The following is a 57,671-nucleotide window of genomic DNA, read 5'->3' as shown; positions in this document are numbered from 1 at the left end:
GAGGCGGGTGCTGACTCATCGACATCCACCACAATCGCCTGGCGAATACCGTATTTTTTCTCCAGCGCCTGTTCGAGCGAGAGAAAAATATTGGCGGGCTGGATAACACTGATTTTTACCACGCCCTCTTTTTGGCAGCGTGTGATAGCGCGTGAGACAAATGACTGCGACAGGTGCAATAACCCGGCGATTTCTGACTGCTTCATCCCTTCTACAAAGTAGAGCGTCGCAATCTTGACCAACAAACGTTGTTCGTCCTGCTTTGACATAAGCGCCTCCTGATTCTCTACCTGATATTTTTATTCAAGCCTGCATAAATAACAAGACAGCATTCCTTTTGCCGTTAATTCGTACAATTTGTGATCACATTCGCCTTTTTATCATTTTGCTCAATTCCGCATGGACAGAACCATAATCGGGGCATATCGTTACATTGAATAATAAATCATATTTGAATATATATTCAATGTGGAGATAAAAATGAAATTTACCCTACTAAAGACCTCGCTCGTTGCCGCTCTGTTTGCTTCATCTGCTAGCCTGTATGCCGCTGATAACGGGCTGATTGCCATTATTACCCCATCGCATGACAACCCATTCTTTAAAGCTGAAGCCGATGGCGCGATGGCGAAGGCAAAAGAACTTGGCTACACCACGCTGGTTGCCTCTCATGACGATGATGTAAACAAACAAAACCAGCTGATTGAAACCGCTATCGCCCGTAAAGCGAAAGCCATCATCCTTGATAACGCGGGTGCCGATGCCACCGTCGGGCCACTGGAAAAGGCCAAAGCCGCCGGGGTGCCGACCTTCCTTATCGACCGTGAAATCAACAAAACCGGCGTCGCCGTGGCGCAGATTGTTTCCAATAACTACCAGGGCGCACAACTGGGGGCAGAGAAATTTGCCAAATTGCTTAACGGCAAAGGCAAATATGTTGAGTTGCTGGGCCGCCAGTCAGACACCAATGCCCACGTGCGTTCACAGGGCTATCACGACATTCTCGACGACTACCCGGATATGAAAATGGCGGCGCAGCAAACCGCTAACTGGAGTCAGACCGAAGCCTTCACCCGCATGGAGTCCATTTTGCAGACTCAGCCCGACATCGTTGGCGTGATTTCCGGTAACGACACCATGGCGCTTGGCGCAGAAGCCGCCTTAAAAGCCGCCGGGAAAACCAATGTCATCGTGGTGGGTTTTGACGGTAGCGACTACGTGCGCGACTCGATTATCGCCAAGAGCAATATCAAAGCCACCGTGCTGCAACCCGGTTGGGAACAAGCACAAATGGCCGTGGTGCAAGCCGATTTCTACCTGAAAAACGGTAAACCGCAATTGCAGGAAAAACAGCTGATGGACTGCGTGTTAATTGACGACAGCAATGCATCGATGCTGAAAACCTTCAAGCTGGCTAAGTAATCCGGGAGGCTGTATGTCGCTCAAACAATGGGGTATTGGCCTGTTATGTTGCAGTGCCCTGTTGCTCACTGCCTGCCGGGTGGTGGATCTGGATGAAAACGGGCAACCGATTATTCCTCCCGATCCGAATGCGAAAGCGAGTTTCGCAAACCAGACACCCGCGCAGATAGCGCAACAAACCTGGAACAGCAAAGTGATGACGCCCGCGCAGAGCCATGCGCTGGATAGCAGTACGCTGAAAACCCGTGCCGCCAGCGCCAATAACGAAAGCGTATTCGTGAAAGTTCAGGGCAAAGTCGACAGCGTTTCTCTGGATAACGAACGTGAACGCACATTGACCGTCACCGTTAATGATCAGCCACTGCAAGTGCAGGTCGGGCCGATGATTCGTGGTAACGCAATCCGTGATGCGACTGGCTACAAATTCGAAGATTTCACCAACCAGGTGCAGTTCGCGCAGCTTTCAAAAGCCTATAACCGTGAAGCTGCAAAACACCTGCCGAAAGTTGAAGAAAGCTGGCAGCAACAGTCCGTCACCGTGGTGATGGCCGTCACCCTACGCAACGGCACACTGAGTGACGCAGCAGCCATTTCACTGGAACGGGGGCAACCATAATGTCGCAAGATCCTGTCATTCTGCGCACCCGTGGCATCTCGATGCTGTTCCCCGGCACCGTGGCGCTGGACAACATTGATTACAACGTCTGGCGCGGCAAAGTGAATGTCATCATCGGCGAAAACGGTGCGGGCAAATCGACGCTGATGAAGATTTTGGCGGGCGTTCAGCAACCAAGTCTGGGTGAGATTCGCCTGAACGGTGAGGTGGTGCAATTTAATAGCACCCGCCAGGCCGCCGCGCATGGCATCGGCATGGTTCACCAGGAGCTGAACCTGTTCGAAAACCTGACGGTTGCCGAAAACATTTTCCTCGGGCGCGAACTGCAACACGGGTTATCGCCAATAGATGAAGCCACGCAGCAGGCACGCAGCGCGGAATTGCTGAAGCGCCTGGATCAGCCGATTTCCCCGAAAGAGATCGTGGCAAACCTGAAAGTTGGCCAACAGCAGCTGGTAGAAATCGCCAAAGCGCTGGCCGAAGACGCCGACATCTTAATTCTTGATGAACCGACTTCGGCGTTAAGTAAAACCGAAGTGGAGATTCTGTTCCGGGTGATTCGCGAACTCACCCGCCAGGGTGTCACCATTATTTATATCTCCCACCGTCTGGAAGAGTTAATGGCGATTGGCGACGTGATAACCATTTTACGCGATGGCAAGTTCCAGGCCGAAGCGCAGGTCAGTGATATCGACGTGCCGTGGATTGTGCGCGAAATGTTGGGCAGCGAGCCGGTGTCCAGCTTCCTGAAACCCGGGCGTGATTTTGGCGCAGCCATTCTGGAAGCGGAACACATTACCTGCGTCAATTCCGCGGGTAACACGGTAGTTAATGATGTCAGCTTCCAGGTCCGCGCGGGCGAAATCGTCGGTATTTATGGGCTGATGGGGGCCGGTCGCACCGAATTGTTTGAGTGCTTACTGGGCACACAACGCAACTATCTGGGCAAATTATGGCTCGACAGCAAACCCGTGCCACCGCGCCTTGCCACCGCCGAACGAATCCGTATGGGAATGAGTCTGGTGCCTGAAGATCGCAAACGTACCGGAATTTTCCCGATATCGTCAGTCGCCAGCAACCTGACAATTGCCAGTTTATGGCGGCGTTTACAGCGTGGTTTTGCCATATCGCAGCCTGATGAAACGGCGGTCGTGGCCAGCACTATTGGCAACCTCTCCATCAAGGTTTCATCACCGGATGTGGAAATTCAGGCGTTGAGCGGCGGGAACCAGCAAAAAGTGGTGATTGGCCGCTCGCTGTTGACCAACCCGAAACTCCTGCTGCTCGATGAACCGACACGGGGAATAGACGTGGGTGCGAAAGCCGACGTGTTCCGCATGATGGTTCAGCTTTCCGAACAAGGGATTGCGGTGGTGTTTTCCACCTCCGATCTCAAAGAGATCATGGCGGTTTCCGACCGCATTCTAGTGATGTCGGGCGGGAAAATTACCGCTGATATTCCCCGCGAACACGCCGAAGAATCGGCATTGGTTTCCGCTAGTGCACAAGGGTTCTGATATGAAAACGAATGATACTGTCGCGCTCAACGCCAGACCAGGCTCGCCGTTCAGCTCGCGGGAAAATCTGCTGCTGTTACTGCTCAAACTCCGCACCTTTATTGCGCTGTTTTTGATTGTCGGCTTCTTCGCCATCATGGTGCCGGATTTCCTCGCCATGGGCAGCCTGGTGATCATGATTAAACACATTGCCATCAACGCCTTTCTGGCACTCGGCATCACCTTTGTCATCATCACGGCGGGCATTGATTTGTCGATTGGCGCAACGCTCGGGCTGTGCGGCATGATTGCCGGTTGGCTGATAACCAAAGGTATTGTGCTGCCGATGTTCGGTATCGCTATCTTCCCAAGTGTGTGGGTGATTGTGCCGCTGGTGCTGCTGGTTGGCGGGCTGATTGGCGCGGGTAATGGCTGGATTATCACCCGCTACAACGTCGCGCCGTTTATCTGCACCCTGGGCACCATGTACATCTTGCGCGGGGCCGCTATGTTGACCTCGGGCGGTGAAACCTTCCCCGGACTTTCCGGCAACCCACAACTCGGTAATACCGGTTTTGACCTGATTGGCTCCGGCACGCTGTTCGGTATTCCGTGGGCTATCTGGATGATGATTGTGCTGGCCGTCGCCATTGCCTATGTCGCCCGCCGCCTGCCGTTTGGCCGCCATGTTTACGCCATTGGCGATAACGAACGCGCCGCTGAACTTTCAGGCGTCAAAGTCCGGCAGGTGAAAATTTGGGTCTACACGCTGTCCGGTTTTTGCGCCGCCATTGCCGGGATCGTGGTTTCCGCTCAACTGGTTGCCAGCCACCCGGCAAACGGCACGGCATTTGAAATGAACGCCATCGCCGCTGTGGTGCTTGGCGGAACATCGCTGGCAGGCGGGCGCGGCACCATTCTTGGCACCCTCGTCGGCGCATTCGTGATTGGCTTCCTGGCTGACGGCCTGGTGATGATGGGCGTAAGTGAATTCTGGCAAATGGTCATCAAAGGCATCGTGATTATTGTGGCGGTCATCATCGACCAGATGCAAAACCGCATGCAGCAAAAAGCAGCGGTCGTGGCCCAGAAAGCGATTATGGAAAGCAGCGGGAAGGTGTAGCGCGTCACAGATCCTGAACGGCGGGTATTTTTTTACCCGCATCGAATAATTATTCATCTATGATTTTTAATGCAAGGGGTAACACTATGAATCCGTTCGCACTGTCTGTTACGGATCTGGAAAAGAGAGCACGCGCCGTCCGTCGCCGCATCGTCCTGCTCAATGCAAACAGCCCGGCTGGGGGCCATACCGGGGCCGATTTATCGCAGGTAGAAATCTTAACCGCCCTGTACTTCCGGATACTGAATTGTTCGCCGCAGCTGATTAACAGCGACGAACGTGACATCTACATTCAGTCCAAAGGCCATGCGGTTGGCGGTTATTACTGTGTGCTGGCTGAAGCCGGGTTTATTCCCGTGGAGTGGCTGCCGACTTATCAGCATGCCGACTCTCACCTGCCCGGCCACCCGGTGAAACACAAAACGCCGGGTGTTGAGCTGAACACTGGCGCGCTCGGCCACGGTCTGCCGGTCGCCGTTGGCATCGCGCTGGCGGCTAAACGCAACAACAGCAAGCGCCGCGTCTTTGTGGTGACCGGCGATGGCGAGCTGGCAGAAGGCAGCAACTGGGAAGCGGCGTTAGTCGCGGCGCATTACCAGCTCGATAACCTGATCATTATTAACGACAAAAACAATCTGCAACTCGCAGGCTCGACCAAAGAGATCCTCAATACCGATCCGCTCGATGAGAAATGGCGCGCGTTCGGCATGGAAGTGACCGAATGTCGCGGCAATGACATGGCTGATGTGGTCGCCACCCTTGAAGGGTTACAACCGCACGGCAAACCGCACGTCGTGATTGCCAACACCACCAAAGGCGCGGGCATCTCCTTTATTCAGGGGCGCGCGGAATGGCACCACCGGATACCGAAAGGTGACGAAATCGAATTGGCGCTGGAGGAACTGAAAGATGAGTAATAGCGAACACCTGGCAACCGTAATGGTGAATGCCTTTATTGACGCCGTCGAACGCGGCGTAGACCTGGTGCCGGTCGTGGCCGACTCAACCTCTACGGCAAAAATATCCCCCTTTATAAAACAATTTCCTGACCGGCTGGTGAACGTCGGGATTGCCGAACAGACGCTGGTAGGAACCGCGGTTGGCCTGTCGATGGGCGGGAAAATAGCCGTCACCTGCAATGCGGCTCCGTTTTTAATCTCGCGCGCCAATGAACAGATCAAAGTCGACGTTTGCTACAACAACAGCAACGTCAAACTGTTTGGCCTCAATGCCGGAGCCAGTTATGGCCCGCTCGCCAGCACCCACCACAGCATTGACGACATCTCCGTGCTGCGCGGTTTTGGCAACATTGAAATCTACGCGCCTTCTTGCCCGATTGAATGCCGCCAGATTATTGACTACGCACTGGAACACGTTGGCCCGGTCTATATTCGTCTTGACGGCAAAGCATTGCCGGAACTGCACGACGCAGATTACCAGTTCAAACCAGGTGCCATTAATCAGCTGCGTGAAGGCGACGATGTGGCCTTAGTGGCAATGGGTTCAACGGTGCATGAAGCTGTCACGGCGGCGGCACAACTCGCGGATTTGGGTATTAATGCGGCGGTGATCAACGTTCCGTCTATCCGACCTTGCGATACCGTGCAACTTCTCACCATGCTTAAAAATTCACGCCATGTGATAACCGTTGAAGAGCACAACGTGAATGGCGGTGTCGGCAGCCTGGTCGCTGAAGTGTTAGCGGAAGCCGGGTGTGGCATCCCATTGTTGCGACTCGGTATTGCAGACGGTAGCTATGCTATTGCGGCGGATCGCAAGGAGATGCGTGCCCATCATGGAATTGATGCCGCAGGGGTAACACGTTCCGCCACGGCGCTTTGCAAAGGAGCATAGCCATGTCCAGCCCGGTAATTCTGGCTATTGATGAGGGCACCACCAACGCCAAAGTGGTGGCGGTGAATAGTAACGGGCAAATCTGCGCCCGTTACAGTGTCGGCGTGGCAATGACGCACCCGGCTCCAGGGCTTGCAGAACAAGACCCAATTGCATTGTGGCATGCCGTTTGCGAAGCGTTAAGCGGCTGCCTGCAACAACTTGGCTCCGTCACCATCGCAGGCGTTGCGATAAGCAACCAGCGTGAATCCGTATTGGTGTGGCAACGCCATGATGGCAAACCGCTCACGCCCGTCGTGAGCTGGCAGGACCGCCGCTCAGAACAGACCTGCGAGCAACTTTTAGCGCAGGGCCACGGTGAACTGATCACCCGCCTGACGGGCCTGCCCGTTGATCCTCTATTCCCGGCGGCGAAAATCCGCGCCCTGCTCGATGCCATTCCCGACGGCATGAAACGTGCCGCAGCGGGTGAGCTGTGTATCGGAACCATCGATTCCTGGTTGAACTGGCAACTGACTGCCGGGCACTCGTTTACCACCGACTACTCGAATGCCGCCCGCACGCAGCTGTTTAATATTTATCAGGGCGAATGGGACGACGAATTACTCAAATTATTCGGCATTCCGCGTGCGGCACTTGCTGAAGTACGCCCATCTTCCGGGCATCACGGCGAAGTGCAAATCAACACCATTCCAGGCTTGCCAATCGGTACGCCGGTGCTGGCACTGATCGGTGATTCACATGCGGCACTGTACGCCCAACGCAGTGTTTGTGGGCAGGTGGTGAAAGCCACTTATGGTACCGGCTCGTCATTGATGCTTTCGCTTCCTGAACCGGCAAACCGCAGCAATCGCCTGAGCACCACGCTTGCCTGGCACGACGGCGAGCTGAATTACGCGCTGGAAGGCAACATCACCCATACCGGCTCGGGTGCCGCATGGCTTGGGAAAATGCTGGGCATCAGCGATCCGGCAGAACTGACCCGGCTTGCGCAATCCGCAGAAAGTAACCAGGGCGTCTATTACGTGCCTGCGCTTTCCGGGCTGGGTGCGCCGTGGTGGGATCTCCACGCACGCGGCATGATTTGTGGCCTGACGGACGCCGCTACCCCTGCGGTGCTGGCGCGAGCCGCACTGGAATCACTGGTCTATCAAATTGCCGATGTCTTTTTCGCGATGGAACAGGCAACTGGCCAGCACCTCGAATCGCTGTGCGTTGATGGCACCGCCACCCAGAACCGCTGGTTGATGCAGTTGCAGGCTGATGTGCTGCAACGCCCGTTAATCATTCAACCCGCGGCTGAAATATCCGCACTCGGCGCGACGCTGTTAGCCGGGAAAACTCTCGGCTGGTGGCAAGACGGCATACCGCTTGCAGCACTGGCCAACTGTGGCGAGCGTTTGCTGCCGCAGGCAGAACAACAAAAAACAATGCAACAAAACTATAAGCAATGGCTTGAAGCCGTGGCGCGCTGCCGCTTTATGCCAAATTAACTTTTACTGGAGTGAAGCCATGTCTCGTATCCCAAAAGAATTAACTTTCGGCGTTATCATCGGTAACCGCGGGTTCTTCCCAAGCTATTTAGTGGCGCAGGCGCACGAACAAGCCGAAGCGCTGTTTGGCAAACTGGGTATCAAAACCGTAATGCTAAAAGACGGAGAAACGCATCTCGGTGGAGTGGAAACCCGACAAGACGCCAAGGTCTGTGCCGAACTGTTCCGCCAGCATCGTGACGATATTCATGGCGTGGTGGTACTGCTGCCAAACTTTGGCGATGAAAAAGCGGTGGCAGAAGCGATTCGTCTTTCCGGCCTCAAAGTGCCGGTGTTGATTCAAGCAGAAGAAGACAACCTCGACAAAATGGGCCTGGCGACACGCCGCGATAGCTTCTGCGGGAAAATTTCCCTGTGCAACAACCTGCGCCAGTACAACATCCCCTTCACGCTCACCACGCAGCATGTGTGTGCGTTAAGCGGTGAAGTATTCGAACAAGATTTACAGCGTTTTGCGCAAATCTGCCGGGTGGTGAAATCGATGCAGGGCGTGCGTATCGGGGCGATTGGTGCGCGTCCGGCCAGTTTTAACACCGTGCGCTACAGCGAAAAACTGCTCGAAAAAATGGGCGTGGCGGTTGAAACCCTCGACCTGTCGGAAATTTTCACCCGCATTAAACACATCAGCGATGACGATCTGCGCGTGCATGAGAAGCGCGGCATCTTAATTGAAAACGCCGATGCCAGCGGCATTCCCGCCGATAAGTTAACCCAAATGGCAAAACTGTTTGTGGTGATCAGCGAATGGGTAGTGGCAAACGATATCGACACCACGGCGATCCAGTGCTGGACCTCGCTTCAGGAAAACCTCGGCATTAACGTTTGCTCGATTATGAGCGTGATGTCCGGGCAGTTAATGCCAAGCGCCTGCGAAGTGGACGTGATGGGCGCACTGTCGATGTATGCCCTCGCCAGCGCGTCGCTAAATCCGGCCTCAATCGCCGACTGGAACAATAACTTCGGCGACGATCGCAACAAATGCGTGCTGTTCCACTGCGGGAACTTTGCCAGCAGCAGCCTGGAATCTCCGTCGATGGGTACCGCCGATATTATCGGCACCACCGTCGGCAAAGAGAACACCTGTGGCGCGGTGCATGGTCGCCTGAAAAGTGGCCCGCTCACCTATTTCCGCCTCTCTTCCGATGATTTTACCGGCGAAGTGAAAGCGTATGTCGGTGAAGGGCAATCCGTTGACGATGCGTTAGATACCGTCGGCTGCCGCGCGGTGATTGAAGTCCCGCATCTGGAAAATTTACTGGCGTGGATTTGTAATAACGGCTTTGAACACCACGTCGCCATGAACCACTCGGCGACGGGTGTGGTATTGCAGGAAGCGTTCAGCAAGTATTTAGGGGTGAACTGTTACCTGCATCGTTAATGACTTATAAGCCGCGCTCGCGCATTAATTGCGCCAGCGCGGCGTCATTGGCGAGAATTTCCCAGGCATTCATTACCGCAGTCGGAATATCAACATGGCTAATAAAGTCACGCCCATTCGGCCCGTAGCCCTGCGCATCGTCTCTGATACGCGGGATCTCCCCCAGTGCCAGCGAAATATACCGCTCAACCGGCCATAAGCCCTTTTCATGCAGGCTAAAAGCGGTATGAGTTTCGTCACTGACTAAGTGCGGAACAAAACCCGGCCAGCTACGCCAATGTGGTTTATACACGTCGCTTTGCCAGACGCGTTCAAACGTCGCGACGGTACGGCGCTGCATGGTCGGGTCCTGAATGATAATCGCGCGAGCGGGCGTTATTTCCAGTGTTTGCAGCAACTCATAAGTGAAACGTGCATTCTCGCCACAGTTGGTGGACTTCTCTTCCGTCAGCACTTTTTCTGCTGGGACTTTCCAGAACTCGGTCGCAATATCTTTAATAATGGCGGCTTCCGCGCGACCAGTGGTGGGAATGGTGTTGTAGCGCGGGTGCTTAGCAATCGCCGCATACAAAAACGTCGTCGAATGGCCGATCCCGCCGGTAATCAGCAGCGGCAATTCACTATTGGCGGCAAGCTCACAGGCTGCGTCAATGGTAGGGATAACGGCATTACCCGCGAGGATAATAAATTCACCATCGCAAACCGCAGGTGGCGCGGCAAACTCATTGTGAGAAAGCCACTCGCCAAGGGTATTAATGGCATTGATGGTTGTCGGCTGCAAAGCTGGAAATGTTGTCGTCAACATAACCCCTCCTTGTTAAAAACCAGCGCACATCATACCGCAGGCAATGTCGTTACTACATCAGGTTGCTCTGAGACTTTTATCGCTCGTGCAGCAGAGACATCCGGCTGGACCGGAGTCAACGGTGGATGGCGCTATTCGCTTATCCACCCTACAAAACAAAGCCTTCTGAAATCGCGTAGGTCGGATTAGCGTAGCGACATCCGACAAAATTCTTTACGCGAGCTTGTAAACCCGCGCTTCCCACGGGTGCAGCCGATAGAGTTCATCAACCTGCGGGTAATTCCCCAGCACACACTCGGCCCATTCGAGCGGCAATTCTTCCGCCGTCCAGCGCGCCGATTTCGAGGACATATTGCACAGCACTACGAACTCCGCGCCGTCGAGTACGCGTCGGTAAGCGTAAATTTGCGGGTTGTCTGCCAGTTCCAGCTCATAACGCCCATAAATCAGCGCGCGCTCCTGTTTGCGCAGTTTGATTAACGCACGGTAAAAGTTCAGCACTGAATCCGGGTCTTGCTGCTGGCTGGCGACGTTAATCATTTCAAAGTTGGCATTCACCTTAAACCACGGCTCACCATCGCTGAATCCGGCGTTCGGCCAGGCGTTCCATTGCATCGGCGTGCGGGAGTTGTCGCGCCCGGTGTTGGTGAGAAACGCGATTATCTCTTCTTCGCTTTTGCCCTGTTCTTCCATTTCACGCCACATGTTTTTTGCTGACACGTCATCGAAATCGCTCAGGCTGTTGAATCGGGTATTGGTCATGCCGATTTCCTGCCCCTGATAGATAAACGGCGTGCCCTGCATCAGAAAATAGAGCGCGGCAATACAGGTCGCACTTTCTCGCCAGTGGTGTTCGGTGTCGCCCCAGCGTGAGGTAATGCGCGTCAGATCGTGGTTTTCTACATACAGCGCATTCCAGCCTTTGCCCTCCAGCGCTTCCTGCCATGCGGTGAAGATTTTCTTTAACACCGCCGGTTCCGGGCGCAAACCGGCTTCCGGCTCCCACAACCGCACATGTTCGAACTGAAACACCATATTCAGCCGCTCGCGGTGTTCGCCCACCCACTCTTCGGCGTGTTCTGCGAACAGGCCATTCATTTCACCCACGGTGACAATATCGTAATGCTTAAGCACGTTCTGGCTCATATCGTCGACGTAATCGAGCAGCCCATCGTAGTTCAGATGGCTTTTCATCGACGGGGCATAACGCAGCTTGTCAGGATTCGGTACATCGGCCAGCAGCGGCTCTTTTTTCAGATGCGCGATAGCGTCGATACGGAAACCGTCGATGCCTTTGTCCAGCCACCAGCGCATCATGTCGTACACGGCGCGGCGCACATCGTGGTTTTCCCAGTTCAGATCCGGCTGGCGGCGGGTAAACAAATGCAGAAAATATTGCTCGGTTACCGGGTCAAACTCCCAGGTTGAGCCTTTAAAAATCCCTTCCCAGTTGTTGGGTTCTGCGCCATTTTTCCCGTCGCGCCAGGTGTACCAGTCGCGTTTGGGGTTATCGCGTGAAGAGCGGGACTCCAGAAACCACGGGTGTTCGTCTGAGGTGTGGTTGACCACTAAATCGATAATCAACCGCATTCCGCGGGCGTGAACTTCGCTCAGAAGGCGGTCAAAATCGGCCATTGTGCCGAACTCAGCCATGATCTCCTGATAATCGCTGATGTCGTAGCCATTATCGTCATTCGGGGATTTGTACATCGGACAGATCCAAATCAGATCGATGCCGAGGTCTTTCAGGTAATCGAGTTTTTCGGTGATGCCGTTCAGGTCACCAATGCCATCACCGTTGCTGTCCTTAAAACTACGTGGATAAATCTGGTAGGCCACCGCCTCTTTCCACCAGTTCGCCATCGTTTACCTCCCGATTAATAAAGCAAAAGATTCATAAGGTTGTAGCTCGAGCCTCACCGCAAGCTGGTCACGCGGTGCATAGTTGCTGATCAAACACTCGCCATGCCAGTTCTGCATTTCAGGCGGAATGTCGAGCGTCAGATGCTCGGCGGTAAAGTTGTTGAGCACCAACAACCGCTCGCCATCAAGCGATCTCACCCAGGCGAAAACCTGCGGATGGTCGCGCAAAACAGGCTGGAAATCGCCGTAGACCAGAACCGGATACTGTTTACGCAGCGCTACCATTTTCTGGTAATGCCACAAGATGGAGTCCGGTTCCGCCAGCGCTGCCGCAACGTTGATTTCACGGTAGTTCGGGTTAACGGCTATCCACGGTTTGACGGTGGTGAACCCGGCGTTCGGGCTGTCGTCCCAATGCATTGGCGTGCGGGCGTTATCGCGGCCATTCGCATGGATACCGAGCATCATTTCGTCATGGCTGACACCTTCCGCCAGCCGCACGTGATAAAGATTCAGGCTTTCAATATCGCGGTAATCATCAATCGTTTCGAACCGCACGTTGGTCATGCCGATCTCTTCACCCTGATAGATATACGGCGTGCCCTTCAGGCAGTGCAGTGCGGTGGCGAGCATTTTGGCCGAAGGCACTCGAAACGCCCCTTCGTCACCAAATTTCGACACCGCACGCGGTAAATCGTGGTTGCTCCAGAACAGCGAATTCCAGCCCTGGTGTGCAAGCGCAGTTTGCCACTTCTCAATCACCGCTTTGAAACTTGCCAGTTCAAACGGCTTGCTGCACCATTTCCCAGCGTGCTCATCCCAGAACTGTTTGATGTGGTCGAACTGGAAAACCATGGAGAGTTCTTCACGCTCGGCACCGCTATACAGCAGCGCGTCTTCAGGTGTGGCACTCCAGGCTTCACCGACCGTCACGTAATCCCCTTTGCCAAACGTGGCGCGGTTCATCTGGCGGATAAGCAGGTGCAGATTTTTGCCGTTCGCCATAATTTGCTTATCCACTTCTTTGCCAATCAGGTCGATAACGTCCATGCGGAAACCGCCGATACCTTTAGCAAGCCAGCGGTTCATCATGGCGTGGACTTCATCGTGAACGCGCGGGTTGTCCCAGTTCAGATCGGGCTGGCGTTTTGAAAACTGGTGCAAGTAATATTCGCCGCTGGCCTCGTCTAGCGCCCAACCGCTACCGCCAAAGTACGAGCGAAAATCGTTCGGCGGGCCGCCATCTGCCGCAGGTTTGCGCCAGATATAAAAGTCACGATACGGGTTATCTTTCGATTTCAGCGCTTCGATAAACCAGGGGTGTTCATCAGAGGTGTGGTTGACGACTAAATCCATCAGGATGTGAATATCGCGCTGTTTCGCCTGGGCAATAAGGGTTTCCATCTGCGCCATGGTGCCAAATTCGGCAGCAATATCTTCGTAGTCGGAAATGTCGTAGCCGTTGTCATCCATCGGCGAGCGGTAAACGGGTGAGAGCCAAATCAGGTTGATGCCAAGCTGTTGCAGGTAATCGAGTTTGCTAATGATGCCGTTAATATCGCCGATACCATCACCGTTGCTGTCCATAAAACTGCGCGGATAGATTTGGTACACCACCGCATTGTGCCACCATTTTTTTTCCACTGATTTCTCCTTGTTTTGTCGATCCATTCACCTTAAATTCGCACAAACGCCCGGCCGTCGCTGTTAAACAAGTAGCAATTCTCAGGCGGTAATCGCAAACCGATGCGTCTGTCTGCTTTTATCTCAAGCCTGAAAGTATGGCGCATAACCAACGGTTCGCTACCGTAACCGCTATTTACGTAGAGCAAAGTCTCGTTGCCCATCTGCTCAACAAACAAAATTTCCCCTTCGATATCCGCCTGCGCAAGCTCGGTTAGCTGGATATGTTCCGGGCGGATCCCAAGCTGCACCTTCTGCCCCTCCGGCACGCCCGCGCCATTCACCGGCAGCGAAATAAGCTGGCGGTTCTCCAGCATTACATCGGTGCGCTGGGCGTTGCCAGAAACTAAAACGCCAGGGATCAGATTCATTTTTGGCGAACCAATAAACTGCGCGACAAACACGTTTGCCGGGCGGTCATACAATTCCAGTGGTGTTCCCACCTGCTCTATTTGCCCTTGATTGAGCACCACGATGCGATCTGCAAGCGTCATCGCTTCGACCTGGTCATGGGTGACGTATAAAATCGTGGCATTAATCCGTTTATGCAGGGCAGCGATTTCCATACGCATCTGCACGCGTAGCGAAGCATCAAGGTTTGAAAGTGGTTCATCGAACAAAAACAGGCTCGGCTCGCGCACAATCGCCCGCCCGATCGCCACGCGCTGGCGCTGGCCGCCAGAGAGATCTTTCGGGCGGCGGTCGAGCAGATGCTCCAGTTGCAAAATGCGCGCACTTTCACGCACTTTTTCGTCGATGGTTTTGAGCGGCAACTTTGCCATTTCCAGCGCGAACGCCATGTTCTGGTACACCGTCATATGCGGATAAAGCGCGTAGGACTGGAACACCATGCCGATGCCGCGCTCTGACGGAGAATCGTCGTTAACGCAAACCCCATCGATGCGCATCTCGCCGCCGCTGATTTCCTCAAGGCCTGCCACCATGCGTAGCAGCGTTGATTTCCCGCAACCAGACGGCCCAACCACCACCACAAATTCCCCGCTATTCACTTCCAGATCGAGCGGTTTAATCACCTCAGATGCCGTGCCGTAACGTTTTTGAATTTTATCTAGTACGAGTTGCGCCATGGTTATCCCTTAATCGCTCCGCTGGTCAGCCCGCTGACAATGCGTTTCTGGAAGATAAGTACCAACACGATAATCGGCAGAGTCACCACCACCGACGCCGCCATAATGCTGCCCCACGGCAGCTCAAATGTAGACGCGCCGCTGAACATACTGATGGCGACCGGCACCGTGCGTTTGTCGCCGGAAATAATAAATGTCAGCGCGAACATGAACTCATTCCACGCACCGATAAACGCCAGCAGTCCGGTGGTAACCAGCGCGGGAGCGAGAATCGGCGCAAACACGCGGCGGATAATGGTCCAGGTTTTGGCACCATCAACAATCGCCGCCTCTTCCAGCTCAATAGGAATCGACTTCATAAAGGTGGTGAGCACCCAGACGGTAAACGGCAGCGAAAACGTGGTGTACGACAGCACCAGCGCACCGAGCGAATCATAGAGCCCGAGAAAACGCACCAGCTCAAACATGCCCGTCAGCACCGCGACCTGCGGGAACATCGAGACACACAGAATGGTGAATAGCAGAAATTTACGCCCACGGAACGGCACCCGTGCCAGTGCAAAAGAGGCGGTAATCGACACCAGCAGGCAAATGCCGACGGTTATCGTCGCCACCAGTACCGAGTTCAGTAGGCTGCGGGCGATGCCGTTATCCACCAGCGCGGTGACGTAGTTTTGCCAGTGCCAGCCGCTGGGTAAATAGGCAGGAAGGAACAGCTCCTGCCCGGTGCGAAGCGAGGTGATAATCGCGTAGTAAAACGGGAACACGCAAAACAGCACCGCAAAAGTCGCCCCGGTGTAAATCACCAGTTTGTGGGCAAAATTGCGCTGCCGAAGAGTGGTTTTCATCACCGCTTCTCCTTCTCATTTAAGCGCGAGACGCGGATGAAACAGGCGGCAATGCCTGCCACCATCATAAACACCAGCACGGACGCCGCCGAACCCATCCCCATATCCTGGTACGAAATAATCTGCTCGCGGGCATAACCGGAAACCGACATTGTGGCCTCGCTGTTAGAGGTGAGCACGAAGATCAAATCGAAGATGCGCATTGCATCCATCACGCGGAAAATCAGCGCCACAATCATCGCCGGCATAATCAACGGCAGCGTGATGCGCTTGAACCTTTGCCACGGGCTGGCACCGTCTACGCGAGCGGCCTCGTAGAGATCGGTTGGGATCAGCTGCAGCGCTGCCAGTAACATCAGCGCCATAAACGGCGTGGTTTTCCAGACATCGGCAATCACCACCGCCCACATCGACAGCGATGGCTCGGCAATCCACGCAAGATGGGCCTGATAGCCAAATATTTTCGCCAGTAAGTCGTTCACTACGCCGTACTGGTCGTGGAACATCCAGCCCCACATTTTGGCGCTCACAATCGTCGGAATCGCCCACGGCACCAGAATCGCGGTGCGCACTAAGCCCTGACCGCGAAATTTCTGGTTCATGAGCAGCGCCAGTAACATCCCCAGCAATAGCTCGATACCAACCGATACCACAGTAAACCACAAGGTGTTGCCGACAGCCTGCCACCACAGCGGGTCAACCAACACACCGCTGCTGTCGCCGTCATGTGTCGCGTAATAATTTGCAAGCCCCACCATTTGGTACTCGGACGGGTTATCGAGCATCGCGTTGGTGAAACTGAAAAAGAAGGTACGCACCAGCGGCCATCCCGCCGCCAGTGCCAGAAGTAAAAGTGCAGGCGCCACCAGTATCCACGCGATACGGCGACGCCGTTGTTGGTAGCCTGTATGCGCCAACTAATGCCAGTCCTTACCTTTGACGCGCTCCAGACGTTTTTGCAGATCGGCGACCGCCGTTTTGCCGTCGCTGCCGCCGTTGAGCACTTTAAAGGTCACGTTATAGATTGCATTCGAGACGCGCGGATACTGGCTTTTGGTGGCCGTTGCAGGGCGAGGTACAGCGTTGGCAAAGATCTCCTTAAACATCGTCAGATGCGGTGCGGCTTCCAGTACGGCTTTGTCTTCGTACAGCGCTGAACGCGTCGGTGCGAAGCCGAGATATTTCAGCTGCATTTTCTGCGAATCTGCATCGGTGAGGATTTTTAGCAGAGCAATGGCCGCATCTTTATTTTTGGTATTGGCGTTAACTGACCATTGCCAGCCGCCCAGCGCGTTGGCAGACTTCCCGTCCGGCCCGGCAGGAAGCGGAGCCACGCCCACTTTGCCTTTCAGCGGGCTATCAGCGCCTTGCGAGAGCAGATACGCGTATGGCCAGTTGCGCATAAATAGCGCATCGCCGTTCTGGAATACCGCTCGCGACTCTTCCTCTTTGTAGCCTAACGCCCCTTTCGGCGTGATTTTGCCCATCCAGCCTGCGACCATATCCAGTGCTGCCGCCGCTTTCGGATTATTAACGGTCACGTTCCCTTTTTCGTCGATAAAGGTGCCGCCGCCGTAAGAGTCAATCCACTCCAGCGCGTTACAGGTCAGCCCTTCATACGATTTGCCCTGGAAGATCATCCCCCAGAAGTTTTTGTGCCCCGCTTTGCGCTCTTCGTCCTGAATTTTGGTCGCGATGCGCGTCAGGTCTTCCCAGGTTTTTGGTGGCTGTTCGTTATATTTTTCCAGCAGGTCTTTGCGGTAATACAACACGCCAGTATCGAGGTACGCAGGCACCGCTTTCACTTTGCCGTTCACCGTGTCATTCGCCCACGGGCCGGGGAAGAAATCACCTTTCATATCGCCGACTGCATCGGTTAAATCGAGCGTTTGCTTATCGAGCAGCCCCACCCAGATAGTATCCGACTGGAACAAGTCCACAGCTTTCTCATCTTTGGCGGCAAACAGTTGTTGTAGCAGAGCCAGCTTTTCGTCAGAAGCTGCCGGGAACTCGATAAACTCCAGCTTGTTGCTGGTCTGCTTTTCAAAACGATCTTTGACGTATTTGCAGTATTCCTTACCGCCAGGCGAGATTGGGCATTCCATGCGCAGGGTATCGGCAAACGCAGCGTTAGAAACGCCCGCAAGCGCTAAGGTAATAAGACTTAACGTCAGCTTTTTCATTGTTTCCTCTTTTGTTCAGACCAAACCTGAGGGAGTGCGTTTTGAACGCACCAATAAAAAAGCTAGTTAACAATCGAACCAGACGACAACTTAGCGCCCTAACCTTTGTGCGAATTCTCGACGTAGTGCACGTAACGCTATTTTTTATTTCACTTTTGCGTAGGACGCGCTATGCGAGTAGATAATTGGTTTTTGAAGGATGGATAAGCGTGAGCGCCATCCACCCCTGTGTCATCACCACTCCATCCATTCCCCGCCACGGTTACTGCTCTCACGCACTGTTTCGATGAACTTCATTCCCGCAATCCCTTCGGCAATACCCGGCAACCACGGGGCTTCGCCGCCACGAATTTTCAGCGCCGCTTCGCGATAGATTTGCGCGAAACCTTCCAGATACCCTTCCGGGTGCCCGGCGGGGGTGCGGCACTGATGGCGCACGGAGTCGTGGTTATTGACGCCATTTCGTGTGACAGTGTAACTATTACCATGATGCGGGTGAATTTCCAGAATTTCAGGTTGTTGCTGGCGGAAACTGATAGTCGCCCTGCTTCCTACAATGCGTAGGCGCAGATCGTTTTCAAAACCGGGTGCGACCTGGCTTGCCCACAAACGGCCGCGCGCACCGTTGGCGTAGCGCATTTCAGCGTACACTTCGTCGTCCATCACTCTTCCCGGAATGCGCGTCAGAAGCTCACCGCGCACGGTATCGGGTTCCATGCCGCTGACAAATGCCGCCAGTTGCCAGGCGTGGGTACCGATATCACCGATCGCTCCTGCTCCCGCCATGGCCGGGTTTCCGCGCCAGCTCGCCTGTTTGTTGTCGGTCAATTCCAGCCTGTCGTTCAGCCAGTCCTGTAAATACTCTACTTCGATGGCGCGAATATCGCCGATTTCGCTGTTAGCGATTCGCGCACGGGCCTCGCGCACCATTGGAAGTGCGCTGTAGTTATGGGTCAGAATAAATTGCAGGCCAGTTGCATGGATAATCTGCGCAAGCTCCTGCGCCTCGGCAAGCGTAACCCCGAGCGGTTTGTCGCAGATAACGTGAATACCGTGTTCCAGAAACACTTTTGCCACCGGAACGTGCAAATGGTTGGGCGTGACTATCGAAACTGCTTCAATGCCATCCGCGCGAGCTGCCTCGCTCTGCGCCATCTCCTGCCAGCTGGCATAACTGCGTGAGTCTTCGATAAATAGCGCTTCCCCGCTGCGTTTTGCCACTTCCGGTGAGGACGAAAACGCCCCCGCCACCAGTTCAAACTGATCATCCAGGCGTGCCGCAATACGGTGCACGCCGCCAATAAATGAGCCTTCACCGCCACCCACCATGCCTAACCGAATACGTTTCATGTTTACTCCTCCAGCCCGAGCATGCGACGCACCGCGGATCTCTCGCTGTCGCGCAGCGCAAAGTCGTCAAAGGCATATTCGGCAACCGGAATAATGTGTTCCGCGATAAATTTGGCCCCTTCGCGCGCGCCTGCATCACCTGCTTTCAGGCAACACTCCCATTCAAGCGTAGCCCATCCGCTGTAGTCGTATTGCGCCAGTTTGCTGAAAATCCCGTTGAAATTAACCTGCCCGTCGCCGAGGGAACGAAAACGCCCCGGGCGTTCAATCCACGGCTGATAACCCGCGTAAACACCACTTTTTGCCGACGGTAAAAACTCAGCATCTTTGACGTGAAAGGCTTTGATTCGCGCATGGTAATGGTCGATAAAACCGAGGTAATCCATGTGTTGCAGCAGCATATGGCTTGGATCGTAGAGAATATTGCAACGCGGGTGGTTATCAACCAGCGCCAGAAAACGCTCGAATGTGACGCCATCATGCAGATCTTCGCCAGGATGCAGCTCAAAACAAACGTCAACACCTGCTTCGTCAAAAGAGTCCAGAATAGGCTTCCAGCGCGAAGCGAGTTCATGAAACGCTTCACCGAGCAGTTGCTCATTGCGCGGCGGCCAGGGGTAAAAATAAGGCCAGGCCAGTGCGCCAGAAAACGTGGCGTGCGCCTTTAGCCCGAGATTTTGCGAGGCACGAGCGGCTTGTTTCAGACTATCAACCGCCCACTGCTGACGCGCAACGGCATCTTGCGCCAGTTCTGGCGGCGCAAACCCGGCGAATGCGGCGTCATATGCCGGATGCACCGCCACCAACTGCCCTTGCAGATGCGTCGAAAGCTCGCTGATTTCCAGCCCAACATTTGCCAGCAGATTGCGAATTTCAGCGCAGTATTCCAGGCTTTCAGCGGCTCTGGCGAGGTCAAAAATATGCGGCAAATGCGTGGGGATTTGCACCGCTTTATAGCCCAGACCCGCAGCCCATGCTGCTATGGTTTCGAGCGAATTAAACGGTGGCTGGTCGGAAATAAACTGTGAGAGAAATATGGACGGCCCTTTCAGGGTTTTCATTACAACATCTCCTTAATTAAAACCGTGCACTGCTCGCGAACGGCCCGGTCTGCCGCCAGCACCACAGCCAGGCTTTCGACCGCCTGCTGCAAGTGCTGCGACAAATCACTATCCTCAAGAATGGCACGGGCAAAAAACTGCTGTTCACGTTGGCACAAAGCAAAATGATCCGGCTCATCGCTTGCTGTCAGCCATTCATCCTGGTGTACAAACTCGCCCTGGGCGTTTAATTCGCTATGATGAACACGCAGTGATTCGGTGCGCGTGTGCGCTTCAACATTGGCGGATTGCCCTTCGCCAGCGGCTTCGCGGGCGACAATAGAAACAGAACCTTGCGGGCCAATCACATCTTTAATAAAGAACGCCGTCTGGCTCATCATCGGCCCCCATCCCGCTTCGTACCAGCCAACAGAGCCCTCTTCAAAACGCACCTGTAGCTGGCCGTAATTAAACTGTTCGGGGGCGATTTCGTCGCTTAAGCGCACACCAATCGCACTCACCGACAGCGGGCTGGCTTGCACCATCTGGCACATCACATCCAGATAATGCACGCCACAATCCACCATGGGTGAAAGCGACTGCATCAGCATTTTGTGCGTGTGCCAGGCGCTACCGCTACTTTGCTGGTTGAGGTTCATGCGCATCACCAGCGGCTTGCCCAGCCCGTGCGATAACGCAATAAACTGCTGCCACACCGGGTGGTGGCGCAAAATGTACCCGACCACCAGCTTTTTACCCGCCAGATGCGCCGTGGCGACCACCCGTTTCGCCCCGCTCACCGTGGTGGCGAGCGGTTTTTCGAGAAATACATGGCAGCCTGCGGCGAGTGCGGTCAGTGCCAGCGCTTCGTGCGAATCAGGCCAGGTGGCGATGCACACCGCATCGGCCTGCGTTTCGCTAATCGCCCGCTTGAGATCGTCGAACAGGGGAATATCCGCCGCAAGTTGGGCTTTCAGCTTAGTTTTTGAATCTCCGCGAGCCACCAGCCCGCAAAGGGTAAACTCCTCAAGTTGCTGATACGCAAGGCTGTGGGCAGCCCCCATATTTCCGCAGCCCACAACCAGTACGCGCAGCGGCTTATTTGCCATGCTGCTCGCCCTCTTTATAGTTGAAACTAAAGAAGAAGATGGCAGCAATCACCACCGCCGCAATCGCCGGCATCCACCAGAATTGCTGCCATTGAAGTAAGCCTTCAGCACCTTGTGCGGTAACCGAACGGTTAAACACCGCTCCGCTGATTTGCGAACCAATCAGCATGCCAAGCCCGTAGGTAAACAGCACCAGCAGACTTTGCGCCTGCCCCTTCACTTTGTTGCCCGCCACTTTGTCGGTATAGATAAAGCCGATAACAAAGAAGAAGTCGTAACACACCCCATGCAGAATGATGCCGATGTAAATCATCCAGCGGGTTTCTTCGGTGATGCCAAGGGCAAACATCGCGTAACGTGCAAACCATGCCAGCATCCCAATCAGCAGCATCATTTTGATGCCAAGACGGCGGAAGAAGAAGGGAATCAACAGCATAAACAGCAGCTCAGACATTTGCCCGAATGCCATCACGCCGCTGACGTTCTCGAACCCAACAGCAGAAATAAACGGCGCGGCGTAAGCGTAGTAAGCCGCCAGTGGAATAGAGATAAGCGTGGCGCAGATGATAAACACCATGAAATGGCGCTGTTTAAGCAATGCGAAGGCGTCGGCACAAACCAGGTCGCGCATCGAAAGTGGCTTACCGCGATCTGGTGCTGGCGTATTGGGCAGCGTAAAGCTGTAAATCCCCAACACTACAGAGGCGACGGCGGCCAGCGTAAAGATGCCGGTGCTGTCTGAAAGGCCGGTGGTGCCGACAATCAGCCCCGCCACAATCCAGCCGATGGTGCCGAACGCACGTACGATCGGGAACCCTTTTTCGCTGTTTGCCAGGCTGTGGAACGCCACGTTATTGCTTAGCGCGATGGTTGGCATGTAGCAAAGCATATAGGCGAAGACTATCCACAACAGACCACTTTGCCCGCTTTCAAACGCGCCCGGCAACCACCACAGCAATGCCGCGCCAATCAGGTGCAACACGCCGAGTACTTTCTGCGAGGCAAAGAAACGGTCAACCAGCATGCCGAGAACAAACGGCGACAAAATAGAGGCAATCGGCCCGGTGGAATACGCATCACCAATTAGCGCGCTCAGGCCGTATTTACCCATCACGACGCCGAGGGTGACATACCATGCCCCCCAGACGAAAAACTCAAGAAACATCATTAACGACAGGCGTGGGATCACCCATTTATGGGTGACCACTTGTGCCCCAACGGCCGAGTGAGAAGACATAAATCCTCCAGTGCAGGGTATTGTTTTAAGGGTATGAGGTTATTTTTGTAATCGATTACATTAACACTTCATTAAAAATGTAATCGATTTCATGGAGACTTCCATCATGCTGATGAATTATTTGGTAGTATCAATTCAAATCTGGAATGTGGTTCACATTTCAACCGATCGTGCAAAGGATCAACATGTCGATAGATAAAGTGGCGCGCACTGCCGGGGTTTCTACCGCGACCGTTTCCCGGGTATTAAACGGCAACCCGGCCGTGAAGCCGGACACGCGTGACAAAGTGCTGGCGGCGATTGAAGCGTGTGAATATCAGCCTAACCTGCTGGCACGCCAGTTGCGCACGTCGCGCAGTCGCATGTTATTGGTGCTGGTGTCGAACATCACCAACCCCTTCTGCGCCCGCGTGGTGCGCGGCATTGAAGAAGAAGCGGAAAAGCATGGCTACCACATTCTGTTGTGTAATTCTGAATCGCGCCTGACGCGTGAATCGGCCTATTTGCGCCTGCTAAGCGGCAAAGTGGTCGACGGGGTGATCACCATGGATGCCATCAGTTGTTTACCGGGTTTAACCACAATGATTGGCGATTCCCCGTGGGTGCAATGCGGTGAAGGTGATCCCGGTTATCGCGCCTCTTCGGTCACCATCGATAACTTTAAAGCAGCGGCGGCGGCTGTCGATCACCTGATGACCTCAGGCTATAAGCGCATTGCGCTGATTAACGGCGATTTGCGTTATCTCTACTCGCAACAGCGTGAAGCCGGTTATCGCGCGGCCTGCGGGAAAAACTGGCAGGCGGTGGTGTATGCCGACAGCCTCGAATACCAGGCTGGCATACAGGCAATGGCGGAACTGTTTACTCTTCCGGAACCGCCAGATGCCGTATTTGCAATCTCCGATGCATTAGCCGGTGGCGCGCTGCATTACGCTCACGAACAAGGGCTGCGCGTACCTGAGGATGTGGCGATTATGGGTTTTGATGGCGTACCGTTTGGCTCCGTGACTTACCCGCCGCTCACCACCATCGAACAGCCGATGCACCAGCTTGGCGTGCGCAGCGTGCAGTTACTGCTCGAGCGCATTGATAACCCCGAAGCCGAAACCGTGAATGAAATTCTCGACTGGAAGTTATTGGTACGGGGATCGGTGTAGATCTCAGTGACTTCCACAGAAAAAAACGTAATCACTTCTATACTGGGTAATTGAGACGTTCAGCTTCATCGCTCAGACCAACATCGTGTTTTCATGCAGTTTATGGCCTAACAGTGAGGAAACTGGAAGCAACATGACGGTTCCATTCCCCGGCGCTCTCGCCCTGCTCGTTGCGCTATTGCTGGCAAGCCCGGTGAGCTTCGCCGTTGATATCGATCGCCCAAAAAAACACGCTGACGCCGTACTGGCGCTAATGAGTTACACCGTCTGGCCTGACGTTACCGCAAGCGATCTGAATATCGATAGCGGCAGCAATGAGTCGAAAGAGCTGACTATTACGCAGTTCGGTGGTGGCGCGACACTCAGTAAAACTGTGCCGCTCTATCTGGAAGGGACGATGGGCTATAGCCGTTACGACCCACAATTTGTGCTCAGCGATGGCACCAATAGCCGTAAAATCCCGACCAAATGGAACAGTCTTACCGCCACAGGGGGTATCGGCTGGGATTTTCACATCCTTACCGATAGATGGGGCGGCAACCTGGTGCTGCGCCCGATTGCCAATGTCATGCTCGGCACCATGGCGAGCGATTTACGCGTGGGGGCTTATGTATTTAAAAAGCGCAGTAATAGAGATTTCGATTTTCTTAATGGCGGGCGGCTCAATGCTTATGGGCTGGGCGGTTCGCTGATGCTCGATTACGAACTGTTTTCAAAACCGCAGGATATCGATATTGAACTGCGCTATTCGGGGATGAACCTGCAAAGTTTCGGCAGCACTTCCGAAGCCGTCAGAGGCCAGGCCAGCACGGAGAATTTAGGTGTCTATCTTCGCCGTCGCGCCCCCATTTCTGACTGGACGCTGCTTAATAAACCGGTGCGTTATGTTCTGGAAAGTGCCCATACGGAATATCTCGGTGAGCAGCGCGGCCAGCTGGGTTTTAACAGCCTGACATCCGTCGGTCTGGGGTTTGAGCTGGATAGCAGTGATTATGATGTGTTCATCACCCGCACGCGCCTGGTTGCCCGTTATATGTTCGGCAGTAATACCAGTGGTTACGGTTTAGGGCTGGCGATGAGTTTTTGATTTACGACGAATAAGGGTGGATATCGCTTACGCGAATCCACCCTGTAAGAACGAAACTTTAAGTCGGATTGCCATAGCGACATCCGACATATGCCTGAAAATTACTTCAACGCTTCCGGCAACTTAATCACCCACAACTCATTTTGCGACGCCGGTTTCTCCAGCGGTTTTAACGCGATTTTGGTTGCGACTTCGCGCCCGTCACGCGTTAAATGGCCTTTGCCGTCCACTTCATAATCGTCAGCTTTTTTATCGTCAGCATCCGGGTTGTCCAATACTGCTTGCAGGCCGAAATCGTTGTCATTGATGACTGCGATAGTCTGGTTATCAATCAGCGTCATGCCTTCGGCTTTCTCTTGCTGCCAGCCAAGTTTGCGCAAATCGACGACTTCTTTTTTCTCAGCAAGCTTAATGCCACGCGCTTTCAGCTGCGCCGCATCATCAAATTCAGGTGCTTTATCTTTATCAAAAGTGCTCAGGTCGCTGGCCTGGCTGAGATCAACCACATAAACCAGGTTGCGCATCACTTTGTTTTTATCGCCACCCTGCTCCATGATCAGCAGGCGGTTGTCATCCAGCGCCACGATGTCGCCAATTTTGGCGTCTTTGGCTTTCTTGTAGGCATCAACGTCAATCGGGTAGCCATACATCTCAGTTTTGCCGGTTTCCGGGTTGAAACTGACCAGGCGCGTGAACTGTGCACTGTTTTTGCTTTTACCGTCGATATCCAGCGTGCTTTGTACCGCAGCAATAATACGGCCATCTGGCATGCGCGTGATGCCTTCAAAACCACGGTTGGCCTGGCGCCATTTCAGGATATTCGGCAAACCGCCCGCCACACCCTGCTCGCCTTGCTCTGCCTGCGGGCCGTATTTTTTGAGGATCTTACCGTTGCTGTCGATATTGATAATAAACGGGCCATATTCGTCACACAGCCAGTAACCGCCTTTGCCGTCCGGGGTAATACCTTCGGTATCCAGCCCGCGTTTGTCGCTCGACAATTGCTGCAAAGTGTCGCTCAGCGCGATTTCATTGGTTGCGCCAATCAGCCCTTCAGGCAACGGCAAACCGCTGATTGGGCCAGATTCGTCATGCAGTGCATGCGCGTTAGTGGCCAGCGCCTTACCCTCTGCCACGCGGATGGTCATCAGCAGTGGCGTGTATTTTGGGTTAGCGAAAATCTTCGACTCTTTTTTGCCTGATTTTGGCGAGTCTGCATTAGGGCCACGATCGGTTACGGTAGCAAAAACCAGTGTTTCACCCTCTTTGCCCACAAACTGTAAACCTGAGCCCACGCCAACCGGCAACCCATTCGGGAAGTTCGCCGCATAAGCGCCCTGATATTCAACATGGTCGCCCTGCGGGAATGTGACAACGTAACGGCCAACCTGCGGTTCAGCTGCCTGCGTTGCCAGAGGGAATAAAGAGGTCAGTAATAACGCAAAAGGTTTCAATTTCATGGTGTTTGCTGCCCTTGTTTTTGGTCACCTGGTTTTGGTCAACAAGGTATAAAGCAGTGATATGACACAAATATGACTGTTTTCTTACGTGATTACTTTACGTGACTAAATATCCCGCACGGGTTGCCGATAACCTGATGTGCTGGCTGAAACGAGTCAGGTCATTTTATAAACAAAAGGGTATCGCATGTCCGTCAGGCGTTTTTCGATTTTAGTTTTCAGTACATTACTGATTATTTTTCTTGTTAGCACTGCATCCAACATTTGGTCATTAACTCGTAGCAATCAATCTCTTGATGACGTAAACCGCGAAATTCACGTGGTGTTATCCGTTATCGACCCTATCAATCACAGCCGCACCATGCGCGTTCGTGCCATGGAAGCGCTGGAAGAACATGAACAAGGCTCCCCAGAACAAGGGCAACTGGCGCTGAACGGTGCGCAAGCAGTGCTGGATAAAGCCAACGCGGCATTCCAGGCCTATCTTGACGCGCCAAAACAGCCTGGCGAACAGGTATTAACCGATGCGTATCAAAGTGCATTTGTGGCTTACCGTGAGCAAGGTTTGCAACCGCTGTTGGATGCTGTCAAAGCTAACGATGTTGCACGTGCCCGTGGGCTGGTGACATCCACCCTGCCAGTACTGGATAAGCAATTTGAAGTGGCACTGGATAAGCTGCTCTCTTTTCGCCAGCAGTACGCGCAGCAACTCAATGAAAACGCGCAGTCTGGATTCAAACAGAGCTTGCTGAGCATCGCCATTTTTGCGCTGATCTTCGCCGTTATCCTCGGCGCGGTTTACTTATTGCTGAAAAAACGCGTGCTGACCGAGCTGGATAAAGCCAAATTGCACTGCACTGAAATCGCGAATGGCATGCTGCATACGCCGATTGTCGCCAAAGCGAATGACGAAATTGGCGCGATGATGCGTGAACTGGAACAGATGCGTGTTTCGCTGGCGAGTATTATTGGCCAGGTGCGCGAGTCGAGCCAGACGGTGGCTTACGCCTCCGAAGAGATTGCGGCCGGGAATACCGATCTTTCTGCCCGAACCGAAGAACAGGCGTCTTCGCTGGGTGAAACTGCGGCCAGTATGGAACAGCTGACTGTCACAGTGAAACTGACGTCCGATCATTCAAACCAGGCGAATAAGCTCGCGAGCGGCATGTTAATTGCAGCAAATGACGGCAATGAAATTGTTAGTGAAGTTATTGATTCAATGCGCAATATTGAGTCCAGCTCCAGCAAAATCGACAATATCATCAGCATCATTGAAGACATCGCTTTCCAGACCAATATCCTGGCACTGAACGCGGCCGTGGAAGCGGCACGAGCCGGTGAGCAAGGCCGTGGGTTTGCGGTGGTAGCAACAGAAGTGCGTAACCTGGCGCAACGTTCGTCGGTCGCGGCAAAAGAGATCAAAGAGCTTATCGAGCTTTCTGGTGAGCAGGTGAATATCGGCAGCAATCTGGTGAACCGTGCCGGCGAAAGCATGCAGCGCATTTCGGCTTCGATTAAACAAGTGACGGGGCTTATGGAAGAGATTGCAGTGTCGACCGGCGAGCAAAGCCGTGGCATCGAACAAATCAACCAGGCCGTAGTGCAAATGGATGTGGTGACGCAGCAGAACGCCGCGCTGGTGGAACAAGCGTCGGCAGCGGCGATGTCGTTGAAGGAGCAGTCGCAGGCGTTAAATGAAACGGTAGCAGTATTTAAGCTGGCGTGATGTGTATTAGCTCAGACCTTACCTGACATTGTCATACCATCGAGCTTAACCTTATCTGACAGTCCGCTCCGTGCGAGGGGCGGACGTTGTCATTTTAATAATAATCTTGAGTATTTGAACATTTTATTAATGATAATATTCTACACACATCTAAAAATATCATGTATTTAATCTGGTATATAATTTTTATACGTAAAACATACAATTTCAATATGAATTAATTAGGAAGTGCAAGGGTTGCTTTAAAGATGTGGGCCTGCGACTTTAATAAAACAGCCGGAATAATAATTCCGGCTGTTTTAGTTTATTTTAATGAGTTGTTTACCTCTCTAAAAACTTCAGTAAATATTTTTATGGTATTTTCTGAAATATTATCATGATCATGTGTTGCAAAGGCTGCAGCTACCGCATAGTGGTTATATCCGCCAGATGGTCTGATTTTGATGCTATTAACTGCCAGATATTTTTCAATACGTTGAACAATGCGGTCTCCTGCGGGAAGATCTTTATATTCAATTTTTGAACCGCTCAACTCTTTTTTATAAACATCACAAAAAATATTTAAATAAAATTCGGGGTCTAGCAGATCTTCTACATCTGTAGGAATACTGTCCTTCCCTATCATATTTAGGTCACGGAACTGAGAGAAATTGAACACCGACTTCTTTTTCAATAGTTTCTGCTGGATCAGCGATTCTAGTTTTTGATCGGGTTTCCCGTTGTAATCATGCAATATAGTAATATTAAGACCGTTCGCGCCTAAAAGCGAGACGAACGTGGCGACGTTACTTAATCCGCCTACCGGGACGATGGTGGCATTACTAATGAGACCTGAATGCCCCTTGGACTCAACTATTTTTGACATAACTTGTAGTATTGAAAGTTCTGATATCCCTTCGACGAGTAAGTTATATTTTGTGACAAATAGGTTCTGGGCCAAGTTCCATCCCAAAGCTGCTTGTAAAGGGAAGATCGTGCGTGGGTCAGAGCCAGATAAATTGTCTGAAATAGTCGTACCTTTTTTTATTTTATCTTCTACTACTCTAACTTGGTGAAGTCTATTTGAGTGCACCATAAACGGTGAATGTGTGGTATATACAACTTGGTGATCTTTTGAAAGATTATCAATATAGTTAAGAAAGTCTGTTTGAGCCAGCGCGTGTAATGCCAGAGCTGGCTCATCTAGTAACAGAATTAGTTGTTTTTGGGAGTTCCGCCCGTTTGGATCAATTTGATGTTGAACGCTGTCAAACCATACTAAAAAGCTGAAAAACCAAATAAAGCCTCGGCTTCTTTGATCAAATGGAGTGGATACTCCACGATGACGCCTGTTTTTAATACGTAGATAAATATTCGGCCCATTGTTGAAAGGAGATGCATCAGAAGAATCTGGACGAATATCTATTTCAACTTCCAAGTCTTCATTTTGTTTCCAAAATTCGAGAACTTGATCGGTTAAACTTATTGAAACCGCTTCAATTTGAGATTTCAACTCTTCATAGGAAGTATTATTATCAAAATCTTCAAGATCAACTCCTGCCATGCGAAGCAACGCAATAACAGCCTTATGCTTGGGCTCAATTTGCTTGTGTGCATTAACAGGATCTGCAGCAGCAGCAGCCACTCGCTGTTTTAAATCAGCAAGGTTGAGCTTGCCCGGTAATATATCGTAGTCGCTGAAATATAAAAATTTAGGTATGTAGGTCTTAAAAAGACTATACGCATCGTATGAACATATTTGGTCCCAGCCTGAAGCTGTATCTGCAGCAGCTACTCTATTCTTCAAAGAATCAATTATGGATTTATCTGAATCGTTATCCGTTGCTATATCAAGTAATTTTTTTAACGCAGTCCTAATTCCATTTGAAGTATTAAGGATTTCCTTTGCTGCATCACTCAAGTTCGAATTATTGGCAAGTTTTTTTAATGCGAGCTTATCACTAACGTCTATATTAACTATCGTTTTGTTATCATAATTCCTTATTAATTTGAATGTAAATCCTGCTGCTATCTCCGTATTTAAGGCAGCATTAACTTTGTTAATTTCTTCGTCAGTTGGTGCGTAAGTTAGTGTGACGGCACTATCGGGATCGTCTGCATGACGACGCTTGTAGGCAGTGAGATCTTTTCTGGGATAATCATCGGTGACATTAAATACTTCCTTACCTAGAGCATCATTTGACTTATGTAACGCTTTTAAGAAAACTGTTTTACCAGCTTCATTCATACCGACAATTACAGTAACATCCGAATCGATTGAAACTTCTTGAGGTTCATTAATAGAGCGAAAGGGTCCTACATTTACGCTTACAAGCTTCATAGCTTTATTTCCTTCATAATAATAAAAACAATTTGATATCCAAAAATTGAATGGCAATTGTCTTTTCTGATGATGGATAAGTAGATTACGTTAATTTATCCATGTAGTGCCTGTGAGGCCACGTCGGTCCACTTAATGTTACATGGTAAGATGCTGAACGTCTTCTTTTCGTTGTGAGTTCAATTGGTCGATGCAACGCTATCCTTAAACAAGGAGGGCGTTACCATGAAACAAAGATCCCGTATTTACTACACGCCAGAACAGAAAGCGATTATCTGGGACAGGTATAAGCAAGGTGATTCTTTGCATGAAATCGCCAGAATGTTCGACAGATATCACTCTTCTATTATGCCCACGATTTACCAAACGGGTGGGTACCGTCCTCCAATTCGAAAACGGCACCGGTTATCTCTTTCGCTTGATGAAAGAGAGGAGATATCCAGAGGGCTGGTAGCCAAACACAGTATCAGGGAAATAGCTGATAAATTATCAAGAGCCCCCTCGACTATTAGCCGCGAGATACAGAGGCATGGAGGCGCAAATCAATACCGTGCAGCAAAAGCTGATAAGGAAGCGTGGAACAGTACCCTCAGGCCTAAACCTTGTAAGCTAATTGAATGCCCCGCATTGTGTAAAATCATTGCGGAAAAAATGCATCAGGGCTGGGCACCAGAACAAATCGCCGGTTGGTTGAAACGCTGTTATCCCGATAATCAGGAAATGCATGTGTCACATGAAACGATTTATAAAACGCTTTTTATACAAACCCGGGGAGCATTAAAAAAAGAACTACAACAGTGCCTCAGAAGCGGAAGAACAGTGCGTAAATCCAGAACAACATCGCTTAAAGGGAAAGGATTAGGGTCAATTCCGGGCGCGATACCCATCAGCGAAAGGCCACCTGAAGCCGCAGACAGAGCCATACCGGGTCACTGGGAAGGTGACCTGATCCAGGGCTCGAAAAACTCTTATATCGTCACACTGGTAGAACGCCATTCCCGCTTTGTTATGCTGGCAAAAATCAGTGATAACAAAACCTCCACAGTAATATCAGCACTTATCAGACAAGCCCAAAGTTTACCTGCAGAACTGTATAAAACATTAACCTGGGACCGGGGTGCTGAAATGACCAACCACATCATGTTTACCGTAGCCACTGATATGCAGGTCTATTTTTGTGATCCTCAATCCCCCTGGCAGCGTGGTTCAAATGAAAATACGAACAGATTGCTCAGAGAGTATTTTCCAAAAGGGACAGACCTTTCAGTTCACAGCCAGCAAAGATTAAATAGTGTTGCCAGGCAACTTAACGAGAGGCCGAGAAAAACACTAGACTTTGAGTCACCCGCAGAGCGATTTAACCAGTGTGTTGCATCCATTAGTTGAACTCACAGCTCATAGCTGACTGTAAGATGTAGTAATGGTGTCGAATGCCGCGCCAGCGACATCCGACACAACCACCGTTTTACCAAACCTTTTCGGCAAGTTCCGTCACCAGGCGGACTTTGTCCCACTGCTGCTCTGGCGTCAGGCTGTTGCCCTCTTCTGTTGACGCAAAACCACACTGCGGGCTCAGGCAAATTTGGTTGATATCGACATATTTTGCCGCTTCGTTAATTCTGTCCTGAATCTGCTGTGGGTTTTCCAGTTCGCCATTCTTCGTGGTGATTAACCCCAGAACGACCTGTTGATGACCCGGGCGCACAAAGCGCAGCGGCGCAAAATCACCCGAGCGGTCGTTGTCGTATTCGAGGAAGAATGCATCGACGTTAACCGTGCCGAACAGCACTTCGGCGACCGGCTCGTAACCGCCTTCAGAAATCCACGTTGAGCGGAAATTACCGCGGCAAACATGCAGGCCGATAACCAAATCGTCCGGTTTCCCTGCCAGCGCTTTATTCAGTACCTGCGCATAAATCTGTGCCAGCTGGTCCGGGTCATCACCACGCTCACGGATCTCATTACGCTGCGCGTCGGAGCATAAATACGCCCACACGGTGTCATCAAGTTGCAGATAGCGGCAACCGGCGGCATAAAACGCCTGAATCGCATCACGCCAGGTGGTGGCGAGGTCGTCGAAATAATCGTTTAAATCAGGGTAAACCGTGCTGTCGATTGCGTTACGGCCACCACGGAAATGCAGCACGCTCGGGCTTGGGATCGTCATTTTCGGCACGGCATCGCCACTGATGCTTTTCAGGTAGCGGAAATCTTCCAGCATCGGGTGCGAACCAAACCCCAGTTTGCCCACCACACGCACGCTGTGCGCTTTGGTCTGCACGCCGTTGAACTGAATGCCCTGCTCTGACTCATAACGCTCAACGCCTTGCAGCCCGTCAAAAAAGTCAAAGTGCCACCAGGCGCGGCGAAACTCGCCATCGGTAACCACATGCAGGCCACAGGCGCATTGCTGCTCGACCGAAGCGCGAATGGCGTCGTCTTCAACTTTGCGTAACTGGCTGGCGTCAATCTCCCCGGCGGCAAACGCAAGGCGCGCGTTTTTGATGGTGGCTGGACGTAAAAAACTCCCGACGATGTCGGCACGGAATGGAGCGCGATGTGATGTGGATTGTGGCATGTGTTTTCTCCGCTGCCCGACTAACTAATTTAGCAAGGTGATAATTCATTATTTGAATATTTAGCCATCTGGACGGCTATATTGTGTAATTGAGAATGGCAGATGCCGCACATGAGAACAAACGAAGATCTTTCATGGTTGTTGAAAATAATTCATGTTGTTAAAGCGATGTGAATTGTAAGTTGATCTGCGTCACAGTTTGCCGTTAAATGTGACGTCCTGTTTTTGAGCCTCCTCATTATGATTGTTCGCCCGCAGCAACACTGGTTTATCCGCTTATTCGTCTGGCACGGTTCAGTTTTACAAAAAATCTACTCACGCCTGCTGTTGAATGTTGCACTCTCGATAAGCGTTATCTTCTTTCTTCCCTGGTATGAAACGCTCGGCCTGAAACTCACCATTGCGCCCTTTAGTATTCTTGGCGTGGCGATTGCGATTTTTTTGGGGTTCAGAAATAGCGTCTGTTATGCCCGCTTTAACGAGGCTCGCACGTTGTGGGGGCAACTGGCGATTACTCAGCGTTCGTTTTTACGCGAGACAAAAAGTCTGCTGGGCGACAATAAAGACCAGATTGAAACGTTCATGAATTTGCAGGTCGCGTTTTGCCATGCCTTGCGGCTGACGCTGCGTAAACGCCCGGTAGAAGAAACGCTCAAGAAATACCTGTCACATGATGATTTACAGTGGGTGGTCAAAAGCCACGCGCCGTGCAACCGCATCTTGTTGCTGATGGGCGATTGGTTAGCCGATAAGCGCAAACAGGGCCTGATTTCTGACGTGGTGTGGAGCAGTCTGAATCACCATCTTAACGATCTGTCGGCCGTTGCCGGAGGCTGTGAGCGCATTGCCAGCACGCCATTACCATTCGCCTACACGCTGATTTTGCACCGCACAGTTTACCTGTTTTGCATCATGCTGCCGTTTGCCCTGGTGACTGACCTGCATTACATGACGCCGTTCTTATCGGTATTTGTCTCGTATACGTTTATTTCGCTCGATACGCTGGCAGAAGAGCTGGAAGAGCCGTTTGGCACTGAAGACAATGACCTGCCGCTGGATGCCATCTGCACTATTATTGAGCGCGATTTACACGATATGGATGGGAGTGAAGAGTTGCCTGAGAAATTGCGCCCGAACCGCCATTATCGGCTGAGCTAGGCGCACTATTTATTCATGCATACCCTAAATAATTCAAGTTGCAGGTAGGCGGCAAGGGAACAAATCCCCAGGAGCTTACTTGAGTAAGTGACTGGGGTTTGCGAGTGCAGCCAACACCCCTGCAGCTTGAAGTATGACGGGTAAAGCGGCTTAGAAGATTGGGCCGACAAAATCACGCTTACCCAATGGCACACCCGCCTGACGCAAGATGTCGTAGGCGGTGGTGAAATGGAAATAGAAGTTCGGCGTCGCAAATTTGTAGACGTAGTTGCGGGCGGTGAAACGCAGTTCGTGCTCGCGAGCCATCACCACGATTGGGCGCTCATCGTCGCCGTCCAGTTGCGCATCGGTAATGCCTTTCATGAACTCAGCCGTGGCGTTGATACGCGCCTGAAGCTGAGCAATCGTCGTTTCGTTATCTTCCATGACCGGTGCATCAACACCTGCCAGGCGAGCAATGGCACGTTTCGCCATATCGGTGGTGATTTGCACCTGGCGCACCAGCGGATACATATCTTCCGCCAGTGATGCAGTCAGCAGGCTCTCTTCTGTTTTACCGTTCTCTTTCGCCCAGGCCGCGGCTTTATCCAGGATCGCAGACAAATTGTTTAAACCGAGGATGAACTGCGCATTGGTTTCGCTATAAATCGACATTGTTACTTCCCATATTAATCACAAAAGTGTGGGCAAGATTACACTCACTTAACGCCTTGCGGATAGCGAATTTACGGCTCAGGCAAAGCTAAACCCTTCGTCTGCCCAACCGGTAATACCACCAATCATAATTTTTACCGGGCGGCCCAGGCGCGACAGCTTAAGTGCGGCACGATCCGCACCGTTGCAATGCGGCCCGGCGCAGTACACCACAAACAATGTGTCCGCTGGCCATTGCGCCATGCGCTCCGCCGACATTTCGCGATGCCGTAAATGCAACGCGCCTGGAATATGGCGGCGGGCAAATGCCTCCGGGGAGCCGACAACATGCAGCAGGACAAAATCCATATCTTCGTCTTTTATCGCGCTATGAACGTCATCGCAGTCTGTCTCAAGACACAGGCGCTGGAGAAAATGAGCGGCGGCGATTTCTGGGGCGGCGGCCGGATAATCAGTGACATAACTCATCGAAGTGCTCCTCATGTTGGTGAGTTATTACTATAGAGTGCTAAGCGTGACTTGACGTTTGGCAGAAATGACAGATAACGTGAAGATCATGACAATCGTTCGGGATACACCTTTGCAAAACCCTCTTGTTGTGGTGCTGGCGTATGACGGCCTGTGTACCTTCGAATTTGGCGTGGCTGTGGAAGTGTTTGGTCTGCCACGCACGGAAATGGGCGATAACTGGTATCGATTTGCGGTAGCGGGTATTGAGCCCGGTCATCTGCGCGCAACCGGTGGGATCCGTCTGGCGGTTGATGGCGGGCTTGATCTGCTGGCACGAGCCGGCACCATAATTGTGCCTGGCTGGCGTGGCGCTGATGAAGCCGTTCCGCCCAAGCTTTGCGAAGCATTACGCACCGCGCATTCACGTGGCGCGCGGATAATGTCGATTTGTTCCGGTGTCTTTGTGCTGGCAGCCAGCGGATTGTTGAACGGTTTGCAGGCTTCTACCCACTGGCGTTATACCGAAATACTGCAACAACGTTACCCTGAAATTCAGGTCATGCCGGATGTCCTTTATATCGATAACGGTTCGGTACTGACTTCTGCGGGGAGTGCCGCGGGGATCGATTTGAGTTTGCACTTAGTCCGGCGTGATTATGGCCAGGCGGCGGCAAATAGCGTGGCCCGCAGGCTGGTTGTACCGCCCCATCGCGTGGGAGGCCAGGCGCAGTTTATCGAACAACCCGTTCCGGTTGCTTATGAAAGCAAACGCCTCAGCCCACTGTTCGATTATTTGCAAACCCATCTGGCCTGCGAACACTCGGTAGCGTCGCTCGCTGCGTTTACGGGTATGAGCCCACGCACTTTCTTACGGCGATTTTCTGCGGCAACGGGTACGACTCCGGCACGCTGGCTGCTGAACATGCGCCTGACGCGCTGCCGTGATTTACTGGAAGGCAGCACGTTGTCCGTTGATGAAATTGCCGAGCGTGTTGGCTTTGGTAGTGCAGCCACTTTGCGCCATCATTTTCGCACCAGGCTATCCACTACCCCCGCCGCCTACCGCAAGACATTTACGTCAGGTAACGAAAAATTGATTACCTCACACGAAACAACGTGATAGAGATAACGGCATTATTTAAAAGTCAGCAGATGAAAGTATCTGGAGAAGATATGCGTAAATTGAAAGTAATTGTTTTTTCTGCGGCCCTGATGGCCGGTTCTTTACCAATGGCGATGACTGCGCAGGCAGCAGATGCGCCTGTTGCCGCACCGGCTCCAGCCGCTGCACAGCCAACCTCTTCGTTTGAAATTCAAGAATTTCATGCCGATTACAAGCCATTTAAAATTGGCGACATCGTGCCAGATTTGTACCGCACGAAGCCTTACCAGATAGACGCCTGGCAAATCAGACACCTGCCAGCTCCAGAAGCAGGAAGCCACTGGACATATATGGGCGGGAACTACGTGTTGATTACCGACGCAGAAGGGAAGATTTTGCGTGCCATGAAAGGCGAGATTTTTTACGGGCACTAATAGTCTGGCGAATAGACAGAACAAACCCCGGTTTTAACGCCGGGGTTTGCTTTTCAAACAGGCGCTAATTACGCGCTGCGCATGGCTTTAATCTTCGAGTAACCGTACTCAAAAATCATATCCGTGGTGCACATAAAGACAATCACATCACCCGACCCGCACTCTTCCAGCGTTTCGTTTAATTCAGTATCGAAATCTTTGGACAGCTGCGGCATCAGCATCTGCATATCACCTGGATAATCTTCATCTTCGTCTGCTGGCATGTCTTCAATTTTTGAACCACGCACAACATAAACCAACAGATCTTTGTCGTTGAAGACGATCGGCGCACGCAGGTACTTGCCCGTAGGATGCTTAGCCATTTTGTTACCCTTTTCCGTAAACTCTGAAATTTCGCGCTATCCTCGCAAAAGATGGCGCGAAAAGACAGCCTCATGGTAATGACAAGTGGGCGTTTCACACTAAGATGATGAGAACGTAAACCTGCAATGAGGCTGTTATGAACCAAAAATTGCCTGCCCAGTGCCACTGTGGCGCCGTGGCTTTTACTGTCGAACTCACCGACGGTTTCAATACCATTCGCCGCTGTAATTGTTCGTTTTGCCGTATGCGCGGTGCGGTTGCCGTTTCTGCCCCGCTCTCCGGAATTGAGGTAACGAAAGGCAAAGATAAGCTGACCGAATACCGTTTTAACACCGGCTCGGCGGTGCATTTTTTCTGTTCGGTATGCGGAATTTATACCTTCCACCAGCGCCGGTCTAACCCTGAGCAATATGGCGTGAATGTCGCCTGCATTGAAGGTGTCTCACCTTTCGACTTCCCGAACGTCACGGTGATGGATGGTGTAAACCACCCGAAAGATGGCGGCGGTGGCGTGGCCGGGCATCTGACTTATACGCCTGAATAAGCGATAAGATTTGTTGGCGGGTAAGGCCGTACTTACCCGCCCTGCGAAAATCACTTTTCCCCTAACCGCCAAATTTTCTCGGCGTAGCGCCCAACCAGCGCCAGCGAGATGGCCAGCAGCAGGAAGAAAATCACTTTATTGGTGCCGTCCCAGAACATCTCAAAATAACGGGTGTAGAGGTTAATTCCGAGGAACGTCAGTCCGAAGCCGCGCAGCATACCATCGTCTGTTTTCAGGCTTATCCAGATACACGCCCCTGCCGCCAGAGCAAAAAGTAGCGACCAGTGCAGCAGTTCAATCTGGCGCACGCTTTGCCAGATATCAAAATCGTAATTACCAAAGATCGACAAAATCCACAAAGCAATAAACAGATACAGAAGCCCCATCGCTTTGCTGACCGCAAATACGTTACGTTGCTGCAAAGGTTTTTTAAGTAAGTAACACGCGGCGAGTAACACTCCGCCAAATAAAACAAAGCGAATGGGGTAATTCATACCGAGCCAGTAAGCGCCCCAACCGGAGGCATAACCTGTCGATGTGCCGAAGTAGCTCCCCAACGCCAGCAGGCAAAATATCCAGATAAGACCCGAGCGGCCCAGATAACCAATAACGCCATAAATCACACAGCCGAACAACAATAGCGGTGCTGCATTTCCACTGCCATTATCCAGCGCCATGCCGAGCTGCCATAAAAATAGCGCGGTGAATAAGACGCCCAGGAACAGAATAGCTTCATTGCTGTAGCGTTTATCAGGCGTCTGTTTCTGGCGATAAAACCCCCAGAAATAAAAAGCTAACGAGATCAGCAGAAGAATAATTGCGCGCGTGACGTAGCCAAAATTAAACAGTAACTCCATCAAGTATTCATCGGCCACCAGACTGCCAATCGCGATAATGGCGCAGGCCAGCGCGACCCAGAAGGCATAGCGGCTCATCCTCTGCCAGTCAAACAGCTGAACCGAGAGGTTTTGTTGCAACCGCTGCTGTTCTGCCGCATCAATCACCCCTTCCTGTCGCCAGCCTTCAAGTGTGCGTTGGACGATTTTTTCCTGTTTGCGTGTCACTTTCATAACGGTTTTCCTTACCTGATGTCAGCCACTACGTTACATTCATTTGTCATATTCTAAACCATGCACAAATTCTTAATTCATCACTACGCCTGATAACATTAAGCCTGAGGAGAAATCGATGCAGGACTGGAACCCCGCACTTTATTTGCAGTTTGAAGCTGAACGCACGCGCCCGGCAGCTGAGTTAGCCGCCCGTATCCAACACCCTGGTGCACAGCATATTTCAGATTTGGGATGTGGCCCCGGAAACAGCACGGCGTTATTACGCCAGGCTTTTGCAAGGGCGACCGTTACGGGCGTCGATAATTCCCCGGCGATGCTCGAAAAAGCGCGTGCTGCGCTACCGAATTGCCAGTTTGAGCAGGCGGACGTCGCGCAGTGGCAGCCCGCAGTCAAACAGGATGTGATCTACGCAAATGCGTCGTTGCAGTGGTTGAGTGATCACCCGGCTCTGTTCCCGCACCTTGCAGCGCAGCTGGCCGAAAATGGCGTGTTAGCGGTACAAATGCCGGATAACTGGCAAGAGCCAACACACACGCTGATGCGCCAGGTGGCGGCTGAATTAGGAAATGCCGATTCCGGCCGTGAAGCGTTACTGCCCGCACAGCATTATTACGACTTACTCGCGCAGGCAGGTTGCAGCGTGGATATCTGGCGCACCACCTATTTCCACGTCATGCCGTCAGCGAAAGCCATTATTGAATGGTTAAGCTCAACCGGCTTACGGCCTTATCTCGCGGGGCTCGATAGCATTCAGCAACAAGCATTTCTGGAGCGTTACCACCATTTGTTGCAACAAGCCTATCCGCCGCGACACGATGGCAATGTGCTGATGCTGTTCCCACGCCTGTTTATTGTGGCGCGAAAAACTAAAGCGTAGTCCCCAACTGGCGCAGCGTTTGCACATCCTGCAAAGGTGCGGCGCCCTCCTGCCGGATGTGCAAAATCACCCGGCAATATATTGCCTAACCATATGTATTAAAAAATAAAATCCACGCCACCTATAGCACGATTGACCTAAAGCATTTACCTCAAAAAAGGCTTATTAATTGGAGTTGTTCAACGTTCAATAATAAGGAGGTTTAAAATGGCAATACCCGTTTATCTTTGGCTAACGGATGATGCTGGGAACATGGTGAAGGGGTCTGTTGAAGTCAAGGGGCGTGAGGGCAGTATTGAAGTTGTTGAACTCATGCACGCGGTCGAATTACCTACCGATGACCTGACAGGAAAGATTACTGCCAAGCGTGTACATGGCGACTACGCAATTATTAAGGAAACGGATAGCGCATCTCCATATCTCTACAAAGGCGTGACCACGGGTAAATGCTATCAAAAAGCAGAACTGAAATTTTATCGCATCAATAACAATGGTCAAGAGGAAGAATATTTCCGCACAACGCTTGAAAACGTTCGTGTTAACGAAATTGAGCCGTTCATGCTTGATATTAAAAACCCAATGTTTGAGAAGCATAATCATCAGGAAGCACTTTACCTGAGCTACGAAAAAATCACCTGGCACTATATTGATGGGAACATCATTCACTCTGACTCCTGGAACGAAAGGAAGAACGCATAATGACATGGATATATAAAGTTAACGATAATGCTTTCTATTTGAACGGGACATTCAAGTTTAATGCTATGTACTCAGGAAGGCCGGGTTATAAAAACAATACGGCACATGAATGCGTTGAAGGAAAGGGGCCGCTACCGCGAGGAACATATCATATAAGTGAACCCTTCTATCACCACAAAACAAAAGCCTGGACCATGCGCCTGACGCCCAACTCATCAAACAACATGTGTGGAAGAGGTGGGTTTCTTATTCATGGCGAAAGCTCAGTTCATCGCGGTGAAGCGTCAGACGGATGTATCGTGGCAACGCTTAGTGAGCGTAAAGATATTGCCGCCAGTGGCGACCATACTCTGATAGTGGAATAACTTCGATGAAGAAAGCATTCGTATTTTTACTCGGATTCCCGATGCTGGCACAAGCATCTGATTATAATTGTGCTGCGGTGGGTAGCATGATGGAAGACGCATTGTTTACCGCCATAACTCGTGACCTAAAAATCGAGGCAAACAGTATTCAGCGTAATAACACGAAGATTGAACACCTCGGCATTTATCCGGTCGGTAAACCATACGCCAAACAGTTGGGTCATGTTGATTTTCAGGCTGACAAAAATCAGTCAGGTAAAACCTTTTTTCCAGAAGATGAATATGTCATGACTAATTTTGAAAATGGCGCTCGAACCATAACGGCAAAATACACCTACATGAACAAAAGTGGGAGGCGTGATGTTTTTATTGCAACAAGTGTTATGAATGCAGATGAGTGCTCAGTGCGCTTTAACGGATATTTGACGCTATCACGGGAATTCTAATCAAACATAATGAATCAACAAAACGCAGCCCGGTGCTCACCGGGCTTGAGCGTATTATTGGCTTTCCAGTCCAGTTTTTCAGCAAGCCGTTGCAACGCTCATTAGCTCATCATTTCCTCTGATTAAAGCGTAGTCCCCAACTGGCGCAGCGTTTGCACATCCTGCAAAGGTGCGGCACCAAAAGAGCGGCGGTATTCGCGGTTAAATTGTGATGGCGACTCATAGCCCACTTGCCAGGCAATACTCGCCACATCCTCGCTGCCGGAAAGCAGCATCCGCCGCGCCTCAAGCAGACGGATCTGCTTTTGATATTGCAACGGACTCATCACCGTCAGCTCTTTAAAGCGGTGATGCAGGCTCGAGGTGCTCATGCCAACACGTTTTGCCAGCTCGTCGATTTTTAGCGGCTCGGCAAAATGGCGTTTGATCCAGGCCAGCGCTTCGCCCACGCCTTTTCCCTGCGTCCACGAGAGTGTTTGCTTCCAGAAAGTCGCACCGGTAGGCGCGGTCACCAGGCGGTAGAGAATTTCCTGCTTAATCAGTTTTGATAACACCGGCAGGTCCGCAGGCGAGTCCAGAAGTTTCACCAGTCGCAAAAATGCATCCTGTAACCCTTCATCGGAATGCGTTACCCAGGCACCGGCATTAGCCGTTTCATTGTTTTTTTCCGGCAGTGATATTTGCAGCGAGACAATTAAATCCGCAATCTCTTTGCTGTTGAGGTCAATACGTACCCCGTAGTAAGGCTCTTCTTCGCAGGCTTGCGTGACTTGCCCGGAGACCGGCATATCAACGGCGGCCATGGAATAATTCCCCGGCCCGTATTCTGTGACGTTGTCACCAATGAGCATCTTTTTGCGCCCTTGCAGCAGCATGCACATCGAGGGTTCCAGCATGCCCCGGTTAAATACCGTGGGTTCTCTGACGCGAATAAACCGCAGCCACGGCAGTGCTGTGAGCAATTCCTGCTCAGTGGAGCCGGACTGCTGATAATGCGCGGCTACACGCTGGCAAAGCTCAGTTAAAATGCGGCCCTCAGGCCGCGCAGTTGTCTCTTGCTCTGGCATATCACTGCCCCATTATGGCTTTGGGTTCAAGATACCCTTCCAGCCCGAAAGTCCCAAATTCACGCCCGATGCCTGACTGCTTAAAGCCACCGAAAGGCGCCTGCGGTTCGTTATAGACACCGTTCACAAACACGCGCCCGGCGACAAGCTGGCTGGCGACGGCCTCTGTACGCCGTTCATCGTTACCGCTGACATAAGCCTGCAGGCCATAAACGGTGTCGTTCGCGATAGCAATTGCTTCGGCATCATCTTTATAGGTAATGACCGAGAGCACCGGGCCAAAAATCTCTTGCTGGGCTATCGTCATGTCGTTGCGGACATTAACAAAAACAGTCGGTTTAACATAGTAACCCCGCGCGAAACCTTCCGGGCGGCCTTCGCCTCCCCACAGCAATTCAGCGCCCTCTTCGATACCTTTGCGGATGTAATTTTGTACGCGTTGATATTGCTGGGCCGTCACTGCTGTACCGTGATTTTCACCAGGTACCAGTTGCGTAATGTCTTTCAGGATTTGTGCTTTGACGGCTTCTAAGCGGCTTTCATGCACCAGTAAACGCGTACCTGCAATACAGGCCTGGCCGCTGTTCCACGACATAACCTGTAGCGCCCGTGGGATGGCCTGTTCAAGATCCGCATCATCTAACAGAACATTGGCTGATTTCCCACCCAGTTCGAGCGTGACGCGTTTAAGCGTATCCACCGCTCCGCGGGCAATGGTTTTGCCGACGACGGTGGAGCCGGTAAAGGAGATTTTAGCGATATCCGGGTGGCGGGTGATTTCAGCGCCGACGACATCGCCACGCCCGGTGACGATATTAAACACCCCGTCAGGCAAACCTGCTGTATGCATACATTCGATGATTAACGCCGTCTGGCGGGCACTCAATTCGCTGGGTTTAATCACCGCCGTTGAACCAGAGGCAATCACCGTTGAGAGTTTGGTCGCAATAAAACCATAATTACCATTCCATGGGGTAATCAGCCCGACCACGCCCAAGGGTTCCATCATTACGCGAGCGTTACCCACGCGGGTTTCGAACGGGAAGCGTGATAAGACGTCGCGCATTTGCAGGAAGCTGTCGCAGGCATGGTTGACCGTCGCTTCGGCAAAACCCACCGCACAGCCGTACTCTTCAACCATGGTGTCGATAAGCTCTGCTTTGCGCGCCGATACCGCATCATGCAGTTTCTGCAACCAGGCCATACGTTGTTCACGCGTAGACAGTCGCATCGCCGGGAACGCCGCTTTTGCAGCCGCAATCGCCTGTCGGGTATCGTCGACATCGGCCAGTCTTACCTGGGTGATTTTTTCTTCTGTGACCGGGCTGACAAGCTCCAGCACTTCGTCACCGTGTGGGGTAATAAACTGGCCGTTGATATAGATGTGATTAATCGTTTTCATGCTGCGCTCCAGGTGTGTTTGACCGCTTTAGTGTCGGCTTAAACGGTGGTTTTCCTGTAGCGCAATGCTGTCAGATGATTGCACAATCCTGCAAAGTATCCCCTTTATCATTCAAGCTGCAGCGGAGGAAGCGTATCAAACACTGAGCGCAGGCAACTCCCCCACATATTGCGGATTTCACTGAAGTATTCGTGTTGTGCAGTGATGGCGTACTGGCGTGAGTCGTCAAAACTTTCGGCGTGATAAATCATCACATCCAGCGGCAGGCCAACAGATAAGTTGGAGTTAAGTGTGGAGTCCATGGAGATCAATGCGCATTGCACCGCCTGCTCAAGACCCGTGTTATAGCTGACTATCCGGTCGATTATCGGTTTGCCATATTTGCTTTCGCCAATCTGGAAATACGGCGTGTCGACGGTCGCCTCAATAAAATTACCTTCGGCGTAAATATGGAACAGGCGCATCGCCTCACCCCGAATTTGCCCGCCGAGGGTAAAGGTGGCGGTGAAGTCAGCGCCATCACGCGCAATGACCTCTTTTAAGGTCTGGCCCACCAACACGGCAGCATCATACAACGAGCTGACGGTGTAGAGATTTTGCGTCGTGGCATCCTGCGCCCGGTGTTGCAACAAATTAATGACGCTCTGGGTGGTCGCCAGGTTTCCGGCACTTTGCATGATTAACGTACGGTCATCGCCACGATGAAAAACATGCAGTTTTTTAAAGGTTGAGATGTGGTCAACACCCGCGTTGGTGCGCGAATCACTGACAAAAATCATGCCGCTGGATAGGTGCATGGCAACGCAATAGGTCATTTTTCGTCCTTTAGTTTCGAGGTTTTTGTTTCCCCTCACCCCAACCCTCTCCCAAACGGAGAGGGGGAAAACACGCGGTCATGTGGCAGAGGGAAAAACTCAATCTGTCCCCTCGCCAGGGGGAGAGGTTCGAGGTAAGGGCAAACTATTACTGCGAACCCTGCATCCGCTGCACCGCGGCTACGGTTTCCATATCCTCATCACCACCGCCCATGCGCACACCGCGCACCGGGCAGGCATCAAGATAATCAAACCCCACCGCCAGTTTCAGGTGGTGGCAGGTGTTGCGCGTATTATTGGTGATGTCAAAACTGTGCCAGCGCCCTTCCACTAGCGCCTCGACCCAGGCATGAGTCGCCACGTGTGCGCTGTCTGGCGTGTAGAGATAACCACTGACATAACGTGCCGGCAGACCCAGACTCCGGCAACAGGCGACAAACACATGTGCGTGATCCTGGCAAACACCCAGCCCGGCGGCAAAAACCTGCGCAGCGGTGTCTTTCACATGCGTTCCACCCGGCGTGTAAGGCATGCGCTCCAGAACTTCACCCATCATGATGGTCAGACTTTCGAGCGGTGAAGTTTCCTGCCAGTAACGCCCGGCAAAGGCCAGAATCGCGCTATCCGGCTGGGTTAGCGGGGTATGGCGCAGCCACACCAGCGGCGAAAGGGCTTCGCCGGAGCCGTCCCCCAACGTTTCACCTTCGGCAATTTCCACTACGCCGGTGGCCTTGATACTGATCGCCTGGTGCGGGCGGTCGAGGGTTAACACATGCAGAATATTGCCGAATGCATCGGTGGTTTGCACTGCCTCTTCCGGCAGTGCCAGCTGCCACGAGATGATGCGCTGGTGTTCCGATTCCTGCGGCGTGAGGCGCAAATATTGAGTACTGTGCTTCACTTTCTGCTCGTAGCTGTAGTGCGTGCTGTGCTCAATCGTCAGTCTCATTGTGCCTCCAGATAGGTGTATTGGATACTTTCGGAAATCGCATTCACCTGGCTTAAAAAACCCGTCAGCCAGCGTTGCAGCCCGGTGTCGATCACATCGTCCAACGTGCTAAAGCGCAGTTCGGCATGCAGAACATGGGCCAGGCGGCGCGGCGCATTGGCACTGTGCCCGCCAATTAATTCCAGTTGGTTGACCACCTCTTCGATGCAGGATCGTAACGAGCGAGGGCTTTCGCTGCGCAAAATCAGCAGGTCGGCAACCATTTCACGCACCAGCTGTTGCTTGTAGATACTGTGATAGGCCTCGCGGGCGCTCACCGCTCGCAATAAAGTGTCCATACGATAGTGCTCACGCACCGCATCGGGGTCGTTATCCAGCAGTTGGTTTTTCACCCCGAGTAACCGCGCGGTGCTGTCTGCACGCTCCAGTAATGTGCCAATGCGGATAAACGACATCGCATCGTTACGCAGCATGGTGCCAAACATCGCGCCGCGAAACAGGTGCGAGCGCTCTTTCACCCAGTCAAAAAAGTCATCGGCGTTGCTGCTGTTGACCCCTTCTTTACGCAGCCGCTTCATTTCAATCCAGGCGGTGTTAATGCTCTCCCACACTTCTGATGAGAGGCTGCCGCGCACCGCGTGGGCATTCGACCAGGCCGACTGTAAACAGCTGTAGATGCTGCTCGGGTTGCGGGTATCTAAGGCAAAATAGTCGAAAATACCGGGCATGGTGAGTTGTTGGTAATATTCCCAATAAGCGGTGCCGCTGCCGGTTAAATTGAGCGGTACCTGCAAGTCCTGGTGCCCGGTTTCGCGAAACGGCATCATGGATAAACGGTTAGTGACGTCCAGTACCCGGGCGATGTTTTCGGCGCGTTCCAGATAACGCGCCATCCAATACAGTTCACTGGCGGTGCGGCTTAACATGATGTGTCATCCTCCAGAACCCAGGTGTCTTTGGTACCACCGCCTTGTGATGAGTTAACCACCAGCGAGCCTTTTTTCAGCGCAACACGCGTCAATCCCCCGGCAATCAGGCGCGTTTCTGCGCCATAAAGTGCAAATGGCCGCAAATCGATATGCCGTGGTGCCAGCCCTTCTTCCACAAACGTCGGGCAGGTTGACAGCGCTAACGTGTCCTGGGCGATGTAATTCTGCGGACGCGCTTTTAACACCGTGCGGAACGCTTCAATTTCAGCTTTGCTGGCCGCCGGGCCAATCAACATGCCGTAACCGCCTGCGCCGTGAACCTCTTTCACCACCATTTGATCCAGCCGTGAAAGCACATAGCCCAGTTGGTCGGGATGGCGGCATTGCCACGTCGGTACATTATTGAGAATAGGCTCTTCGGAGAGATAGAAACGAATCATCGCGGGCACATACGGGTAGATTGATTTGTCATCGGCAACGCCTGTGCCGATGGCGTTTGCCAGCACCACGCCGCCTGAGCGGTAGACCGAGAGCAGACCGGGTACACCGAGCATTGAATCGGGACGAAACGCCAGCGGGTCGAGAAACGAGTCATCCACCCGGCGATAAATGACATCAACTTTGCACGGCCCAAGTGTAGTGCGCATAAACACTGCGCCCTCTTTGACAAATAAATCAGCACTTTCGACCAGTTCAACGCCCATCTGCTGCGCCAGGAAACTGTGTTCAAAATAAGCGCTGTTAAAGCGGCCGGGCGTAAGCACGACCACGGTCGGATCGTTGACCGGCGAACTTTCGCGCAGCGTTTGCAGTAAATGTGAGGGGTAGCGTTCAACCGGGCGAATACGTTGCTGAGCGAAGAGTTCCGGGTAAAGCCGCATCATCATTTTGCGGTTTTCCAGCATGTAGGAAACGCCCGATGGGGTGCGCAGGTTATCTTCCAGCACGTAATATTGCCCGTCGCCCCCACGCACCATATCCACGCCAATAATGTGTGCGTAAATATCACGATGCAGATTGATCCCCTGCATGCAGGGTTGGTACTGATCGTTAGCCAGCACCTGTTCGGCCGGGATCACACCTGCTTTAAGAATATTTTGTTCGTGGTAGATATCATGCAAAAAGAGGTTCAACGCCTGCACGCGTTGGCGGATACCGGCATCGAGCATCGCCCATTCCGTGGCGGGAATAATACGTGGCACGCTATCAAAGGGAATTAAACGCTCGGCGCCATCTTCATCGCCATAAACGTTAAAAGTGATCCCCACGCGGTGAAACAGTAAAGCGGCTTCTTGTTTCTTGCGCATCACCGCCGTGCTGTCTGCTCGTTGTAGCCAGTTCCAGTAATTTCCATAATGGCCACGATGATGGCCATCCATCGCAAACATTTCATCAAAAAAAGACGCGGCACCGGGGTCCATGTTGATCATAATTCCTCACTTCATGTCGTGTGGAGATAACATGTTATAAGCAGGAAATATGCCAGGCCGTGTTTGGTGCATTTCAGGGGGGGATTTGTCTGTTTATGTGGCAAAAACAGCCGCTCAAAAAAAGAACGCACCATGGCGGTGCGTTCTGTGGTTTATCGTTACGCCTGGCACTGTGTCCAGCGTGCTCGCAGGGTATCGTACACCCAGTTGTAAATCACGGTATACGGCAGGAAGAACAGGAAGAAACCGATCTCGACCATAAACGCCTGCAAGAGTGAAATATCCAGCATCCAGGCCGCCAGCGGTAGGCCAATCAGGATAAAGCCCCCTTCAAAACCCAGCGCGTGAGCGACGCGCAGTGGTAAGCGGCGCTTTTGCCCCATCGGGAAAATTTTATCAAACCCGGCGTTATAAATGATGTTCCACACCATGGCGACGGTCGAAAGCATGACTGCCAGCGCGCCCATCTGAAACAGTGGCTTATCCATAATCCACGCGGCTAAAGGCGCACAAATCGCAATCGCGATAACTTCAAAACCCACCGCATGCAGGATGCGTTCGGCAAATGTTCTTTTTTGGGACTGCATAACTCACTCCAGACGATATAAAAGCAATATGGCTTTGCGGCGTATTATTATCGCTATTAGTGATAGTATTAAGTTAATAGCCATCGAGAAAAGCGATAGGTAATGAATTACTCCCCTGAATCCCTTGAAGCGTTTTTACATGCGGTCGAAACCGGGTCGTTTTCTGCGGCGGCGCGCAAACTGAAAAAAAGCCAGTCAACGATAAGCAGCGCGATTGCCAATCTGGAAGCCGATCTCGGCGTTACACTGTTTGATCGCCAGAGCCGCCAGCCAGTGTTGACTGCTCAGGGGCAGCATATTTTGCCGTACATTCAGTCGATTATAGCCGCGAGCGAAAGGCTCAACGAAGTCTCAGTACGCCTTGCCGGAAACGTAGAGCCACGCTTGAGTTTTGTGCTGTCTGATATGTGGCAAACGTCGCACCACGAATCGATTCTCCAGCGTTTTTCACAGCGCTTTCCGGATATCGAATTTGAGTGTTTGATTGCCGAAGATGAAGACGTTATCGACCTGATTCAGATTGGCCGTGCGCATGTGGGTGTGTTGCGGGTACAGCCGCGTTACCCGGTGGATGTCACGGTGGCGCGGTTGCAGGTCGGGGCTGAAATGGCGATATATATTCACCGCCAGCATGAGTTAACCCGCCTGCCCAGCGTTGATATGGAAATATTGCATACCGTGCGCCAGCTGTGTCTGAGCACCTTCACTGACCCGACACGCAATAAGAGCGGCGGCCCGATGTGGTCATCGCCGTCACTTTTAATGCTGCTGGAGATGGCGGAACAAGGTTTTGGCTGGGGGATTTTACCGCGCTGGCTGGTTGAGCAGTTTGGTCACAATATTTTGCAGGAGTTGCCGGTCGCGGGCTGGCCGCAGCGCATGGATGTGGATGTGTTGTGGTCGAACAAAACGCCACCCGGCCCCGCAGGGCGCTGGATGATTGACCAGTTGCGGGCACAGGTGGCGTGATATTGCACGATAACGCTTTATTTGCGCTTCGGCATCGTCTTCAACAATTCATCAGGGCTGATAGACGCCACTACATCACTGCCCGGCAGCGGCATTTTCAGGATATGGTTTTTCATCTTGCCGATAACGTGCATTTCGCACGGCTTGCAGTCAAATTTCAGGGTTAATACTTCATCCTGATGCACCAGTTGCATCGGGGATGCTTTCCAGCTTTTCACTGAGCCTTTTGCCTGTTTCGGGCATAAGTTAAACGCAAAGCGCAGGCAATGTTTGGTGATCATCACCGGCACTTCGCCCTTCTCTTCATGCGCTTCATAGGCGGCATCAATCAGCTTCACGCCATAGCGCTGGTAAAATTCACGCGCTTTATGGTTATAAACGTTGGCGAGGAATGTGAGGTGATCTTCAGGGTAAACCGGCGCCGGTACGCAAACCGCTTTACGGCTGCCACGCTGGTATTGCTCGACACGGGCATCTGTTAGCGCATCAATAGCTTCACGGCGCAGCTGGTTAAGTTGGCTATTCGGAATAAACAACGCAGCAGGTAAATTCAGGTCCACTTTACGCGCCTGATACATCGTCTGGCCTAATTTCGCCAGGCTATCACGCAGGCTGGAGTAAGCTTTTTCCGGGTTGTTTGCCACATCAAACTGGCCTTCCAGCGTTTTGCTGACGCTCACGCCTTCTTCGCTGGTCACGGTTAGTACCAATTGTTCCTGCCAGCCACTTAATTCCAAATCCACCGCCACGCGGCGTTCGCTGGACGTTTTGGTCAGCGCCTGCTGCCAGTTATGGTCAAGGTTGCGGTTCAGCGGATGGTTCGGGCGCACATTTTTCAGTGTTTCCGGCATCTCATTTGGCCAGACGCGATATTGGTTTTTACCGGTTTTTTCCACAGTATTAGCGCGGAAACCAACGATATCGCGCTTGATCAGCACATTCAGGCCATCGCCATTGGTCAGCGTATCGGTGACGTTCACATCGAGGAAGTCTTTGCCGACTTTCAGCACCTCACCCACTGGCAGGCCGATATACTTCGGTGAATCAAACGCGCCGATATCGATTTTACGCTCGTTAACGAAATAGTCAGTGCTGCCACGGTGGAAGGTTTTATCCGGCGACGGGATAAAGAAGTGCGACGTCACACCGGAAGAAGCGCGAACCAGATCGCTGCGCTGCTCCATTAATTCATCCAGCAGCTGGCGGTAATAAGAGGTGATGTTTTTCACATAGCTCATATCTTTGTAGCGCCCTTCAATCTTGAAGGAACGCACGCCCGCATCGACGAGTGCCGCAAGGTTCGCGCTCTGATCGTTATCTTTCATCGAAAGCAGGTGCTTTTCATACGCCACGACGCGGCCCTGATCGTCTTTAAGCGTGTACGGCAAGCGGCAAGCCTGGGAGCAATCACCACGGTTTGCGCTACGCCCGGTCTGCGCATGCGAGATATTACATTGCCCGGAATATGCCACGCACAGTGCGCCATGAATAAAGAACTCAATAGTCGCATCAACGTTTTCGTGAATAGCGCGGATTTGGTTGAGGTTTAACTCACGCGCCAGAACAATTTGTGAGAAGCCCACATCAGAAAGGAATTTCGCTTTTTCAACGCTACGAATATCGCATTGCGTACTGGCGTGGATTTCAATCGGTGGCAAATCCATTTCCATCACGCCCATATCCTGCACAATCAGCGCATCCACACCAACCTGATACAGGTCGTGAATCATACGGCGCGCCGGTTCCAGCTCGTTATCGTGCAGGATGGTGTTCAGCGTAACGAAAATCTTCGCCCCATAACGGTGAGCAAACGGCACCAGCTCTGCGAGATCTTGCAGGCTGTTACCCGCATTATGGCGAGCGCCAAAACCAGGCCCACCGATATAGACCGCATCCGCGCCATGCAGGATGGCTTCGCGGGCGATGGAGGTGTCACGGGCTGGGCTGAGTAATTCAAGATGATTGGCGTGCAGGCACATAATGGGTCTGTTTTCTGTGTTATGGGCGAAAGGCGGCTATTGTAGTCAGATTGGCTGCGTAAGCATAGATCCGCGAATATGTGGTTTGAGGTATTACGGAGATAACATAATTATCTCAGTGGGTTAACAGAAAATGAGAATAACTCTTGAATGGCTAAAGACGGTGTATTGCCAAATGTTTTAACTTATACTTACATCAGGAATAATTACAAAGAGTGATCATATTAGCTTTAGTTATGTTGTGGCTAATTGAATCACTCAGTTAAGATGATAGAAAATGACAAAAAACACTGAACACTCAAAGCTTTATCAGTCAGAAGGCGTCAGGCTGTTATATAACAATTCATTACCAGGCATTCTGATTACCTTTGTTGCTTCTACTACTCTGGCTTTCACTTTTATTGATGATGCCAACTTTCATGGCAAATTACTCTGGTGGGTCGTGATGACACTGGTGCTGGCCGTGCGGGTCGTAGACACCAAAATGTGGATAAAAAGCGACGCTGAACGTAAAAACAACAAAAAGTGGACGTTCAGGTTTTCTGTCGGGTGTTTAATAACCGCCATGCTCTGGAGTGCGTATGCGGTGACGTTCTACCCGCAATTTAGCATTGAAGAACTGAGCAGTACCAATGTGATACTCGCAGCGATGGCGGGTGGAGCAACCAGCATACTTTCCGCAAGTCTGACTCTCGCAGCACTTTATAACATTATTATTTTGATGCCGATGTCCATATTGCTGATGATGCAATCCGAACAATATAAAATTAATCTCGGTGGGCTAGGCGTTTGTTTTACAATCATAATGATTATCTCGTCGGTGCGTTCCGCGAATTATATTAAAGAAGCCATTTTATTACGTTACAGAAATAAAAAACTGGTGTCGCGCATGGAAGAAACTATCCGTGTCAGAACGCAAGAAGTGTATGAGATGTCGAATAAAGACTCTTTAACGGGCCTGTATAATCGCAGCGCTTTTTTAGCGGCCGCAGAATCTACAGAACTCGACTTTAAAAATAATAAAACCACCGGCTTCTCGATTTTCTTTATCGACCTTGATGGCTTTAAAAATATCAATGACACACTCGGCCATAACGTTGGCGACAAAGTATTGGTTAATTTAAGTGCCCGGCTTAAAAATTGTAATAATACAGATACGTTGATGTGCCGCTGGGGTGGCGATGAATTTATTCTGTTGGCTAAAGAAAAAGATTACTCGTCAGCCAGTGAGCTGGCGGAGCAAATCACCGCCAGTCTGTCACTGCCTATTCGCCTCGATGACCAGACCATTACCCTGAATGCGACAATCGGTATTTCGGTATGCCCGGATCATGACATCTCTATTACGCGCCTTATCCAGCTGGCGGATATCGCCATGTATTCACAAAAAGGGAAATATCCGGAACGGTTTGCCTTCTATAACCTTGATCTCGAACGCGACCTGCGACGTAAAGTCACGCTGAATGAAGCCATGAAAGACGCTCTGGATCGCAACGAATTCCGCCTGGTATATCAACCTATTGTCGATGCAGAGGGTCAGGTCGTGAGTTTCGAGGCGTTAATGCGCTGGCGTTATCAAGAGCAAGAGATCTCACCGGTTGAATTTATTCCCTTGATGGAACAAAGCGGCCGTATTGTTCAGGTGGGAAGTTGGGTATTAGAAGAAGCCTGCAAAACGCTGGCGCAAATGCATAAGCACAGCCCGGATATTTGCATGTGCGTGAATATTTCACTGATTCAGTTCTACGACAAAGGCTTTGTGAATAACGTCATCCGGGTGATTGAGCGGTATGACATTCCGGGCCATTTATTGCACCTGGAAGTGACAGAATCTATCTTCCAGTCCGAACAAATGATGATTAACCAAAAGGTCAGCGAATTACAACAGCGTGGTGTGAAGTTCTCAGTTGATGATTTTGGCACGGGTTACTCAAGCCTCTCAGTTATCCAGAATATGAATATTGATTACATCAAAATCGACCGTTCGTTTATTCAGCATATTGAACAAAAAGGCCTTTCTATTGTTAAGGCGATGATGAATATCTCCCAGAGTCTTAACTTCAGCGTAATTGCAGAAGGCGTGGAAACGGAAAAGCAACGCCAGTTACTTGAACAGTGCGGCATTCCCTATATGCAGGGTTACTATTTCTCACGCCCGATCGAGCGCGAGAAAGCATTGGATTATATCGATTATTCCACCGCAGAGACCTGATGTTAACGATTTGTAATGGTATAGTCCGATAACGCAAAAACGCACAAGGAAAAAAGATGCGCGCTTTATCCGTTCCATTACCCACCGTTCTGGCAGGATTTGTCGCTGTTCTCGTCGGTTACGCCAGTTCCGCAGCCATCATCTGGCAGGCGGCAGAAGCGGCCGGGGCGAATACATTACAAATTGCGGGCTGGCTGACCATGCTGGGAATTGGCATGGGGATCAGCACCCTCGCGCTGACGATCTGGTATCGCACCCCTATTCTGACCGCCTGGTCCACACCCGGTGCCGCATTGCTGGCGACCAGTCTTCCGGGGCATTCGCTGAATGAAGCCATCGGCGTGTTTATTTTCGCCTCGTTTTTGATTTTGTTATGCGGTGTAACTGGCCTGTTTGCCCGCCTGATGCGCCTGATCCCATCAACGCTTTCCGCCGCTATGCTTGCCGGGATCCTGCTGCGTTTTGGGCTGGATGCCTTTACGTCGTTACAGGGGAATTTCCTGCTGTGCGCCAGTATGCTGTTGGGCTGGTTGCTGGCAAAAACCTGGGCTCCGCGTTATGCGGTAGTCGTGGCGATGGTTGTGGGTCTGTTGGTCTGCCTGATGAGCGGTAATCTGCAACATGGCAGCGTGCCGGTCGCCATGGTCATGCCAGAATTTACCGCCCCGCACTTCACGCTTTCCAGCCTGCTCGGAATTGGTATTCCCTTTTTCCTGGTGACCATGGCGTCACAAAATGCGCCCGGCGTCGCGACGCTCAAAGCGTCTGGCTACAACATTCCGGTGTCGCCGCTGATTGTGGTCACCGCGGCAATCGCCCTGTTGCTTGCACCCTTTGGCGTGTTTTCTATCTGTATTGCCGCGATCACCGCCGCCATCTGCCAGGGTTCTGAAGCCCATCCTGATCCTTCAAAACGCTGGTTAGCGGCGGTTGCCGCGGGTGTGTTTTACTTGCTGGCGGGAATATTTGGCGGCTCGATAACCACCCTGCTCACCGCACTGCCGGCGGCCTATATTCATACCTTAGCGGGCCTGGCGCTGTTGAGTACCATCGGCGGCAGTTTGTATCAGGCACTCAACCATGAACGCGAGCGCGATGCAGCCGTAGTGACGTTTTTGGTCACCGCATCCGGGGTCAGTTTATTGGGGATTGGCGCGGCTTTCTGGGGGCTGGTCGCGGGTGGTGTTTGCTACGCGCTGTTTTCATTTACCCGTCGCGCGTAACTGCGAAGGCGTCACACCGATTGTCGCTTTAAAACGATTGCTGAAATGGCTTGCCGAACTGAACCCGCAAGCCATCGCAATATCAGTCAGCGAAAGCGAGCTGTTTTTGACCAGTGCTTCGGCACGCAACATGCGCCGCTGCATCACATATTGATGTGGTGCCTGTCGGGTCGATTGTTTGAACATGCGCGCAAAATGAAACTCGCTCAAACCCGCTTCCAGCGCCAGTTCGGTCAAGGTTAACGGCTCGCTAAGATGCTGCTCAATGTAGGCCTGAATATTGCGCAACACTGCTGGAGCGAGGCCCCCGCGCACATTTGGTAAGCGCCACTGCACGTTGCTGTAAGTCTGCACCATGTGCGTCAGCAACAGCGTCGATGCAGTGCTCAGCATCAAGTGGTTGGCCTGTTGTTTCCAGTCGCTACTCAGCAGAAAGTGGCGATACAGCTGCGTAATCCGTGGGTCGTCGCTAAAGATTTTCTCATCAAGCGAAATGGCTGCTGGGCTGCGATCCCAGATTTGTTCCGCAATATTGCGCAAATGGGCGTCGGTGCAATACAGATGCACAAACGAGAAATGATTGCGGATATCCCAGGTGGTTTCGCTGTCTTCTGGCATCAGGCAAAACCGGTCTGGTCCGCCGCCATTTTTCCAGCCTGAGTTGGTTTTCTGATAGGTTTCGTAACCCTCATTCACATACATGCTTAACGTGTGATGATTACTGCATTGCGTGACGCGATCGAGGCTGTTTGACCACGCCGAAAGCTGGATCCCGGAACCCAGCTGCACGTTATCTTCCAGCACGGCGTTGTGCTGGCGAAGATTTTCAAATGCGTGATACGGCTGAGTCATGACTTACACCATCGAAGTTCGGGATAAACAGTGTATGTAGTGGCCGCCTCCGTTACCAGCCATTAACAAACCATCAGGTAAAAAAAACCGCAAGAATATGCAAGCCAGGCAAGCAGGTGAAAGCATCTGCACGCGCAGATGTGGATACTCCCGCTATCGGTACAGGGAGATAACAAAATGAATGCAATACTTTATATTTCGGTGGTGGTTATTTGGGGAACGACCTGGCTTGCGATTTACATGCAGCAAGGCGTGGTGTCGGTGCCCGTGTCAATTTTCTGGCGTTTTGCCGTAGCGGCAGTCGTGATGCTGGTGGTGTTACTGGCGCTTGGGCGTTTGCGCCGTATCAGTTTGCGCGATCATCTGTTCTGTATGCTGCAAGGTGGCTGCGTTTTCGGCTTTAACTTTTTGTGTTTTTACCATGCCGCGGCGTATATCAGCTCAGGTCTTGAGTCGGTGATTTTCTCCATGGCTGTGCTGTTTAATGCGGTCAACAGTATGGTTTTCTTCCGTCAGCGCCCGAGCAAAAATTTACTACCAGCAGCGGTGTTGGGGATTGCCGGCGTTGTCGCATTGTTCTGGCATGATTTGGTCGCCACACAACTGGCCCCTTCTCTGCTGCTGGGAATCGGTTTAAGTGCCCTGGGTACCTACGGATTTTCAATCGGCAATATGATTAGCACGCGCCACCAGCGCCGGGGACTTGAGACACTGTCCACCAATACCTACGCGATGTTTTACGGCACTATTATTATGGGTGTGCTGGCGCTGGTTCGTGGGGATTCGTTTATGCCGGAGTTCACGCTGCGTTATCTCGGCTCGTTGTTCTACCTGGCCATATTTGGTTCAGTGATTGCCTTTGGTGCCTATTTCACCCTGGTCGGGCGCATTGGGTCAGGCCCGGCGGCGTATAGCACATTGCTGTTCCCGTTAGTGGCGCTGAGTCTGTCAACAATTTATGAAGGCTATGTCTGGCACAGTAATGCCATTATTGGGCTGGTGATGATTTTGCTGGGAAATCTGGTGATGTTTTCAAAACCGGGAATGTTTAGCGCACGGTCGTGGCGCAAGAAGGCAGCGTAAAAATGTAAAAAAGGGAGCTAAGCTCCCTTTTTAGCATGCAGCAGTCAGTTATTTAACTTCAAACATGGACGCATCTGTCGCCATGCCATCAATAACCACTTTCAGCGATTCAACAGTAATCGGTGCTTTTTCATTGCTCACTGTTTTACCTTCGCCTTTACGCACAACTTTCATGACCACTTTATTAGTTGAAGAGTCGATAAGCTCGCCTTCAAAATAAAGGTTTGTTTCCATGGTACGGTGACCAGTTGCGGCCTCTGTACCGGCAACGATCATCGCCACTGGAATCACTTCGTAGAACTGCAAGCCTTGTTTGCTGCTGTCTACGCCAGTAATTGCACCATGGAAAATCAAGGTGCGCGGGCCTGGTTTAGAAACCAGTTGCACGCGCTGCGCAGCACTCGCTTTCAACTGCTGGTTGGAATAGGCCAGGATTTTATCCAGGGTCTGAGCACCAAGCTGAGTGGTTGGTTTTGGCACCGGATAGTAAGTCAGCGGGTTAAAGATTAACTTGTCGTAGTTCGCGCTTTTAAAACCTGGGTCAACCCAACGTAAGATGGTTTTACCCGACGCAGATTTGGTTTCCTGAAGGCCTGAGTAATCCTTTAAAAAACCGGAATATTTTTCTGGAGCGGTAACGGATGAAGAACAACCGGCTAACGCTAACAGTCCTGTCAGGCAGGCAGCTTTAACATAAGAAGAAGTGCGCATTTTTTATCCCTGTGAAATACATGTAAGCTCCTCAGTTATAGCAAAAAAGAACCCTTCAGCATGGAGTTATAAATGCTTTTTTTCAAAATTTAGATAAAACGCGTGAAATTTCTTTTTTAGGCGACCTTTGTTGAGCATTCGTTAACCATTTGTGTCTATATAGCATAACCTTAGAGACGACAAACTAACGGGAGTGATCATGATTCCACATCTGCGTATTGCACGTCCTGTGACGGACCTTGCTCAAAGCAAAGAGATGTATTGCCTGGGTTTAGGTTTGCAGGAACTGGGCGATTTCAGCGAGCACGATGGTTTTAGCGGC

The 57,671-nt window shown here is 51.8% G+C and carries 54 protein-coding genes (2 of these 54 cut by a window edge); 25 read left to right on the top strand and 29 right to left on the bottom strand.

Features of this window, described 5'->3' with window-relative positions; genetic code table 11:
• A protein-coding gene (locus M975_RS07140; protein ID WP_064518741.1) for a sugar-binding transcriptional regulator crosses the window boundary here: on the bottom strand, positions 1-269 show its 5' end (the start). The gene continues 676 nt to the left of window position 1, outside the view; the window shows 269 of its 945 coding nt (coding positions 1-269); its start codon is at positions 267-269; the stop codon falls past the left edge of the window.
• A gap of 211 nt (positions 270-480) precedes the next feature.
• Here M975_RS07140 and M975_RS07135 point away from each other — a divergent pair, with 211 nt between their 5' ends.
• The 8 genes from M975_RS07135 to M975_RS07100 all read left to right on the top strand — a co-directional run bounded on the left by M975_RS07135 (position 481) and on the right by M975_RS07100 (position 9,442).
• A complete protein-coding gene (locus M975_RS07135; protein ID WP_064558255.1) occupies positions 481-1,422 on the top strand; it encodes a D-ribose ABC transporter substrate-binding protein in 942 nt (313 codons plus the stop codon).
• Positions 1,423-1,435: 13 nt separating this feature from the next.
• Positions 1,436-2,038 carry a DUF2291 family protein gene (locus M975_RS07130; RefSeq protein ID WP_064558252.1) on the top strand — a complete coding sequence of 201 codons (603 nt, stop codon included), beginning with the start codon at positions 1,436-1,438 and terminating at the stop codon, positions 2,036-2,038.
• Positions 2,038-3,555, top strand: a complete 1,518-nt coding sequence (locus tag M975_RS07125) for a sugar ABC transporter ATP-binding protein (protein WP_083967849.1) — start codon at positions 2,038-2,040, stop codon at positions 3,553-3,555. The genes M975_RS07130 and M975_RS07125 overlap by 1 nt, the downstream gene beginning before the upstream one ends.
• Before the next feature lies 1 nt (position 3,556).
• On the top strand, positions 3,557-4,657 hold the full coding sequence (locus M975_RS07120; RefSeq protein ID WP_064518738.1) for an ABC transporter permease: 1,101 nt from the start codon (positions 3,557-3,559) through the stop codon (positions 4,655-4,657).
• Positions 4,658-4,743: 86 nt separating this feature from the next.
• A complete protein-coding gene (locus tag M975_RS07115; RefSeq protein ID WP_064558249.1) occupies positions 4,744-5,574 on the top strand; it encodes a transketolase in 831 nt (276 codons plus the stop codon).
• Entirely contained in the window at positions 5,567-6,511 is a 945-nt protein-coding gene (locus M975_RS07110; protein ID WP_064558246.1) for a transketolase family protein, read from the top strand. Before M975_RS07115 ends, M975_RS07110 begins: the two co-directional genes overlap by 8 nt.
• Positions 6,512-6,513: 2 nt before the next feature.
• Entirely contained in the window at positions 6,514-8,004 is a 1,491-nt protein-coding gene (locus M975_RS07105) for an FGGY family carbohydrate kinase (RefSeq protein WP_064558243.1), read from the top strand.
• A gap of 19 nt (positions 8,005-8,023) precedes the next feature.
• Positions 8,024-9,442, top strand: a complete 1,419-nt coding sequence (locus M975_RS07100; protein ID WP_064558240.1) for an L-fucose/L-arabinose isomerase family protein — start codon at positions 8,024-8,026, stop codon at positions 9,440-9,442.
• Between the two features lie 4 nt (positions 9,443-9,446).
• On the opposite strand, the gene M975_RS07095 is transcribed toward M975_RS07100, so the two are convergent.
• From M975_RS07095 to M975_RS07045, 11 genes are all read right to left on the bottom strand, one after another.
• A complete protein-coding gene (locus tag M975_RS07095) occupies positions 9,447-10,247 on the bottom strand; it encodes a YdcF family protein (protein WP_064558238.1) in 801 nt (266 codons plus the stop codon).
• Positions 10,248-10,460: 213 nt separating this feature from the next.
• Entirely contained in the window at positions 10,461-12,110 is a 1,650-nt protein-coding gene (locus tag M975_RS07090) for a glycoside hydrolase family 13 protein (RefSeq protein WP_064558235.1), read from the bottom strand.
• A gap of 3 nt (positions 12,111-12,113) precedes the next feature.
• The gene (locus tag M975_RS07085) at positions 12,114-13,781 is read right to left on the bottom strand and encodes an alpha,alpha-phosphotrehalase (RefSeq protein WP_064558232.1); all 1,668 of its coding nucleotides are present in this window, start codon (positions 13,779-13,781) and stop codon (positions 12,114-12,116) included.
• 5 nt (positions 13,782-13,786) lie between these two features.
• Entirely contained in the window at positions 13,787-14,881 is a 1,095-nt protein-coding gene (locus tag M975_RS07080) for an ABC transporter ATP-binding protein (protein ID WP_064558229.1), read from the bottom strand.
• Positions 14,882-14,883: 2 nt separating this feature from the next.
• A complete protein-coding gene (locus M975_RS07075; RefSeq protein WP_064558227.1) occupies positions 14,884-15,729 on the bottom strand; it encodes a carbohydrate ABC transporter permease in 846 nt (281 codons plus the stop codon).
• Positions 15,729-16,646, bottom strand: coding sequence for a carbohydrate ABC transporter permease (locus tag M975_RS07070; protein WP_064558225.1), 918 nt, complete (start codon positions 16,644-16,646; stop codon positions 15,729-15,731). Before M975_RS07070 ends, M975_RS07075 begins: the two co-directional genes overlap by 1 nt.
• Positions 16,647-17,912, bottom strand: a complete 1,266-nt coding sequence (locus M975_RS07065; protein WP_064558223.1) for an ABC transporter substrate-binding protein — start codon at positions 17,910-17,912, stop codon at positions 16,647-16,649.
• A 234-nt stretch (positions 17,913-18,146) separates the two neighbouring features.
• A complete protein-coding gene (locus M975_RS07060; RefSeq protein WP_064558220.1) occupies positions 18,147-19,262 on the bottom strand; it encodes a Gfo/Idh/MocA family protein in 1,116 nt (371 codons plus the stop codon).
• Between the two features lie 2 nt (positions 19,263-19,264).
• Entirely contained in the window at positions 19,265-20,323 is a 1,059-nt protein-coding gene (locus M975_RS07055) for a sugar phosphate isomerase/epimerase family protein (protein WP_064558217.1), read from the bottom strand.
• Entirely contained in the window at positions 20,323-21,411 is a 1,089-nt protein-coding gene (locus M975_RS07050; protein WP_064558212.1) for a Gfo/Idh/MocA family protein, read from the bottom strand. The genes M975_RS07055 and M975_RS07050 overlap by 1 nt, the downstream gene beginning before the upstream one ends.
• A complete protein-coding gene (locus M975_RS07045; protein ID WP_064558210.1) occupies positions 21,401-22,648 on the bottom strand; it encodes an MFS transporter in 1,248 nt (415 codons plus the stop codon). The genes M975_RS07050 and M975_RS07045 overlap by 11 nt, the downstream gene beginning before the upstream one ends.
• A gap of 185 nt (positions 22,649-22,833) precedes the next feature.
• Between M975_RS07045 and M975_RS07040 the strand changes: the two genes are divergently transcribed.
• The gene (locus M975_RS07040) at positions 22,834-23,805 is read left to right on the top strand and encodes a LacI family DNA-binding transcriptional regulator (protein WP_064558207.1); all 972 of its coding nucleotides are present in this window, start codon (positions 22,834-22,836) and stop codon (positions 23,803-23,805) included.
• Between the two features lie 133 nt (positions 23,806-23,938).
• On the top strand, positions 23,939-24,892 hold the full coding sequence (locus M975_RS07035; RefSeq protein ID WP_064558205.1) for a hypothetical protein: 954 nt from the start codon (positions 23,939-23,941) through the stop codon (positions 24,890-24,892).
• A 101-nt stretch (positions 24,893-24,993) separates the two neighbouring features.
• On the opposite strand, the gene M975_RS07030 is transcribed toward M975_RS07035, so the two are convergent.
• Positions 24,994-26,352, bottom strand: a complete 1,359-nt coding sequence (locus tag M975_RS07030; RefSeq protein ID WP_064558202.1) for an esterase-like activity of phytase family protein — start codon at positions 26,350-26,352, stop codon at positions 24,994-24,996.
• 187 nt (positions 26,353-26,539) lie between these two features.
• Between M975_RS07030 and M975_RS07025 the strand changes: the two genes are divergently transcribed.
• Entirely contained in the window at positions 26,540-28,078 is a 1,539-nt protein-coding gene (locus M975_RS07025; protein WP_064558199.1) for a methyl-accepting chemotaxis protein, read from the top strand.
• Positions 28,079-28,382: 304 nt separating this feature from the next.
• On the opposite strand, the gene M975_RS07020 is transcribed toward M975_RS07025, so the two are convergent.
• Complete coding sequence (locus M975_RS07020) at positions 28,383-30,398, bottom strand: AAA family ATPase (protein WP_064558196.1); 2,016 nt, start codon at positions 30,396-30,398, stop codon at positions 28,383-28,385.
• Positions 30,399-30,623: 225 nt separating this feature from the next.
• Between M975_RS07020 and M975_RS07015 the strand changes: the two genes are divergently transcribed.
• Positions 30,624-31,784: an IS30 family transposase gene (locus tag M975_RS07015; protein WP_064558193.1), complete on the top strand. Its 1,161-nt coding sequence runs from the start codon at positions 30,624-30,626 to the stop codon at positions 31,782-31,784.
• A 79-nt stretch (positions 31,785-31,863) separates the two neighbouring features.
• On the opposite strand, the gene M975_RS07010 is transcribed toward M975_RS07015, so the two are convergent.
• On the bottom strand, positions 31,864-32,976 hold the full coding sequence (locus M975_RS07010) for a cobalamin-independent methionine synthase II family protein (protein WP_064558190.1): 1,113 nt from the start codon (positions 32,974-32,976) through the stop codon (positions 31,864-31,866).
• 240 nt (positions 32,977-33,216) lie between these two features.
• On the opposite strand from M975_RS07010, the gene M975_RS07005 reads away from it, so the two are divergent.
• Positions 33,217-34,134 carry a bestrophin family protein gene (locus M975_RS07005; protein WP_064558187.1) on the top strand — a complete coding sequence of 306 codons (918 nt, stop codon included), beginning with the start codon at positions 33,217-33,219 and terminating at the stop codon, positions 34,132-34,134.
• Positions 34,135-34,284: 150 nt separating this feature from the next.
• Here M975_RS07005 and M975_RS07000 read toward each other — a convergent pair whose 3' ends face one another.
• Together M975_RS07000 and M975_RS06995 are read right to left on the bottom strand one after the other, a co-directional pair.
• Positions 34,285-34,788: a DUF1993 domain-containing protein gene (locus tag M975_RS07000; protein WP_064558185.1), complete on the bottom strand. Its 504-nt coding sequence runs from the start codon at positions 34,786-34,788 to the stop codon at positions 34,285-34,287.
• A gap of 78 nt (positions 34,789-34,866) precedes the next feature.
• The gene (locus M975_RS06995) at positions 34,867-35,256 is read right to left on the bottom strand and encodes a rhodanese-like domain-containing protein (RefSeq protein ID WP_064558182.1); all 390 of its coding nucleotides are present in this window, start codon (positions 35,254-35,256) and stop codon (positions 34,867-34,869) included.
• A 67-nt stretch (positions 35,257-35,323) separates the two neighbouring features.
• Between M975_RS06995 and ftrA the strand changes: the two genes are divergently transcribed.
• Entirely contained in the window at positions 35,324-36,358 is a 1,035-nt protein-coding gene (gene ftrA, locus M975_RS06990) for a transcriptional regulator FtrA (protein ID WP_209438124.1), read from the top strand.
• A 53-nt stretch (positions 36,359-36,411) separates the two neighbouring features.
• Complete coding sequence (locus M975_RS06985) at positions 36,412-36,774, top strand: RcnB family protein (protein WP_064558176.1); 363 nt, start codon at positions 36,412-36,414, stop codon at positions 36,772-36,774.
• 68 nt (positions 36,775-36,842) lie between these two features.
• Here the strand turns inward: M975_RS06985 and M975_RS06980 are convergent, their stop codons facing one another.
• The gene (locus tag M975_RS06980; protein WP_064558173.1) at positions 36,843-37,136 is read right to left on the bottom strand and encodes a hypothetical protein; all 294 of its coding nucleotides are present in this window, start codon (positions 37,134-37,136) and stop codon (positions 36,843-36,845) included.
• A 137-nt stretch (positions 37,137-37,273) separates the two neighbouring features.
• Between M975_RS06980 and M975_RS06975 the strand changes: the two genes are divergently transcribed.
• On the top strand, positions 37,274-37,681 hold the full coding sequence (locus M975_RS06975) for a GFA family protein (protein WP_064558170.1): 408 nt from the start codon (positions 37,274-37,276) through the stop codon (positions 37,679-37,681).
• A 50-nt stretch (positions 37,682-37,731) separates the two neighbouring features.
• Here M975_RS06975 and M975_RS06970 read toward each other — a convergent pair whose 3' ends face one another.
• Positions 37,732-38,751: a DUF2157 domain-containing protein gene (locus tag M975_RS06970; protein WP_064558167.1), complete on the bottom strand. Its 1,020-nt coding sequence runs from the start codon at positions 38,749-38,751 to the stop codon at positions 37,732-37,734.
• 118 nt (positions 38,752-38,869) lie between these two features.
• Here M975_RS06970 and tam point away from each other — a divergent pair, with 118 nt between their 5' ends.
• The 4 genes from tam (at position 38,870) to M975_RS06950 (ending at position 41,141) form a co-directional block, all read left to right on the top strand.
• Entirely contained in the window at positions 38,870-39,631 is a 762-nt protein-coding gene (gene tam, locus M975_RS06965) for a trans-aconitate 2-methyltransferase (RefSeq protein ID WP_064558164.1), read from the top strand.
• 207 nt (positions 39,632-39,838) lie between these two features.
• Positions 39,839-40,330 carry a type VI secretion system tube protein TssD gene (tssD, locus tag M975_RS06960; protein ID WP_064558161.1) on the top strand — a complete coding sequence of 164 codons (492 nt, stop codon included), beginning with the start codon at positions 39,839-39,841 and terminating at the stop codon, positions 40,328-40,330.
• The gene (locus tag M975_RS06955) at positions 40,330-40,695 is read left to right on the top strand and encodes a tlde1 domain-containing protein (protein ID WP_064558158.1); all 366 of its coding nucleotides are present in this window, start codon (positions 40,330-40,332) and stop codon (positions 40,693-40,695) included. Before tssD ends, M975_RS06955 begins: the two co-directional genes overlap by 1 nt.
• A 5-nt stretch (positions 40,696-40,700) precedes the next feature.
• Entirely contained in the window at positions 40,701-41,141 is a 441-nt protein-coding gene (locus tag M975_RS06950) for a hypothetical protein (protein WP_064558155.1), read from the top strand.
• 122 nt (positions 41,142-41,263) lie between these two features.
• Here the strand turns inward: M975_RS06950 and M975_RS06945 are convergent, their stop codons facing one another.
• From M975_RS06945 to M975_RS06915, 7 genes are all read right to left on the bottom strand, one after another.
• Positions 41,264-42,208, bottom strand: a complete 945-nt coding sequence (locus M975_RS06945) for an AraC family transcriptional regulator (RefSeq protein WP_064558152.1) — start codon at positions 42,206-42,208, stop codon at positions 41,264-41,266.
• Position 42,209: 1 nt separating this feature from the next.
• The gene (locus M975_RS06940) at positions 42,210-43,610 is read right to left on the bottom strand and encodes an aldehyde dehydrogenase family protein (protein ID WP_064558150.1); all 1,401 of its coding nucleotides are present in this window, start codon (positions 43,608-43,610) and stop codon (positions 42,210-42,212) included.
• A gap of 107 nt (positions 43,611-43,717) precedes the next feature.
• Positions 43,718-44,425 carry a proteasome-type protease gene (locus tag M975_RS06935; protein ID WP_064558148.1) on the bottom strand — a complete coding sequence of 236 codons (708 nt, stop codon included), beginning with the start codon at positions 44,423-44,425 and terminating at the stop codon, positions 43,718-43,720.
• Positions 44,426-44,573: 148 nt separating this feature from the next.
• Positions 44,574-45,374 carry a transglutaminase family protein gene (locus tag M975_RS06930; protein WP_064558146.1) on the bottom strand — a complete coding sequence of 267 codons (801 nt, stop codon included), beginning with the start codon at positions 45,372-45,374 and terminating at the stop codon, positions 44,574-44,576.
• Positions 45,371-46,300, bottom strand: coding sequence for an alpha-E domain-containing protein (locus tag M975_RS06925; protein ID WP_064558144.1), 930 nt, complete (start codon positions 46,298-46,300; stop codon positions 45,371-45,373). Before M975_RS06925 ends, M975_RS06930 begins: the two co-directional genes overlap by 4 nt.
• Positions 46,294-47,733: a circularly permuted type 2 ATP-grasp protein gene (locus M975_RS06920; protein WP_064558142.1), complete on the bottom strand. Its 1,440-nt coding sequence runs from the start codon at positions 47,731-47,733 to the stop codon at positions 46,294-46,296. The genes M975_RS06925 and M975_RS06920 overlap by 7 nt, the downstream gene beginning before the upstream one ends.
• Before the next feature lie 158 nt (positions 47,734-47,891).
• Entirely contained in the window at positions 47,892-48,320 is a 429-nt protein-coding gene (locus tag M975_RS06915) for a multidrug/biocide efflux PACE transporter (RefSeq protein ID WP_064518685.1), read from the bottom strand.
• A 102-nt stretch (positions 48,321-48,422) separates the two neighbouring features.
• On the opposite strand from M975_RS06915, the gene M975_RS06910 reads away from it, so the two are divergent.
• Positions 48,423-49,289 carry a LysR family transcriptional regulator gene (locus tag M975_RS06910; RefSeq protein WP_064558140.1) on the top strand — a complete coding sequence of 289 codons (867 nt, stop codon included), beginning with the start codon at positions 48,423-48,425 and terminating at the stop codon, positions 49,287-49,289.
• A gap of 17 nt (positions 49,290-49,306) precedes the next feature.
• Here the strand turns inward: M975_RS06910 and M975_RS06905 are convergent, their stop codons facing one another.
• Positions 49,307-51,268, bottom strand: coding sequence for a peptidase U32 family protein (locus M975_RS06905; protein WP_064558137.1), 1,962 nt, complete (start codon positions 51,266-51,268; stop codon positions 49,307-49,309).
• A gap of 277 nt (positions 51,269-51,545) precedes the next feature.
• Here M975_RS06905 and M975_RS06900 point away from each other — a divergent pair, with 277 nt between their 5' ends.
• Both M975_RS06900 and M975_RS06895 read left to right on the top strand, forming a co-directional pair.
• Positions 51,546-53,480 (top strand): putative bifunctional diguanylate cyclase/phosphodiesterase, encoded by a 1,935-nt coding sequence (locus M975_RS06900; RefSeq protein ID WP_064558135.1) that lies wholly within the window; start codon positions 51,546-51,548, stop codon positions 53,478-53,480.
• Positions 53,481-53,536: 56 nt separating this feature from the next.
• Entirely contained in the window at positions 53,537-54,703 is a 1,167-nt protein-coding gene (locus tag M975_RS06895) for a benzoate/H(+) symporter BenE family transporter (RefSeq protein WP_064558133.1), read from the top strand.
• On the opposite strand, the gene M975_RS06890 is transcribed toward M975_RS06895, so the two are convergent.
• Entirely contained in the window at positions 54,683-55,555 is an 873-nt protein-coding gene (locus M975_RS06890; protein ID WP_064558131.1) for an AraC family transcriptional regulator, read from the bottom strand. The genes M975_RS06895 and M975_RS06890 overlap by 21 nt on opposite strands.
• A 177-nt stretch (positions 55,556-55,732) precedes the next feature.
• Here M975_RS06890 and M975_RS06885 point away from each other — a divergent pair, with 177 nt between their 5' ends.
• A complete protein-coding gene (locus M975_RS06885; RefSeq protein WP_064558129.1) occupies positions 55,733-56,638 on the top strand; it encodes a DMT family transporter in 906 nt (301 codons plus the stop codon).
• Positions 56,639-56,686: 48 nt separating this feature from the next.
• Here M975_RS06885 and M975_RS06880 read toward each other — a convergent pair whose 3' ends face one another.
• Positions 56,687-57,349 (bottom strand): DUF3313 domain-containing protein, encoded by a 663-nt coding sequence (locus tag M975_RS06880; RefSeq protein ID WP_064558127.1) that lies wholly within the window; start codon positions 57,347-57,349, stop codon positions 56,687-56,689.
• Positions 57,350-57,548: 199 nt separating this feature from the next.
• Between M975_RS06880 and M975_RS06875 the strand changes: the two genes are divergently transcribed.
• A protein-coding gene (locus M975_RS06875; RefSeq protein WP_064558125.1) for a VOC family protein crosses the window boundary here: on the top strand, positions 57,549-57,671 show its 5' portion. The gene runs 270 nt beyond the window's last position; only the first 123 of its 393 coding nucleotides appear in the window; the start codon lies at positions 57,549-57,551; its stop codon lies beyond the right edge, outside the window.

It is taken from the genome of Buttiauxella brennerae ATCC 51605 (assembly GCF_001654925.1).
GTDB lineage: Bacteria > Pseudomonadota > Gammaproteobacteria > Enterobacterales > Enterobacteriaceae > Buttiauxella > Buttiauxella brennerae.
Note: the sequence above shows the minus strand (reverse complement) of the source record. Positions and strands in the feature narration are given on the sequence as shown.

Excerpts from the sequence above, each read along its gene's own strand:
- M975_RS07135 (WP_064558255.1), top strand. The coding sequence starts at position 481 with ATGAAATTTACCCTACTAAAGACCTCGCTCGTTGCCGCTCTGTTTGCT.
- M975_RS07130 (WP_064558252.1), top strand. The coding sequence starts at position 1,436 with ATGTCGCTCAAACAATGGGGTATTGGCCTGTTATGTTGCAGTGCCCTG.
- M975_RS07125 (WP_083967849.1), top strand. The coding sequence starts at position 2,038 with ATGTCGCAAGATCCTGTCATTCTGCGCACCCGTGGCATCTCGATGCTG.
- M975_RS07120 (WP_064518738.1), top strand. The coding sequence starts at position 3,557 with ATGAAAACGAATGATACTGTCGCGCTCAACGCCAGACCAGGCTCGCCG.
- M975_RS07115 (WP_064558249.1), top strand. The coding sequence starts at position 4,744 with ATGAATCCGTTCGCACTGTCTGTTACGGATCTGGAAAAGAGAGCACGC.
- M975_RS07110 (WP_064558246.1), top strand. The coding sequence starts at position 5,567 with ATGAGTAATAGCGAACACCTGGCAACCGTAATGGTGAATGCCTTTATT.
- M975_RS07105 (WP_064558243.1), top strand. The coding sequence starts at position 6,514 with ATGTCCAGCCCGGTAATTCTGGCTATTGATGAGGGCACCACCAACGCC.
- M975_RS07100 (WP_064558240.1), top strand. The coding sequence starts at position 8,024 with ATGTCTCGTATCCCAAAAGAATTAACTTTCGGCGTTATCATCGGTAAC.
- M975_RS07095 (WP_064558238.1), bottom strand. The coding sequence starts at position 10,247 with ATGTTGACGACAACATTTCCAGCTTTGCAGCCGACAACCATCAATGCC.
- M975_RS07090 (WP_064558235.1), bottom strand. The coding sequence starts at position 12,110 with ATGGCGAACTGGTGGAAAGAGGCGGTGGCCTACCAGATTTATCCACGT.
- M975_RS07085 (WP_064558232.1), bottom strand. The coding sequence starts at position 13,781 with ATGGATCGACAAAACAAGGAGAAATCAGTGGAAAAAAAATGGTGGCAC.
- M975_RS07080 (WP_064558229.1), bottom strand. The coding sequence starts at position 14,881 with ATGGCGCAACTCGTACTAGATAAAATTCAAAAACGTTACGGCACGGCA.
- M975_RS07075 (WP_064558227.1), bottom strand. The coding sequence starts at position 15,729 with ATGAAAACCACTCTTCGGCAGCGCAATTTTGCCCACAAACTGGTGATT.
- M975_RS07065 (WP_064558223.1), bottom strand. The coding sequence starts at position 17,912 with ATGAAAAAGCTGACGTTAAGTCTTATTACCTTAGCGCTTGCGGGCGTT.
- M975_RS07060 (WP_064558220.1), bottom strand. The coding sequence starts at position 19,262 with ATGAAACGTATTCGGTTAGGCATGGTGGGTGGCGGTGAAGGCTCATTT.
- M975_RS07055 (WP_064558217.1), bottom strand. The coding sequence starts at position 20,323 with ATGAAAACCCTGAAAGGGCCGTCCATATTTCTCTCACAGTTTATTTCC.
- M975_RS07050 (WP_064558212.1), bottom strand. The coding sequence starts at position 21,411 with ATGGCAAATAAGCCGCTGCGCGTACTGGTTGTGGGCTGCGGAAATATG.
- M975_RS07045 (WP_064558210.1), bottom strand. The coding sequence starts at position 22,648 with ATGTCTTCTCACTCGGCCGTTGGGGCACAAGTGGTCACCCATAAATGG.
- M975_RS07040 (WP_064558207.1), top strand. The coding sequence starts at position 22,834 with ATGTCGATAGATAAAGTGGCGCGCACTGCCGGGGTTTCTACCGCGACC.
- M975_RS07035 (WP_064558205.1), top strand. The coding sequence starts at position 23,939 with ATGACGGTTCCATTCCCCGGCGCTCTCGCCCTGCTCGTTGCGCTATTG.
- M975_RS07030 (WP_064558202.1), bottom strand. The coding sequence starts at position 26,352 with ATGAAATTGAAACCTTTTGCGTTATTACTGACCTCTTTATTCCCTCTG.
- M975_RS07025 (WP_064558199.1), top strand. The coding sequence starts at position 26,540 with ATGTCCGTCAGGCGTTTTTCGATTTTAGTTTTCAGTACATTACTGATT.
- M975_RS07020 (WP_064558196.1), bottom strand. The coding sequence starts at position 30,398 with ATGAAGCTTGTAAGCGTAAATGTAGGACCCTTTCGCTCTATTAATGAA.
- M975_RS07015 (WP_064558193.1), top strand. The coding sequence starts at position 30,624 with ATGAAACAAAGATCCCGTATTTACTACACGCCAGAACAGAAAGCGATT.
- M975_RS07010 (WP_064558190.1), bottom strand. The coding sequence starts at position 32,976 with ATGCCACAATCCACATCACATCGCGCTCCATTCCGTGCCGACATCGTC.
- M975_RS07005 (WP_064558187.1), top strand. The coding sequence starts at position 33,217 with ATGATTGTTCGCCCGCAGCAACACTGGTTTATCCGCTTATTCGTCTGG.
- M975_RS07000 (WP_064558185.1), bottom strand. The coding sequence starts at position 34,788 with ATGTCGATTTATAGCGAAACCAATGCGCAGTTCATCCTCGGTTTAAAC.
- M975_RS06995 (WP_064558182.1), bottom strand. The coding sequence starts at position 35,256 with ATGAGTTATGTCACTGATTATCCGGCCGCCGCCCCAGAAATCGCCGCC.
- ftrA (WP_209438124.1), top strand. The coding sequence starts at position 35,324 with ATGACAGATAACGTGAAGATCATGACAATCGTTCGGGATACACCTTTG.
- M975_RS06985 (WP_064558176.1), top strand. The coding sequence starts at position 36,412 with ATGCGTAAATTGAAAGTAATTGTTTTTTCTGCGGCCCTGATGGCCGGT.
- M975_RS06980 (WP_064558173.1), bottom strand. The coding sequence starts at position 37,136 with ATGGCTAAGCATCCTACGGGCAAGTACCTGCGTGCGCCGATCGTCTTC.
- M975_RS06975 (WP_064558170.1), top strand. The coding sequence starts at position 37,274 with ATGAACCAAAAATTGCCTGCCCAGTGCCACTGTGGCGCCGTGGCTTTT.
- M975_RS06970 (WP_064558167.1), bottom strand. The coding sequence starts at position 38,751 with ATGAAAGTGACACGCAAACAGGAAAAAATCGTCCAACGCACACTTGAA.
- tam (WP_064558164.1), top strand. The coding sequence starts at position 38,870 with ATGCAGGACTGGAACCCCGCACTTTATTTGCAGTTTGAAGCTGAACGC.
- tssD (WP_064558161.1), top strand. The coding sequence starts at position 39,839 with ATGGCAATACCCGTTTATCTTTGGCTAACGGATGATGCTGGGAACATG.
- M975_RS06955 (WP_064558158.1), top strand. The coding sequence starts at position 40,330 with ATGACATGGATATATAAAGTTAACGATAATGCTTTCTATTTGAACGGG.
- M975_RS06950 (WP_064558155.1), top strand. The coding sequence starts at position 40,701 with ATGAAGAAAGCATTCGTATTTTTACTCGGATTCCCGATGCTGGCACAA.
- M975_RS06945 (WP_064558152.1), bottom strand. The coding sequence starts at position 42,208 with ATGCCAGAGCAAGAGACAACTGCGCGGCCTGAGGGCCGCATTTTAACT.
- M975_RS06940 (WP_064558150.1), bottom strand. The coding sequence starts at position 43,610 with ATGAAAACGATTAATCACATCTATATCAACGGCCAGTTTATTACCCCA.
- M975_RS06935 (WP_064558148.1), bottom strand. The coding sequence starts at position 44,425 with ATGACCTATTGCGTTGCCATGCACCTATCCAGCGGCATGATTTTTGTC.
- M975_RS06930 (WP_064558146.1), bottom strand. The coding sequence starts at position 45,374 with ATGAGACTGACGATTGAGCACAGCACGCACTACAGCTACGAGCAGAAA.
- M975_RS06925 (WP_064558144.1), bottom strand. The coding sequence starts at position 46,300 with ATGTTAAGCCGCACCGCCAGTGAACTGTATTGGATGGCGCGTTATCTG.
- M975_RS06920 (WP_064558142.1), bottom strand. The coding sequence starts at position 47,733 with ATGATCAACATGGACCCCGGTGCCGCGTCTTTTTTTGATGAAATGTTT.
- M975_RS06915 (WP_064518685.1), bottom strand. The coding sequence starts at position 48,320 with ATGCAGTCCCAAAAAAGAACATTTGCCGAACGCATCCTGCATGCGGTG.
- M975_RS06910 (WP_064558140.1), top strand. The coding sequence starts at position 48,423 with ATGAATTACTCCCCTGAATCCCTTGAAGCGTTTTTACATGCGGTCGAA.
- M975_RS06905 (WP_064558137.1), bottom strand. The coding sequence starts at position 51,268 with ATGTGCCTGCACGCCAATCATCTTGAATTACTCAGCCCAGCCCGTGAC.
- M975_RS06900 (WP_064558135.1), top strand. The coding sequence starts at position 51,546 with ATGACAAAAAACACTGAACACTCAAAGCTTTATCAGTCAGAAGGCGTC.
- M975_RS06895 (WP_064558133.1), top strand. The coding sequence starts at position 53,537 with ATGCGCGCTTTATCCGTTCCATTACCCACCGTTCTGGCAGGATTTGTC.
- M975_RS06890 (WP_064558131.1), bottom strand. The coding sequence starts at position 55,555 with ATGACTCAGCCGTATCACGCATTTGAAAATCTTCGCCAGCACAACGCC.
- M975_RS06885 (WP_064558129.1), top strand. The coding sequence starts at position 55,733 with ATGAATGCAATACTTTATATTTCGGTGGTGGTTATTTGGGGAACGACC.
- M975_RS06880 (WP_064558127.1), bottom strand. The coding sequence starts at position 57,349 with ATGCGCACTTCTTCTTATGTTAAAGCTGCCTGCCTGACAGGACTGTTA.